This is a genomic window from Marinobacter sp. B-21 (assembly GCF_056857895.1).
Genome location: NZ_JBSXNZ010000057.1, coordinates 1 through 57671, shown reverse-complemented (window position 1 = coordinate 57671; position 57671 = coordinate 1). Strand labels below are relative to the sequence as shown.

Genomic DNA, 57671 nt, shown 5'->3' with positions numbered 1-57671 from the left:
TCGATCACATAACGAATGCCCGGCACCGTCAGCGAGGTTTCCGCCACGTTGGTCGAAAGCACAATACGCCGGCCTTTGTGAGACTGGAACACCCGGTTCTGCTCGGCATTGCTCAGGCGGGAATACAACGGCAGCACTTCGGTATGCTTCAGATCGACATGGCGCAGAACCTTGCTCAGGTTCCTGATTTCCCGCTCGCCGGGCAGGAACACCAGCACATCGCCCGGTGGCTGCTTTTCACTGCGCTCGTGCTGTTCGATTTCCTCCAGGGCACCCAGAACCCCGTCGGTCCAGCCCTGATCCCGGTCATCTTCATCGCCCGTCAGCGGCCGGTAACGGATATCCACCGGATAGGTCCGCCCACTTACCTCAATCACCGGAGCCCTGTCGAAGAACTCGCTGAACCGGTCCACCTCAATGGTTGCCGAGGTAATAATGACCTTCAGGTCCGGTCGCCTGGGCAGGAGCTGGCGCAGGTAGCCGAGCAGAAAATCGATGTTGAGGCTGCGCTCGTGGGCTTCGTCAATGATCAGGGTGTCGTAGCGGTCCAGAAACCGGTCGTGCTGAACTTCCGCCAGCAGGATGCCATCCGTCATCACCTTGACCCTGGATTGCTCCGAGGTGTTATCGGTGAATCGAACCTGGTAGCCGATCTGCTGACCGGTCTGTTCACCGATTTCCTCGGCAATCCGGGCGGCCACACTGCGGGCGGCAATTCGGCGGGGCTGGGTGTGGCCAATCAGCCCCCGGGTACCCCGGCCGCTGTTCATGCAGATTTTCGGGATCTGGGTGGTTTTACCGGAACCGGTTTCACCGGCAATGATCACCACCTGGTGGTTTTCGATGGCCTCCCGGATATCATCCACCCGCTCGGAAACCGGCAACCCCTCTGGGAAACTCGCCGGTTTGTGCAGGGCGTGTCGCTGCTGCACTTTCCCGAGGCCGCGCTCCAGCCAGTTGGCCATCTTTTCCAGGTCTTTCTGGTCCGGCTTGCCCTTGGTGCGGGCAACGGTTTTCACGATGCGTGCCGCTTCCTGCTGGTTGCAGGCGTCCAGCTGCGCCATCATGGCCTTGACGGCGGCTTCGCCGTCCGGTTTGAGTGTCGGTGTTCTGGAAGTATCGGAACGGGTGTCTGTCATTGAATTGCCGGAATTACGCTCACTCGGATCTGATTGGGCGACAGTCTATCGGGAAAGTCAGGTGGTTAAAAACGGAAAAACCCCGCCGAAGCAGGGTATTCCTTGCAAGAGCCCGGGGCAGGCTTATTTGTTGTTGGCCTCGTCCCGCAGTTCGCGCCGCAGAATCTTGCCCACGTTGGTTTTGGGCAGTTCATCGCGGAATTCAAAGTACTTGGGCACCTTGTAGGCCGTCAGACGCTCGCGGCAGAACTCCTTGAGCTCGTTCTCGGTCACGCCCTCGGCTGTCGGCACCAGGTAAACCTTGACCGCTTCACCACTCTTGGCATCGGAAATGCCCACGGCGGCACACTCGACCACCTTCGGGTGGCTGCTGACAACATCCTCAACCTCATTCGGGAACACGTTGAAGCCAGACACGATAATCATGTCCTTCTTGCGATCAACGATGCGAATGTAGCCGTCTTCCTGGATCAGGGCGATATCACCGGTGCGCAGGAAACCGTCCTCTGTGAAGGACTTCTGGGTGTCCTCCGGGCGCTGCCAGTATCCACGCATAACCTGAGGACCTTTCACACACAGCTCGCCAGGCTCGCCCAGGGGCGTTTCATTACCCTCTTCGTCCAGGGTCTGAACGAGGGTTGAGGGAATGGGCAGGCCGATAGTGCCAATCTGGATGGCACTGGGAGGGTTAAAGGTCACCACTGGCGAGGTTTCAGTCATACCGAAGCCTTCGCAGATCTCACAGCCAGTCACCCGCTGCCACATTTTCGCCGTGTCGCTGGTCAGGGCCATACCGCCGGAGGACGTCAGCTTCAGGCTGGTGAAGTCCAGGGCCTGGAATTCCTCATTGTTGCACAGTGCTACGAACAGAGTATTCAGGCCCAGGAACGCGGTGAACTTGTGATTTTTCAGCTCCTTCACAAAACCCGGGATGTCTCTCGGGTTGGGAATCAGGACATTGTGGGCACCGGCCTCAAGCATGATGCCGCAGTTCAGGGTGAAGGAATAAATGTGGTACAGCGGCAAGGGCGCAATAACAACCTCCTGCCCTTCAACGACCATACCCTCCATCATCGGGCGGGTCTGCAACAGGTTTGCCACCAGGTTTCCGTGGGTCAGCATGGCGCCTTTGGCCACACCGGTAGTGCCGCCGGTGTACTGCAAAACTGCGATATCGTCCCGCTTGCACTCAACCGGTGTAAACTTTTCCCGGCCACCGGCACTAAGCACTGCCGGCAGTTTATGGGCCTGAGGAATGTTGAACGGGGGCACCATCTTCTTGACGTGCCTGATCACCGCATTCATCAGGGTGCGCCTGATCGGTGAATGCATGTCGGCAATTTCAGTCACGATGACGTGTTCGATGCCGGTATGGGGCAGCACTTTTTCGGCGTTCCCGGCCATGTTGGCCAGCACCACCAATGCCTTGGCACCGGAATCGTTGAACTGGTGCTCCATTTCCCGGGTGGTATACAAGGGGTTGGTGTTCACCACAATCAGGCCAGCACGCATGGCGCCAAACACAACCACCGGGTACTGACTGACATTGGGCATCTGAACCGCAATACGGTCGCCAGGTTTCAGATCGGTCTTGTTTTGTATCCAGGCTGCAAAGTTGCGGCTCAGGGTGTCGAGGTCACGATAGGAGAGCGTTGCGCCAACAGCGGAGAATGCAGGACGGTCAGCAAACTTTTTGACGGCCTGCTCAAACACATCCACCATGCTCTTGTATTTGCTCAGGTCAACCTCGCGAGGTACGCCGGCGGGGTATTTATCCTGATAAAACTGCTCAAAATCCATCACCATCTCCTGTTTGGCGCTTTTGATTAGAATGATTTACCGATGCCAGGTTGGTAAAAAAATCAACCCGACAAAAGTATCAGACTCAAAAAAGTGGGGAGAGAATAGCAGTTTTGTAACCGATGAGGTAGTTTTCGGAGTTCTTACCCGAACAGCTGTACACAAATGACATCAGTGCGGAGCGCACCATGAGCGATACCCTTGATACCCTTGATACCCTTGGTACTCTTGAAAATATTACCTATGACGAGCTGAACGAGGGCGATACCGCCACCTTCATACGCACCCTTTCGGAAGACGAGCTGGTGCTGTTTGCGGCGGTGTCCGGTGACGTGAATCCGGTACACCTGGACTCCGATTTCGCCGCCTGCTCCAGGTTCAAGGAACGCATTGCCCATGGCATGTGGAGCGGCTCCCTGATTTCAGCGGCACTGGCAACCGTTATGCCTGGCCCGGGCACCATTTACCTGGAGCAGAGCCTGTCATTCAGGCGTCCGGTAAAGCTGGATGACACCCTGACGGTAAACCTGAAAGTACTGCGCAAGGATCCGAGAAACCGTATTGTGGTTGGCTGTGATGTGCGGAACCAGAATGGCCAGCAGGTGGTCTCCGGCCAGGCCAGGGTTATTGCGCCGACGGAAAAAGTCTCCCTGCACAAGCCTCAACTGCCCAGGATCACCATCGAGAGCTGATTCAGCCGGGCAGGAAATCAATCGGGAACCGAACCGTGCGGGTCCCGACCTTGTCGGCGCCAAAATTGAACAACCTTACCCTCATGGCAATACGCTGCTCCAGGGACGGATGCTGCAATTCGGAGCTGACAACGTCACAGGCGGAAACCGAACCGTCTGGTTCGATCACCAGTTCCAGCAACACCTTGCCTTCAAGCGTTGGGTCCTGCCGCAACTCCCGCCGGTACAGGGAATAGAGTGCGGTTTTCTGGGCATCAAATACCTTGCGAATATTGCTCATGGCCCGCTCACCGACGGACGGCCCGGGATTAGCCGGCTTCGCCGCTACGGCACGGGTTTCCTCAACAGGCGCTTCGACTTTCCGGACTTCGTGCCCGGCCACATTCACCGATGTTTCCGGGGCCACAGTGTCTGTAACCCCACCACTGCCACTGAGCAACTTCCCGGAATCCCCGGGGGAAACGGTGCGGGCCATGCTGTCGGAATCTGTATTCGCCACAAATTGCCTGGCCTGCGCCGGTTCAGGCTCCCTGAGAGAGGCCAGCCGGTCTTTCATCGCCAGTAACCCGGACCGGGACGCCTTCTCCCTCGCCTGCTCAGTGGTTTGCCGGGGTTTGGCCTGCCGGGCAAGGGCAGGCTCCGGCCGGGGCTCGGGTTTCGGTTCAGCCTTCACCGGCTCAGGGGGCGCCTTTTCCGGTTCTTTTTTTCGAGCCTCGGGCTCCGGCTCTGGTTTAACCGGCTCCTGCCTGACGGGCTCTGGCGTCACAGGCTCAGGTGTAACAATGGGTTTTGGCCGCTCCACAAGGCGCGCGAGCCTGGGCGGGATCTGTTCAGCCTCGCTGCGTTGAATCTCCGGCAGGTCCAGTGTCGGAATCAACAGTGCCGGAGGCAGTAACAGCGCCAACGTCACCCCGACAATGGCGCCAAACCGGAGGTTCTCACCGGTATCCCGGCCCCACGGCAGCCCGGCGGAATGTCCCGCAGGAGACAAGGTATCAGCCATTGCGAACCTCCCCTTCCACTGCAAGCCGTACCTGCCGGTATTGCGCATCAACACAGGTCTGCATCACTTTCCGGAGCAGCCGGTAATCGGTATCGCGACCGGCCATGATGGTAACTTCCAGTCCCTCCTCGGGGATCTCGGTCCAGCGGTTACGTCGCCAGGTGAGCTCCCCCGACAAACCGGAAATACGGTCATCTCCCGTTTCGATTCCCTCCAGCCGGGCCACTTCCTTTCCCTGTACCAGAATGGCGTTGCCGGTTACCTGCACCGTGAGATTCTCTGCGGCTTCCTGCTGTGCCGTCGATTTCGGCAACGGCACATCGGCGGTGTTCTTCATGACTTTCACATCGGAGGAATTCACCATCAGAAAGAAAACCAGAATGGTGAAGATGTCCATCAGCGACACCAGGTTCAGGCCACCCGGTCTGTGCATGCGGCCGTAGTGCCGCTGGATCCTGCGGGCCTTTCGGGATGTTCTCACGCGCCCTCCCCGGATTCTTCCTGGACAGTGGCCGCCAACTGGCGATTATCCGATGCATCCATCAGGGAAACGTCCGGAAACAGCTCGGCCTCCACCACACTGGCCGCCACCACGGCCGGGTATGAGCGAACCGTATCCATGGCGGTAACCAGCGTCTGGTAATCGATATCGGGACCGACTTCCAGCACCACATCGGTCTTCTCCGGTAGCCGGCCTTTCACCTGGCGAAGGACGTCACCAAGCGCTTCAAAGTCCTGTGCACCCTGTTTTTTCGGAAGCACACGAATCAGCCCCCGATCGCTGTCAGCAATTTCGATACCCGCCGGAATCAGTGTTACCACCAGGCGAAGCTCATCGGCTTTTGGAACTTCCCCGGCCTCCATTCCGGGAAAGTTCAGTTCAATTATGCGGACCTGGCTGAACACCATGCCCAGCAACAAAACCGGCACCAGAACGATCATGAGGTTCAGAAAGGCGGTTATGTCCAGCTCCGGCGATGTACTCAGCCTGCGGTGTCGGCGTCTCATGGCATCAACTCAGGCTGCGGATGGCTGGGCATTGGGGTTCGAAACAGGATCAGAAACAATGTTCAGCAGTTTCACACCCGCCATTTCAAAACTGTCCACAATTTCGTTGGTGCGGGTCTGCAGCACGGCATGGAACATCAACAAGGGTATCGCCGACATCAGTCCAAAGGCAGTGGTGTTCATGGCCACGGATATGCTCTCGGAAAGCAGGCTGGCTTTCTGGGATGGGTCTGCCGCTGCCACTGCAGTAAAGGCTGCGATCAGACCGATGATCGTGCCCAGCAACCCCAGCAGGGTGGCGATGTTGGCCAGGGTCGCCAGGTACTGGGTGCGCTTTTCCAGCCGGGGAAGGACTTCCATCAGACCCTCCTCCATGGCGTATTCAATATCTTCCCGCCGGCTGTTGCTCAGCAACCGACCGATGCCCGCGCCCATGATGGAGGCAATGGCGCTATCCGAGTTGCTTGCCGCTTTCATGGCCCGCTGGTAATCACGCTTCTGCAGCAATGGCAGGATGCCCCGTTCGAAGGCCGCCCGGTTGCGCCGCCTCACCCCGGAGAGGTAGAAAAATCGTTCCAGGGTAATGGCCAGGCCCAGCGCCAATACAACAGCAATGGGGTACATGAAGGGGCCGCCTTCCTGGAAAAAACGTACGATGGTGTCCAGCATGATTGTTCTCCCGTTATTACTGCGCAGTCACGGCTGAGTCCCCGAGGGGGCTCAGGATCAGGGGGTTAAGGTTTTCACGAAACAGGCGATGCCTTTCCAGAGTCACCGGGTCTGCCGGCCGCATCAGTTCCGGCGCGGTATCATCCAGCTTTGCCCGGGGGCGTTTTGGCAGGCTCGGCGCCTGCCAGGGCAATATGTAAAGTACCCGCGGCTCATCCTCGCCAAGGCTGGCCGATATGCCGTCAACGCTCAGGCGAACCGAGTCCTCCTGACCTGCCCCTGCAGGGGCCGGCGCCAGCAAAACCAGCCCGGCAAGAACAACTGACTGCATACCTGTTACGGTTACCTGCAAGTAATGGCGCATCTGCATCTATTGCAGCCTCCGTTCCAGATCGGCAATCCATCCGGTGACGAGCTGGTCGTCTTCTTCCGTCAGTACCCGATAGCGGTTGTAGTGAGTCAGCGCCCTGTCGAGTTCCAACAGATACAGTTCAGCAATCACGGCCAGGTTGTAATGCAGCTCGGCAACCTCCGGCGAGTTCGAAATACCGGTCTCAAGCAGCTTTGCGGCTTCGGCAAAGCGGTGTTGATCCTTCATCACCAATGCCAGGTTATTAACGACGACCGCGTTGCCCGGGTCCAGCTCAACGGCTTTCTGCCACGCCTCGGCGGCGGCATTCCTGCGGCCCTGCTCCAGAGCCAGCTGCCCCTCCCTTGCGAAGCTTCTTGCCAACTCCGGGTTCGTCTGTGCGGGTTCAGGCTCCTGAACAGCCTGCCCGGCGCAGCCGCCCAGCAGAACCAGCAGAAGAATCCAGACCAACGTGCTCTTTAACCGGTTATAACGAGCCATCACCCGCCTCCATATTCCAGCTCAACCATTTCACCTTGCGTTGGTAACGCCCCGGATGCAGATCGGCCAGAACGCCCAGGCTGCGGCCAATCCATGCATCGTACCCCCGGGCGGTGATCCGCCGGTGGTTCTCGGTGTGCAGCCGAATTGCCTTCTCTTCAAACGGATAGGCTTCCTCTTCCAGCAGCATCTGGTATTGCATGGTCTCCAGCTCGTTCAGATCAGCCGGCACTGACGACGCCATCAGGTCCCGGGCCAGCCCCCGGTAAAGTTCCGCACGCCGGTAAAGGGACTCGGACAGCACCGCCTCAGCGCCGAGTGCCTCTGCATCCAGGAATCGTTGACGCGCGGCTTCCAGCGCGCCCTGCTTGCGTTCCAGCGAATCTTCCAGGGGATGGGTCAGTTCGATACTGGTGAAAGCGGCTGCGGCACGGGCACCGAGAACCATTGAGGCACGAGAAGCCCACTCAAGGGTCTCCGGGCTGTGCCAGGGGCTTTCCAGCTCCGCGCTGACCAGTGCTTCCCGCCAGTCATCCCCCTCAACGCCGGATTCCATAAGGCGGTGACGCATGGTCTGAAGGCGCAGGTGGCCCGGACCATCCCCGGCAACGACGCCAGTGGCCAGATAGTCACGGTACAGCGCGTTGCGTTCAGCGATATTGCCAGCGTCATGGAGCAATGCGGCAGCTCTGAGCCGCAGCTGCCAGGGGTCAGGTTGGCCTGCCGCCATCTGCAGGAGCTCTGAGGCAGCCAGCGCTGGCTGCCCGGATGCAACCCAGGCGTGGACCAGCTTTTCAGGGATGCCCGACACCAGCTCATGCCCGGGGAAATCCGACCGGAAACGCTCAAGATCTTCAATGGCCCCGGACCAATCCGAGGCTTTGAGAAGGGTGTTGGCGGCGTCGTAGCGGCCCTTGATGGCCAGGTCTGATCCGGGCAGCACAGAACCGACGCGGCGGAAGTGCCGGACCGCATCTTCGGTCTTGCCTTTGGCCGCGGCCCGCTCGCCCTGACGGTATACAACCGTGGCGAGCTGTTTTCGGACATTCTCCGCCTGATCCCCTGGAAGATCCCCGGGGTCGCCGTTTTCAGCGAGGTCCAGAGCCTGCTTCCAGGCCCTTTCCGCAAGACCGTATTCGTCCTGGTGCTGCCGGACTTCTGCGGTTACCTGCCATGCTGCATAACGTTCCCGGGCGGTAGCTTCGGCACCGGTGATGACTCTCGCGCTGTAATCCAGGGCGCGCTGGTGGTTGCCTGTGGCGAGCCAGCGGGCGGACAGATCCGCCATCAGGCCGGCGTTTCTGGCATCTCCGGAAAAACGTTCTGCAAATTGATCCGCTTCGGCAGAAACTTCCTCGAGCCCGGGGCTGAATCCCTGGCTGGTTCGCCGGCCATTGAGGCCATCGCGCAGCAACGTAATGGCCGCCCAGCCGGCATCAGCCGCCTCGCTGTAATTCGCCACCTCATAAGCTGCGCGCCTGAAGTTCGCCAGTGCCTCGGGTAACTGTCCTGCCTGGAGCCGGGCGTCGCCCGCCAGCCGAAGGATTTCACCGATCCGGACCGACCGCCGGGCAAGCCCCTCGTAATACCCAGCAGCCGAAACAAAAGCCGCCCTGGCAGCGGTTACATCGCCCGTGTTAGCCGAATTTGTTCCCCGGTTATACTGAAAGTCCGCCAGCACCCGGCTGAAGCTTTGCCATTTTTCCTGCTCGCCCGGGTTGAGGCGATCGTAGCCAGCATCGGACCCGAAACGTGCAACGAACCCTGCCCTCGCCTCACGGATCCGCTCGGGCAGAGCAGCCCGCTGCCAGACATCGACGACCTGCAACATGAAGGCGGGAACCTTAGCGTGATCCGGCGCGTAGCGAATAAATGCCTGGTTAACGGCAACGCTGGCCTCTGTCTGCCCCTGGACAGCGTAATAATCCGCGAGCCGGTCAAACAAAAGATGCGCCCAGGGACGCATCCGGGTCTCGTCCAGCCAGGAAATCAGCGTCTCGGGGCCGCGCTTTCTCGCGGCCATCAAGGCAAGCACGCGGAAGGTATCATCGATCGTGTCGACACTGGATTCGTTGACGTCTTCCAGACTTTGGGCGTCTGGCAGGAACTCGTCCAGAACCGTAACGAAGGTGTTGGCTGCCCGGTCCCAGGCCCCGGCACCCTGCTTGAACTGACTCCAGCCCAGCATATACCTGGCCTTGGTGCTGAATTCTCCGTTTTCGCCGGATTCAACCAGGTGTCGATAGCCAGTTTCTGCCTCTGCATAGCGACCGGAAGCAAAGGCGGATTCCGCAATCCGGAATCTGGCCTCTGGCACCAGTGCTGAATCAGGATAAAGCCCGACCAGTTGTTTCAGGCGCTGGATGGATTCCTGATCGTGACCCGTCAGCGCATGGGCCTTGGCCATCTGATACAGCAGTTCATCAAGCCGCCCGCCAAAAGAGCCTCGTTCCAGAATCGATTCGTAGCTACTGATGGCCTCACGGTAGACCTTCTGTTCCTCGGACACAGAGAAGCCGATGTCCTCACCGGATTTGTCGCGAATATTACTCAGACGGTTCAGGGCATCGATCCTTACCTCAGGCTCATCGGAGTTCAGAAACAGGCGATGGTAGCGACGCACCACTTCCGATGGCGAAATAGCGGGCATGGGGCGGGATTCGAATGTCAGAAAAACGGGGCGCATGTCACCGATGGTTTCGCCATCGCGCCCGAGATCGACCCGGAAGGATTCCTGGGCTATCGCTGGCGAGGCGAGACAGAGTGAAATGAAAAGTGCAATGAAAAGTGCGATGAAAAGTGCGGTGAAAAACCTTGGGGCCAGTCGTCTCACGGGCGTCCCTCCCCGGCTGTGTCTCCGGACAGATCTGCGTTGGCAAGATTCTGCAGGGCAAGGTATTCGTACAGGTGGGCGATCTGTTGTTCGGTTTTGTCGAGGGCGAACGCCATCTGCCGATCCCGGCTGGCGACGTAATCGAGGGCCAGTTTGTCCAGAGCCTCCCCGGCTTCGAGCCTCAGACGCTTAACAGAGGCGACCAGCGCCTCATTCCTGCTCTTCAGCGCGAGAGCCTGATCGCGCAGTGCCCGAAGCACCGCCGGTCGTCCCGATGCCCGTTGATCAAGGCTGGCCAGCCGGTCCCGGGTATCCGCCAGGGTTTGCGCCAGGCTGGAGAGCCGGTTTTTCTGAGCGGAATCCACCGCTTCAGCCGACAAACGCTCGATCCGGGCCCTGAGATCAGCTCCCTGCCTGGATAGCGCTTTGGTATTTTCATAGGCAGTTTGCCGCTGACTGTTGGCGATCTGCTCGGCCAGTGCGCTGTCGAAGACCTCCAGATCCCTCTGGTAACCCACAAGCCTTGCGGCCATCACTTCCAGAGCGGCGACCCTCCCCCCGGCATGCTGGGCGGCGGGTTGCGCCATAAAACCCAGCAGATAGGCCATGCGTGGCTGGGTCAGGGTACGGCTATCGGCCAGGAACCAGTCAACTCCGGTTTCCCTGGCATCTTCGATCAATGTCTTGTAAGCCCCCTGGTCCCGGATTTTTTCTGCCAGTTTGCGCAAGGTCACCCGTTCACTTTCAAAGGCTGCGTTGGCCGCCAGGTAGGCTTCTCCGGCCTGACCCAGGTAGCCAGAGAGATCATACCCCCGGCCCATAGCAATCCAGGCATCCGCAACACCCGGGTAAGCCAATGGGTATTTCCTGGCCCGGTGCCAGCTCTGCATGGCGGCCCGGTGGTTGCTCCGCTGCGAGAGTGCAAGGCCGTGAAGGTAGAGCGCCCTCGGTGTGCTGAAGCTGTCCAATGCTACTTTTTCCAGAAAACCGATCGCTTTCTCGTACTCCCCGTGCTGGTATGCAAGGTAGCCGGCCCGAGTGAGCAGGCGGTTCCGAAGCTGTTCACGGCGAGCGGAATCCCCATCGCCTTCCAGCATGGCCAGAGCGACCCTCAGAGCGACCAGCGCGCGGGCAGGATTCAGATCCTCCCTGGCATAATCGGTAGACAGATTAAGGTAACCTACAGCCGCCCAGTAGCCTTCCTTCATTCCGGCGAGGACGCGCCCGGCATCGTCAGTCTGGCCGCTCAAACGGGCCTCTTCGGCATCCTGATAAAGCGCTTGCTGGCGCTTGTCGCCCAAATCCACGCCCACCCCACTGGCCTGCCTGAATGCTTCCAGACCGTCTCGAATATCAGCCGGTAATACCGGTGCGGCAGAAACCATCAGCGGGCTGATGACCAGAAGTGATAAGGACATAAACAGGAGTCGAAAGGTCATGGCAACCTACTTCCACTCAACAAACGAAACCCGGGGTTCATAGTCCGGTGCACGCGCCTCCAGGCTCATCTGTAACCGGAGGGTACCGGGGCGCTTCCGAAAACGGTGTACCGATTCGCGGCGAACAAAATCATCATTGGCGGAGCGGGCCGTTATAACCGTTTTCAGCTCGTGGTCGCCGTTCCTGAGATTGCCGGTAAACAGTTGCTGGACCCCACCGCGTTCCAGTGAGGCCCGTTCTCTTTCGGTATAAAGATGGGAAGCGACTGGCTGGCCGTTTACGAACAGCTCCACCGAATCAAGATCAAGCGCATCCCGGCTCTGGAGTGTCAGAAAAACTGCCAGTCGGGTATTGGCGGGATGCAGCAGTTTCTGCTCAAGGGCAAAGACGCTGGCAGAGTGCCCGGCAACCTCGGCGCTCAGCTCCTCTATCTCCTCATCCAGCGACGCCGCCGCCATTACCGGAGCGGGCAGCAGCAATAACGGAAACAACCAGCCGATGAACGTTCTGCGTTCATGAATCCGGCGCTTTTGTGCTTGTTGTATGCCGAACATAAGCCTCCTGCCTTTGTAACCCACGCAAACTTCTGTAACAGATCGGCAGAAAGCGTAACACTTGGTAACCGCCAAGAACGGTATCCAGATCACCAAATGGAAAACGCGGAACCAATAGAGGGAAGATCGAGTGTCGAGTTATTTGACAAAAGCAGAAGTGGCCAAGGCAGACGGGCCATAGAACCTGAATCCGGATACTACCAACCAATTGATTTGATTACGTCTAGTTTAACTGGCCCTGTAATTGCTGAATCGAAGGCGACGGGAAAGCCTGACCGGCGACTCCGTTTGATATGCCGAGCTTTGCCGATGCCCTCAACCGCATCGGCTTTTTTAGTTTGGGGTCAGATGAAAATGGGGTCAGATGAAAATTTCATCTGACCCCATTTTCATCTGACCCCATTTTTATTTGCTCAGTTGCTTCATGGCCGATTCAAGGCCTTCAACGGTGAGCGGGTACATGTGGTCGTTAACCAGCTGCCGGGTCATGCCCAGTGAGCCGCCGGTGCCCCAGTAGTTCTCGGGCAACGGGTTGAGCCAGACTACCTTGCGGAAGTGGTCGGAAATGCGCTGGAACCAGGTGGCGCCCGCTTCCTCATTCCAGTGCTCAATCGAGCCGCCCGGGTGGGAAATCTCATAGGGCGCCATGGTGGCGTCACCCACAAAGATGACTTTGTAGTCCGGCGTGTATTTGTGAAGGATGTCCCAGGTGCTCATGGTCTCGTTCATCCGGCGGATGTTGTTCTTCCAGACGCTCTCGTAGATAAAGTTGTGGAAGTAAAAATATTCCATGTGCTTGAATTCGAGACGCGCGGCGGAGAATAACTCCTCACAGACGCGGATGTGCGGGTCCATGGAGCCGCCTACGTCGAAGAAGATCAGCACCTTCACCGCGTTGTGCCGCTCCGGCACCATTTTCAGGTCCAGGTAACCGGCATTCCGGGCGGTGGAGCGGATGGTGTCGTCCATATCCAGCTGGTCCGCCGCACCCTGGCGGGCAAACTTCCTCAACCGCCGCAACGCCACCTTGATGTTGCGGATGCCCAGGGTAATGCTGTCGTCCAGATCTTTGTATTCACGCTTCTCCCACACCTTGACGGCCCGGCCATGGCGGCCGTTTTTCTGGCCGATCCGGAAGCCTTCGGGGTTGTAGCCATTGGCACCGAATGGCGAGGTACCGCCGGTGCCAATCCACTTGTTACCCCCGGCATGGCGTTCCTGCTGCTCTTCCATGCGCTTCTTGAACGTCTCGATCAGCTCCTCGAGACCACCGAGAGAGTCGATTTGGGCCTTCTCTTCCTCGGACAGGTGCTTTTCAAACTCGGCCCGCAGCCAGTCATCCGGAATCAGCGCTTCGAGCAGGTCATCCAGGTTCTGGATGCCCTCGAAATACGCCTGGAAAGCCCTGTCAAACTTGTCGAAGTGGCGCTCATCCTTGACCAGGCAAAGACGCGCCAGATAATAGAACTCTTCCATGTCGGCAAAGGCGAGCCGATGCTGCAGGGCTTCCAGCAAATCCAGGAATTCCCGCAGGCTGGCCGGTACCTTTGCGCGCCGGACTTCAAGAAAAAAATCAATCAACATAAAACGTGACTCTTGCCAATGTTCTTGCTGAGTATCAGCTGCGGCGACGGGCCATGAAGGCGAGCTTCTGCAACAGGTGCACATCCTGCTCGTTCTTCACCAGGGCACCGTACAGAGGCGGCAACGCCGAGCTGGTATCTTTCTCCTGCAACATTTTTGCCGAGAGCTCATCGGCCATCAACAGCTTCAGCCAGTCAATCAGCTCCGAGGTGGAGGGTTTTTTCTTGAGCCCCGGCACCTTGCGTACATCGAAAAACACTTCCAGGGCATCACGAACGATTTCCTGCTGCAAGCCCGGGAAATGGACATCCACGATAGCCTGCATGGTGTCATGGTCCGGGAAACTGATGTAGTGGAAGAAACACCGGCGCAGAAACGCATCGGGCAGTTCTTTTTCATTGTTACTGGTGATGACAATGATCGGCCGGTGCTTTGCTTTTACCGATTCCTGGGTCTCATAGACGAAAAACTCCATGCGATCGAGTTCCAGCAGGAGGTCATTGGGGAATTCGATGTCAGCCTTGTCGATTTCATCAATCAGCAGAACCACCTGTTCATCGGCTTCAAAGGCCTCCCAGAGCTTGCCCTTGACGATGTAATTGCCGATGTCCTTGACCTTCTCATCACCCAGTTGCGAGTCCCGCAGGCGCGATACCGCATCGTATTCGTAAAGCCCCTGCTGGGCCTTGGTGGTGGACTTGATGTGCCACGGGATCAGTTTCATGCCAAGGCCTGCGGCCATTTCTTCCGCCAGCAGGGTTTTTCCGGTGCCGGGCTCGCCCTTGATCAACAGCGGACGCTGAAGTGTGATAGCGGCGTTGACGGCCATTTGCAGGTCATCGGTGGCTACATAGTTCTCGGTACCGGTAAACTTCATGGTCTGGTTCCTGTTGGTTACTTTTTCTGATCTTTGTCGTCGGGTTTCTTTTTCGGACCGTTATCCGGCAATCCGGAATCGTCCTGGTCAAAATCGGGTAAATCGTCGAACTCGGACAGGTCAAAATCCTCAAGCCCGAATTCCTCATCGTCATCGTCTTCCGGGAGGTCGGCGTCAGACGGATCGGCGACGTCTTCCAGTTCCGGAACGTCCTCATCCGAATCAGCGGGCTCTTCCTCCACCAGCGTATCGGCCACCGGGATATCCTCTTCCGTCTGCACTTCCGGTTCATCCAGCGACTCATCGCCGGCCTTCAGCGCCGCTTCGTGCTCATCGATCACCGCTTCAAGTTCCGCCCTATCATCGTCCGGCATTTCCTCAGTGACCTCCGGAATTTCCTCTGGTTCTGGTTCGGGTTCCGGTTCTGGTTCGGACTCGGGCTTCTCTTCCAGGTCTTCCAGAGCCTCCCGCTCAGAAGCAGCCTCCGCCAGGGCCTCCTGGCGCTTCTTGCGCTGACGAAGGGCGACCCATACAACGCCGGCAAACAGTGCAACCCCACCCGCAGCGGCAGCGATCACCGACATGGGTACCGGGAAGCTATCCTGCCCCTCCGCCGGTTCCGTTGACTCCGATGCGGGGCCCTCTGGCTCAGGTTGCTCTGGTTCAGGTTGCTCGGCCGTCGGCGCAGGAGGCTCTTCTACCTGACTCACATCTATGGGTGGGGCAATCTCCGGCTCAGGCTGTTCAGCCACTGGTTCTGGTGCTTCAGCCTCTGGTTGCGGCGCGCCCAATGGCTCACCAACCGGTTCGGCAGGTTCGGCGCCTTCCGGAACCGTAAACCCGACAGTCGCACTGAACTTGCGGCTGAAGGTCTGGCCATCGGCAACCACATCCATCCGGTACAGGCCGGGAGCCGGCAGCCGCCTGACCGCATCCCGATAGGTACCGTCTTCCGGTGGTTGCCCGGCTGACAACACCTTTGTTCCACTACGGCCATCCTCGGAGGTGATGGTCAGCTCAACGTCCAGGACTCCCAAAAAGTCCGGGTTGGTGATCTTTTCCTGTTCTTCAAAAAAGGCGATTCGGATATCGACCGGACGTTCCGAAGAAAAGGTGGCCGGGAATGGATTGACCACCATTCGCAGATCGCTGACCACCGTCACCCGGCTGCCCTCACCCAGTTCTCCGTTCAGTCGCCACTCCCCGGCGGGCGGGTCATTCACCGTAACCAGATCGTACCCGGCTTCTCTTGCCCAACGGACGTTGTCTGGGGAATCCGCCAGGCTGACTGCGCCGCCATCCGGGCCAATCAGTTCAAGCTCACGGGTGGCCGTAGTTTCTTTCTCACCCCAGAAGATCAGAGCGGTAAACTCACGAACGCCGTCGTCAACAGTAAAGCCGTCGCCCTCAATCGGAATCTGTTCCTGGGGAACCGCCGTGTTCAGGGCCTCCAGAAAAGCAAGGTTCAGGGCGTCCGCGGTTTCAGCAATCTGATAGCGACCGCCGGATTTCGTGGCCAGCGCCCTCAGAAAATCCGTATCAGCGGCTTGAGAAAGCGCGACCGGGTGAAAAGTAGCGCCCCTGGCAACCAGATCGGGAACAATCTTTTCAAGGATGCGCTGCTCCTCGGCAGAATTTGCAGCAGAATCGGCGGAAATATCCACCTTGCCATCGGTCAGCAGGATAAAGTGGGTTCTGCTCAGATCACCGTCGGTGTAGTAACCATCGCTGGCAACTTCAATGGCCTTGCCCAGATTGGTTCTCAGGGCAACAGAATTAATCTGCTCCGAGCGCCCGATGGCCGTATCCCGCCACTGATCGTTCACCTCACGGTGCGGAACCAGCATGTTCACATACTGCCCGAAGGTCCAGACCCCGGCCGTCGCGCCCTCTGGCAAGAGTCGGGCAAGCAGTCTTACGGCAGGCTGACGCAGGTTTGTCGGATCGGTGTCCTTCATGGAGCCGGAGATATCGACAATAATCCGCACATCCGATTGTCCGGGCAACTGAACATCGTCAGCCTCCTGCGCCGTTACCGGCAGGGGCAGGTTGAATGCGAGAACCAGTGCAAACAGGCTCAGCAATCTCGGTTTAATCGCTCTCAAGGCATCCATCCGTTCTTATTATTGATTGATGTTACCGACGAACCAGACGATAACGAACCAGGTCCAGCACCCAGACCAGCAGCATCACGAGGCCGGCAAGGCCAAGGTTGAACAGCGCCCGGCCCGCCGCATCTTCCTCCCCCAGGATCATTTCATAGCCGCCAAACAACCAGGCCGGAATCCACCAGCCCGCGAGGTCCGGAGACTCCACCGGGGTGAGCAGCAGGGCAACCAGCGCTGCGAGTATCAGGGTTCTCAGTCCGTACAGGGGAAGGAAGCGAATCAGACTCTTCATCATGTAAAAGAACACGACGAAGGCAATGGCGTAGGCGGCCCAGAAAATCCCGTAGGCCATTTGTGCATCGGTATCGATCATTACAGAATCCAGTGAATGATGTGTTCTTGCCAGTCCTCTTCCGGCACCCCGGCCTCTGAAACAGCCCGGTGACGGATGGAAACGCCCGCTTCGTGCACCGAATCCGGATCCCCGCTTCGCAGCGGATGCCAGTCCGCCAGTGGCCGGCTTTCGGCCAGGGTTCGGTAGGCACAGGTATAGGGTAACCAATGGTAGTCCGTGACGGTGCCCGGTGTCAGCATTGTGCAACCCGGAACCTTTTTCAGCCGCTCGCCATAAACGGTGCAGCGGCAGGTCTCTTCATCCATGTAACGGCACACCAGGTCCGTGTGATAAACCTCGCCGGTGTCTTCGTCTTCCAGCTTGTTCAGACAGCATTTTCCGCAGCCGTCACACAGGGATTCCCATTCCCCGGGTGTCATTTCGTCCAGGCGCTTGCGCTGCCAGAACGCCACCTGGGCAATCATGGGTTGCGCTGCTCCGGCTTCTTCCGGAAGTCCACCACGTAACCTTCCCTCTCCTCGGGCATCTGCAGGAAAAAGTCTTTCTCCCCGATGGCCTCAAGCACCTGCTTGCCGGTTGTTCTTGCCAGCTTGCGGTCTGGCGTCACTACCAGATCCATGGAATGAACAGGCTGCCCGAAAATGCCACGCAGGCTCTCCGGAAGCTCCTCCCATTCCTGGCCACGGCGGACAAAAATGTAGGTGTCGCTCTTTTTGCTACTACGGAATACAGAAACAAATTCCCGCTCTTTCATGACGTCAGTAATTCCTCGATATCAGCGCGAACCGGAGCCAGAATCTGCGCCCGCCAGCCCTGAAAAAATTCATGTTGCGCCAGATCACGGTGCTGCACCACTTTCTCAAGCCGCTTCCTGGGCGCAAGCAGTTCCATTGGAATATCAGCATCTTCTGCCGCCTTCCTGAATAACCGCTTTAACTGCTTGAAAAACCCCTGCTGATCCCTCGACAACGGCGGAGCGATGCGTTCAAGGCCGGAATTATCCGCTGTTGCCCCCTTGCTAACAAGTTCGATAAGGGTGTCGCCGTAACGCCGGACCGCGCCGGAAGGCACGCCCTGAATGTTTGAAAGCTCCCTCTGGGAGCCCGGCATATTTTCGGCAATGGCGATCAGCAAGGCATCCGACAGCACCCGGTTGCGCGGCCGGTCCTGTTTCTGGCATTCCAGTTCCCGCCAGCGAACCAGCTCCCTGAGCACGCCCTGCTGCTGTGGAGTGAGTGTCCAGCCGCCCCGGAGCTTCAGGTAATGACTGTCCGGATCTTCCTGCCCGGCCAGTTCGTTGGCGAATCGCGTGGATTCCTCCGCCAGCGCAGCCTCCAGGCCCCGTTCCCGCAGCAAACCGGTTACCCACTCGTACATGGGTTCCAGAAAGCGGATATCGTCAATGGCATAGCGCTGCTGAGCCTCACTCAAAGGCCGGGCCAGCCAGTCGGACCGGGTAGCGGATTTGTCGAGGGTTTCGCCGAACAGGGTTTCCACCAGCCTGGCGTAACCCAGGGAGAACCCGGCACCGGCCATGGCGGCGCCAATCTGCAGGTCTGTCACGCCGGCGGGCTCAAGGTTCAGCCACTGACGGAACAGCTCCAGGTCTTCACTCATGGCATACAGAAGTTTGGGCGTTTCCGGATCGGTCAGCACCTCGCGGAAACGGCGGGATTGTTCGGCAACGGCCGGGTCCACAAGACAAAACCCGCCATCCAGTCCGAGCTGAACCAGGCCCGGAATCGGATAAAACGTGTTTACCCGTTCGAATTCGGTATCCAGTGCCAGGGGCTTGCCGGGTGCGCGATCAAGCCACTGATCCAGCGCCTCCGGCTCCCGGATCCAGTGGATGCTGGCGGGTGCCGGAGGAACATCAACAGCGGCAGCGGCCTGGGCAGAAATATCCATAGAAATGCCTGGTCAGATTTATTCGGAGAGAGGTTTACGGCCTCGAAAAGCGTGGGTCAGGGTAAAGCCGTCAACGTAGCCCAGCTCGCCACCCACCGGAATACCATGGGCCAGCCGGGTAATCAGAATCCCGCGGCCATCAAGCCGGTCCGCAATGTAGTGAGCCGTAGCCTCGCCTTCAACCGTGGGGTTAGTCGCAAGAATCAGCTCGGCAACACTTTCTTCCCGAACCCGCCTCAACAACCGCTCGATGCCGATTTCTCCGGGCCCCACGCCATCAATGGGTGACAGATGCCCCATCAGCACGAAATAGCCACCCCGGTAATCACCCGCCTGCTCAATGGCCAGCAGGTCTGACGGGCTTTCGACCACACACAGGGTTCCGGTGCGTCGCTGGGGATTGTCACAGATGCCGCAGATTTCGGTATCGGCAAAATTCTGGCAACTTTCACAGCGCCGCACACCGTTCATGGCCTGGTTCAGCGCCTCCGAAAGACGGGTGCCGCCGGAACGGCCCCGCTCCAGCAGGTGAAAGGCCATGCGCTGGGCGGTCTTTTGCCCGACACCGGGCAGGCAACGAAGGGACTCGACGAGCTCGTCAACCAGGGGGCTGAACGCCATGAAATGTCCTCAGACTACGGCAGGATGAAATTCAGAACGGCATCTTGAAACCGGGAGGCAGGCCCAGGCCCGACATCATACCGGACATCTTATCCTTCTGATTGGCCTCAACCCGGCGTACGGCGTCATTCACTGCGGCAGCCAGAAGGTCCTCCAGAATGTCTTTTTCCTCGGACATCAGCGACGGATCAATATCCACCTTGCGAACGTCGTGACGGCCGTTCATGGTTACTTTCACAAGCCCGGCACCGGCCTCACCGGTGACTTCCGCTTTCGCGATTTCTTCCTGGGCTTTCTGCATCTCTTCCTGCATTTTCTGGGCTTTTTTCATCATATCGCCCATATTGTTCATCATGCCTTATCTCCTGCTTGCCTTTTTGTCTTTGCAGTCTCCGCCGTCTCTACCGGCCGGATACTCTCTTCGACTACCCGCGCCCCGAATCGTTCAACAATAGACTGTACGACCGGGTCCCGCCGAATGGATGCTTCCGCCGCTTCCTGGCGGGCCCTTCGCTGCCCTGCGTCATAGGCCGCCGGTGTGTGCGGCCCCGGATCGCCCTGCTCTATACGTAACTGAATGGCGTCGCCAAAGCGGTTTCTCAAGGCGGCCAGGATCTTTTCCTCGTGCCGGCTGCTCAGGAGCCGTGCGTGGCCTTCGTCAATGGTCAGGGTGATCGCGTCACCATCCCGGGCCATGGCTCCGTGGCTGGCCAGATTGCCGGGCATACCTACAATGCCAAGCTCCGAAAAATCCCGGTGCCAGACAAATTCGCCCATAGGCTCGCGAGCAACGCTTTCGGGTTCTGACTCAGACTCCGGTTCTGGCTCAGACTCAAGCTCAGGTACGGACTGCTCAGGCTCAGGTTGCCCAGGCTCAGGTTGCTCAGGCTCCGGTTGCTCAGGCACGGACTGCTCAGGCTCAGGTTGCCCAGGCTCTGGCTGGTCAGGTTCCGGGGCCGGGTCGGGCTCATCCCGCGGCTCGGACGTGGCGCTTTGGCCGCCGGAACTTATGGCGGGCGGCTCCCGGCGATCAGCACCCGGCCGGAAAGCCAGCATCCTGAGCAAGGTCATCTCGAACCCCATACGGGCATCCGGCGTAATGGCCAGGTCTTTTCGACCAATCAGGGCAGACTGGTAGAACAGTTGGGCATCCTCGGCACTGAGTTTGCGGGCCAGGGACTGCACCTGTTCCGCATCGCCCAGGGCGTTATCGGCGCTTCCGGGCACCACCTGTTCCATGGTAACCCGGTGAAACAGGGAAAGCAGATCAGCCAGGATCACGCTGTAATCCGGTGCAAAATCCGAAATCCGGCTGATTTCCGCCAGCAGGGCCGGGCCATTCCCCTCAACCAGCGTACTCACGATACGTTCAATATCGCGCTGATCAATGGTACCCAGCATATTGCTGACATCACCGGCCGCCAGTTTCTGGTTACCAAAAGCGATGGCCTGGTCGGTCAGACTCAGGGCATCCCGCATGCTGCCGTCCGCAGCACGGGCCAGAAGCCAGAGCGCCGGTTCCTCGAACGGAATCTCCTCCACGCCCAGCACGTGCCTCAGGTGGCCGGCAATGTGTTCCGGTGTCATCCGCTTGAGGTTGAACTGCAGGCACCGGGAAAGCACCGTCACCGGCAGTTTCTGGGGATCCGTCGTGGCCAGCAGGAACTTGACATGTTCCGGCGGCTCCTCAAGGGTTTTCAGGAAGGCATTGAACGACTGGTTGGTCAGCATGTGCACCTCGTCAATGAGGTACACCTTGTAGCGGCCGCGGCTTGGCGAGTACTGAACGTTGTCCGTCAGTTCCCGCATATCGTCCACGCCGGTGCGGGAGGCGGCATCAATTTCGATCAGGTCGACAAACCGGCCTTCCTGAATTTCCCTGCAGCTGGAGCATTCGCCGCAGGGATTCGGGGTAATGCCAGTTTCACAGTTGAGGCATCGGGCCAAAAGACGGCCGATGGTGGTCTTGCCCACCCCCCGGGTACCGGTGAACAGGTATGCGTGATGCAGACGCTGGCTTTCCAGGGCGTGAATCAACGCCTGGAGCACGTGTTCCTGGCCCACCATGTCCTCAAAGGTGCGTGGGCGCCATTTACGGGCAAGTACCTGGTAGCTCATGTTCCGTCAACTGCAGTGAAAAAACGGGCTTAACCTTAGCATGGACCGGTTGTGAGAAGAAGCAAACTTCATCCCGGAAACAGGCAGCAAAGGTTACGGGTATCGAGGAAAAATCAGAGTAATAACAACTAGCAAAATCAGAGTAACAACAACTACAGGAAGGGAAAACTGGGGGTGACTCCATCAGCGACACCCCGGCACACAATTCCACCGCTTCGGCTGCTCCCTTCCGGGCCTGACCGGGTTCACGGTTTCATGTTGCGGAGGCACCAATGGAGCCACCATAACGGCGTTTCAGGACAATTCCCTGAAAGCGGCGCGCATATTAGCAAAAGGGTTTGCCGACTACAATGAGAAATCCACAGCCACCGCAGATACCCGCTTTCAGAGCGGCAAGGGCACCTCGTCCTGGCGAAACCAGCAGGCCAGGCTGTAACGGGTACGATTCGCTGGAAGCACCTCGTGGGGGATCTCTTCACTCATGAACAATGCCATGCGACCGGCCTCGGGCAACACAGTGCCGCATGCCTCGTATTCAATATCCCGATTGAACACCTGAAGCGCGCCGCCGTGGGCCTCCTGCCAGTCCTCATTGAGATAGAGCACCAGGCTGACCACACGGGACGCACGGCCCTGAAAGCTGTCCAGATGCTTTTTGTAGAAATCCCCGGGATGATAAGTGGCGTAGTGCGTTTCAAACCGCTTCAGGCCGAGGAACAGGCGTTGATTCAGTCCCTGGCGGATAGCATCAAAGAATTCAAACAGGGCGGCCTGGGGCGCGGTGATCCCCTGCAGCCAGGCAATCTTGTCACGGCGAACCGACCGGTCACGCACCAGATCGTTGCCCCGGCCGATGCCCGCCCTTTGCATGGCATCCGTGCGGTCCAGAATTTCCACTTCCTGCTGTAACGCCGCCAACAGGTCGCTGCCCAGCCGGGCCCGCACATCCAGTGCCATCCAGCCCTGCTCGCTCAGCCCCAGGGCCAGCTCATCCAGCCAGATTTCAGAAACCGCGCCTGGCCGATCGTGCACCAGGCCCACTGACTGAACATCACTACCAGCAACAGCGACTTGCACAGCACTGGCAGGAGCGATCAGGGGATCATGAATGGGGGTGACAACGGGCGTTCCCATCGGCGGGCCTTATGCAGAATTTGCGCGTATTTTAGGCGCAATTCTCGCCGGAGCGGCAGTTTTAATTTACTCTCTGTATAAGCGAATACACTTAACCGGCTTCAGTCAGCAGTAGCTCACCATGTCAGAAAGCAGTAACAGGCCACCGATATCACTCACTCCGGGCCAGTGGTCCTTCACACGCTGGAAAACCATCGGGCAACTGGAAGCGCTTGAGGTGCACCACCCCCTGTTTCAGGCCACCATTGTCCTGCAAGGCGCCCACCTGGCCCGTTTTGCACCCCAGGACGAAGCGGACTGGCTGTGGATGAGCCCCACCGCCCGATTTGAACCGGGCCGGGCCATCCGCGGTGGCATTCCCGTTTGCTGGCCCTGGTTTGGCGATCCTGGCAAGAACGCACCAGAGGTCCGGAAACGGATTCATACCGAAAGCGCCCATGGCTTTGCCCGCACAGCCCTATGGAAGCTGGAGGACGTCCGCGAGAGCGCCCATGAGGTAGAAATCAGCCTGTCTCTGGACGCCAATGAGGATTTCAGCAATGTCTGGACCGGTCACGCCCTGGCCCTGTTCACCTTCAGCTTCTCTATCCGGGGTTGCCAGCTGGCACTGACCACCACAAACCTGGGGAATGACCCCCTCGCCTTCACCCAGGCTCTGCACAGCTATTTTCCCACCAGCGACATCAGCCGCACACGGGTTCTGGGGCTTGGTGGCAGTCAATACACAGATACCCTGGATAACTGGGAATACCGGACACAGGACGGCCCGGTCTATTTCGAAGGCGAAACCGACCGGATTTATGAGAGCGGTGAACCGCTGACTATCGTGACACCCAGAACCGGGCGTAAGCTTTCCGCTGTGGGCAGCGACTCAACGGTGGTCTGGAACCCCGGCCCCGCCAAGGCCGCAAAACTGTCGGACTTCCCGGACACGGCCTGGCAATCGATGCTGTGCGTCGAAACCGCCAATGCCGCAGGCGATTACCGGGTGTTAAATAATGGACAAAGCCACACCTTGGGCGTTTTTATCGGAAGGAAAGCATGAGCCTGGCATCGTTTCTGAAGTCCAGACTGGTTCCAGCGGAACTGGACGACCATATCAACCGGATCCGCAAACCCATCGGAACCCTCGGGTACGACCCCTGGGGCTACAATAACGAAGCCATGAAGTATGGCCTCTCGATCACCAAACAGATTTATGAAAAATACTTCCGGGTTGAGGCCCACGGAGTAGAGAAGGTACCTGCTGAAGGTCCGGTACTCATCATTGCCAATCACAGCGGCCAGTTACCCATCGATGGCGTGCTCGTCGGCTACGCCCTCGCGACCCGTAAGGAAAGCGCCCGTATTCCCAGGGCCATGATTGAACGCTTCTTCCCTACCGTGCCGTGGCTGGGCAACCTTCTTAACGAAGTCGGCGCGGTACTGGGAGACCCGGTCAACTGCGCCAAGATGCTCGCCAACGACGAAGCCGTGATCGTCTTCCCCGAAGGTGTACGCGGTTCCGGCAAGCTCTACCAGGACCGGTACCAGCTCAAGCGCTTCGGTAATGGCTTCATGCATCTGGCCATGAAGTACAAGGCGCCCATTGTTCCCGTGGGCGTTGTGGGTTGCGAGGAAACCATCCCGGCCATCGCCAACATCAAGCCCCTGGCTAAAGCCCTCGGCATCCCCTACGCGCCCGTTGCCCTACCCGTGGTACTTCCAGCCAAGGTGCACCTGAATTTTGGAGCGCCTATGGTTTTTGACGACCTGGAAATTCCGGAAGAACAGGTCACTGAACGGGTGGAAAAGGTCAAGGCCGAGATCAGCCGGCTGATCGACAAGGGACTGAGCGAACGAAAAAGGCTTTTCTGATGACCGAACAACGCAGACCCCACATCCTGATAACCGGTGCCGCCGGTGCCCTTGCCCAACAGGTAATCAACCAGCTCCGGGACACCTGCGATCTGGTGGCTGTGGATTTCCGGGAACAGGTCTACCTGGGCGACGATATTCCCAGTTACTGCATCGATTTCAACAAGCGCGTTTTTGAAGACCTGTTCCGGCGCTACCGGTTTGATGGCGTAATCCACATGGGCCGCATCATGTCCAGCCAGCTCACCCGCATGCGACGCTACAATGCAAACGTGCTCGGCACCCAGAAACTGCTGGACCTGAGCCACAAATACGGCATCAAGCGCGTGGTGGTACTTTCCACCTTTCATGTATACGGAGCGGTGGCCTACAACCCAGCGCTCATTGATGAGTCGGCCCCGCTGAAAAGCGCCGGCCTGAGCGCCGATCTCGTCGATTCCGTGGAACTGGAGAACCTGGCCAACATCTACCTCTGGCGTTACCCGGAACTCAACATCACCATTCTGCGCCCATGCAACATCGTCGGCCCCGGTGTGCGCAATACCATCAGCACCCTTCTGGCAAGCTCACGGGCGCCGGTGCTGGCTGGCTTCTCCCCGATGATGCAGTTCATACATATTGATGACATGGCAGACGCCATCGTACTGGCGTATAAAACACCGACACGGGGTGTGTTCAACGTGGCGCCTCAGGATTGGGTGGCCTACCAGCACGCGCTCAAGCTTTGCGGCTGCAGGCGCATTTCCGTGCCATCGATTCCGCCTGTTTTGCCGAAATTCATTCTCAGTACGCTGAAGCTGAAAAGCTTTCCGTCATATCTGCTGGCCTTCTTCAAATACCCAGTGGTGATTGACGGGCGGGCGTTTGCCAGGGAATTCGGGTTCGAACCCAGGCGGTCGCTGAAGGAGATTTTTCGGTTTTATCGAGAGAACAAAAGGCCGGTTTAGCGGTTTGGGTAACAGGCGAAATTTACCCTAAGCGCCAAACGTAGCTATGCTCTTACAGGGATTTATTTTTGGGGCAATAACGCATGCTCAGCAACATGGACGCACTCAGCTACTCGCTGGCGGCGATTACCTTCGGGCTACTGGGAATATTGGTAGCCGCGCGCTACTTGCGTCGTGGAGTGGACCGGGCTCTTGCTCTGGCAGCGGCCGTTTCGGCCCTATGGGCGCTTGCTATTGTCAGCCAGAGTCTCTGGGGGCACCCGGGCTTTAACCTACGCTACCTGATTGAACTGGTCCGGGACGCCGCCTGGGTTTACCTGCTGTTTGCCCTGCTTAAAGACGGGCTCCGGGAAAACAGGCTCACCGGCAAGGTGAAACAGATCCTCGGCGCCAGCGTTGTCATTCTGCTGGTTCTGTTAATCAGTACCAGTGTGATCGAGCATTTTGGAAGCGTCGACATCTCCACCGGCAAAGTCAAACTGCTTGGCCAGATTGGCCTTTCCCTGCTGGGCCTTTCGCTGGTGGAGCAGATCTGGAGAAACTCCCCCAACTTTGGCCGCTCCAGCATCAAATACATCTGCATCGGCGTTGCCAGCATCCTTGGTTTTGATTTCTTCATGTATACCGATGCCCTGCTGTTCGGGCATGTAGCCGATTCCTTCTGGAACGCCCGCGGGTTCGTTAATGCCCTGCTTACCCCCCTGTTTGCGGTCAACGTCATCAACACACGCAAACAACCTGTCGATTTCCAGCTGTCCCGTTCAGCGGTATTTCACGCAGGAACCCTGGTATTCGCCGGCGGTTATCTGCTGTTCCTGGCCCTGGGTGGCTATTATGTTCAGGTGCTCGGCGGTGAGTGGGGAGATGCACTCCAGGTCCTGTTTTTCACGATCTCACTGGTCTTCCTGACAACACTCATGCTGTCACGGCGAATCCGCGCCAAACTTATGGTGCGGATCAGCCAGAACTTTTTCGATTACAAATACGATTACCGGGAAGAATGGCTGAAAATGACCCGGGAACTGGCGGATCTCAGCAACGATCCGCCAGTTCCCGAACGTGTGATCCACATTCTGGCGGGCCTGGTCGAAAGCAATGGCGGTGCAATCTGGCTGAAAGGAGAAAGGGAAGGCTATGCCCTGAAAGCTGCCATCAATCTATCCCCCCCCAGGCACACTCTGATTGACAGTGATGCTGAACTGGTCCGTTTTTTCTCAAACCGAGAATGGATTATCGATTTGCATGAATACCAATCAGACCCGGTCAGCTACGACCTCGTGGAAATACCGGACGCCATAGCAGAAACCCCGGACGGGTGGCTGATCATTCCGCTGTACCTGGGTAACGATCTCTACGGGATGGCTCTGGTCGGTACCCCTTATGCCCGTGTTGCCCTGAATTGGGAGAACTTCGACCTGATCAAGGTAGTTGCCCGCCAGACCTGTAACCTGCTCGCCCAGGCCGATGCGCAAAACCGACTCTCCCGGGCGATGCAGTTCGAGGCGGTTAGCAAGGCCTCGGCCTTTATGGTTCACGACCTTAAAACAGTGATTGCCCAGCTGTCACTTCTGGTGAAGAACGCGCCGAAGCACCGGAATAACCCCGCCTTTGTTGATGACATGATCCACACCACCGACCATGCCGTGCGGAAAATGTCGGGCCTGGTAGACCACATTCGCAGACCTGGCGCCGATGATGAAGACCCGTTAACGCCGGTCAATCTTACGAAGCTGGTAGCAGAGCTTATCGGGCATCATCAACGTCAGGCCCCTGCCCCACATCTGGAAGGAGAAATTCCAGATGCCATCATTAAAGCCGACCTTGAGCAGCTCCGCAGCGTTCTTGGCCACCTCATCCAAAACGCCCAGGATGCCACCCCGCAGAATGGCGAAATCACCATTGCCCTGAAAATCGCAAAAGGCAACGCGGTCCTGTTCATTCAGGATACGGGAACAGGCATGACCAAAGCATTTATCTCAGGTCAGTTATTCAAGCCATTCGAGAGCACCAAGGGCCTCGCCGGAATGGGTATCGGTGCGTATCAGGCCCGCGAATATATCCGGAAAATCGGAGGAGACATTGATGTCACCAGTGAGCCGGGTATCGGCTCTTGTTTTTCCATCCGGATCCCGCTCGTGAACGAAAAACCCGAGACACAGGATGCTGAGGCATCGCGGCCAGTTTCTGCCTCCCAGGACCCCATACAAAGCGCCAATTAATTGTCATTACTGAATATGAGCAAAAACCGGCATTGCAAAGTGTCAATGTTCGGTTGAGAATCAGTGGTGTGGAAGTATCTTTAAAAGGACTTGTTGCCGTTGTGACCAGACGACTCCTGATTGTAGAAGATGACCCCGGCCTCCAGAGCCAGATGCGCTGGTGTTTCAGCGAAGACCTGGAAGTATCCCTGGCGTCGGACCGGGAGGCAGCTCTCGCCTGCCTGCGGCGGGAGGAGCCGGAGGTGGTAACGCTCGATCTCGGTCTTCCACCGGACCCGGGTGGCGCCACAGAAGGCTTCAGACTGCTTGAGGACATTCTCCAGTTGGCCCCGATGACCAAGGTGATCGTCGTTACCGGTCGTGAAGACAAAGAAAACGCCGTCAAAGCCATCGGCATGGGTGCCAGCGACTTCTACCAGAAACCCCTGGATGCCGACATTCTTGCCTTTGTGGTGAACCGTGCATTCCGGCTGGCGGAACTGGAACGGAACAACCGTGAACTCGCGCACCAGCGCAATGGCACCAGCATCAAGGGCATTGTTGCCGCCAGCCCCCAGATGCTCTCCGTTTGCCGTACCCTTGAGAAAGTCGCCCCTACCGATGTAACCACCCTGATCACCGGCGAAACCGGCACCGGTAAGGAACTGCTGGCGCGTGCCCTTCACGATCTGAGCCATCGCGGGGACAAACCGTTTGCTGCCATCAACTGTGCTGCCATCCCCGAAAACCTGCTCGAGAGTGAACTGTTCGGGTTCGAGAAAGGGTCGTTCACCGGTGCCACCCAAAGCAAAAAAGGCAAAATAGAAAGTGCCAACGGCGGCACCCTTTTTCTGGACGAAATTGGCGACATGCCCATGGCGCTTCAGGCCAAGCTGCTCCGGTTTCTTCAGGAGCGGGTTGTTGACCGGGTGGGGTCGGTTAAACCGATATCGGTGGATGTACGTGTGGTGTGCGCCACCCACCGGGACGTTCAGGAACTCATCAGCCAGGGTACCTTCCGCGAGGACCTTTACTACCGGATCAGCGAAATCACTCTGGATGTGCCAGCCCTTCGGGACCGGGAGGGAGACGCCCTTGTGATTGCGCAATCGTTGTTGCAATCCCTGGGCAAACAAATGGACCGCCCCAACCTGGCGTTTACTGAAGACGCCATCAACGCCATCAAGAGCCACCCCTGGCCCGGCAATGTGCGAGAAATGATCAACAAGGTGAAACGAGCCATCATTATGGCGGATGGTAAACGGGTGACCGCCGCCGACTTGCAGCTCAGTTGCGACGAGGGAAGCCCGGAGAGCCAGCTCAACCTGCGGCAAGTGCGTGAAAACGCCGAGCGGGCGGCCATTTTACAGGCACTTCAGTCCTGCGGTTTCAATATGGCACAGGCCTCGCGCCTGCTGGGCGTCACCCGGCCAACACTTTACAACCTGACCGACAAATACCGGATAAAAAACTCGTCTGAATCGTCAAGTGCCTGAGTAGAAAACAGGGAATCCAATACAAGACCCAATAAGGGAAAGGAACAGGGCCATGAAACCAGTGTCAGCAGTACGTGCCACCCTTCTTTCAGTTGCCATTTCGCTGACCCTCGCCGGTTGTGGCGGCGACGACAATGAAATGAGCCCGGAAGAAATCCAGTATATCAGCCACCTGGACCAGTCGCGCTTTTTCCAGCGCCAGGGTGAGCTCAAGGCCAGTACGCTGGAGGCGCGCAGTGCTATTGAATTGCAGCCTGATCGAATCGATCCGTACCTGCTCATCATAAATAACCTGCTCACCGCCGGCGATGCCCTCAATGCGGAACGTCAACTGGATCGGCTTCTCTCGAACGTTGGCGAACAGCCCCTAAGTCAACAGAATCTAAACGATGCAGTCCTGATCCGCGCCCAGGCCAGACTGATGCAGCAAAAGTATGACAAAGCGCTGGCCGCTCTGGAAAAATTACAGGAGCCGGATCGGGCTCAACAACTCAAAGGCGCCCTGATCAAGGGTGATATCCACCTGGCGGCAAGCCGCCCGGATGCCGCCAGGGAAGCCTACTCCACCGCCCGGGACATCGATTCAAATACAGCAGAGCCGCTGATCGGGCTATCGAAAGTGGCATACAGCCAGAATGAATCCGAGCAGGGTGACGAATACATTGCTCAGGCTGAAGAGCTGAACCCGGACAGCGTGGAGCTCTGGCTCTGGAAAGCGAGACTGGCCCACGCCGCCGGAGACTGGGCTGAAGCCGAACAGGCTTACGTCAATGCACTGGAAACCATCGGCCAGTACGACATAATGACATACCAGAAGTTTGAAACCATGTCGGCGCTGATCAATGTCCTGCGGGAACAGGGCAAATCCTCTGAAGCCTTTGTCTACGAAGAAATTCTCGCAAAATCAGCGCCTGGCACCATCAGGAGCAACCTGATAGCGGCACAAGAGGCATTCAACAACGGCGAACTGAATAACGCCGCACGCTACCTTGAGGAAGTACTGTCCCAGGCTCCGAGCCAGCAGCAGGCCGCACTGATGTTGGGCCTCATTCGCTATCGCCAGGGCCGGCCAGAGGAGGCTGAAGCCCTGCTGGCCCCGGTTGCCGATATGGGCGACTCCGCGCAGGCGAGAAAACTACTTGCGGCCACCCGCCTACAAATGCGCAACCCCGAAGGCGCCCGGGAAATCCTTGCCAATCTCGAAGACCAGGATTCAGACCCGGAAACCCTGGCGCTGGTGGGCATCGCCTCACTGGTCAGCGGCGACACCCAGAGCGGCGAGCAGTTCATCGAAAAATCGCTGGACCTCGCCCCCGACAACAACAACCTGCGGCTGCGGTATGCGACGTATCTGGTGCGCACAGGCGAAACCGACAGGGCCATCGAGCAGGCCAATCGAGTACTGGAGAGCGATCCGGAATCGGAGCGGGCAAGATTGCTGGTCGTCCAGGCCCATGTATCCGCCAACAACAACGATGCAGCCATCGCCGCGGCTTCCGACTGGGTTAAGGAGCAACCAAAAAGTGTTGCCGCACTGGTTACCCGCGGCAATGTCGCCGCCAACGCCGAGAATATCGAGGAGGCCAGGCAGTACTATCAGAGAGCCGTAAAGGCGGATAGCGAGAATCCCGCCGGACTTAACGCCCTTGGCAATCTCGCACGGTTACGCAATGAAACAGATCAGGCAAAAGACTACTACCGCCGTGCCATTGAACTGTCCCCGGACAATCGCCAGGCACTGCAGGGGATCTCCTCGGTTATGCCGCGTGAAGAACTGAAGGCGCTGATGGAAGAGGTCCGGGAGAAACACCCGGACGCGTATGGCCCCAGGCTGATATTGCTGGAATCGGCGCTGATTGACAACGACACGCAACGGTCAGATGAGCTGACCGCAGGACTGCTTGAGCGGGAAGACGAATCCAGCCCCGCCCCGGCAGAATCGCTGGTTGCCGCCGTGTATCACGGCATTGCCACTCAGTTGGCCCAGCGGGAACGCCTGGAGCAGGCAACTGACGTGCTTCGCCGGGGGCGCATACTCTTCCCCGAGAACGAAGAAATCGGCATCCAGGCGGCTGTCATCGAATTCACCCAGGGAAATGCCAGAGAGGCCCGGGACATCCTGAGAGACGTCAAGCAACAACATCCGGAATCCGCCGCCCCCTTCCGTATAGAAGCCCGCTACTTTGAGAGGCGGGAAGAGTACCAGGAAGCAGCGGAGTTCTATCAGCTTGCCCTTGAACTGGAACAAACCGCCGAGCTGGAAGTCGCCCATGCCCGCGCCCTGGCCCGGGCGGGACAACGCGATAAGGCGATCGAATCCCTCGAAAACGCACGCCAGGCTTTTCCACGGAACCCCCAGGTGCTGATGAGCTTGGCGGTACTGCACCAGGAAAACGAGGCACCTGAAAAGGCAATACCGCCCTATGAAGAATTGCTTGAAGTAACACCCCGGAACGTGGTGGCACTCAACAACCTGGCATGGATCTATCACCAACAAGGCGACGAACGCGCCATGGAACTGGCCAGGCAAGCTTTCGAGCTGAACTCCGGCAACGCCGCCATTGCAGACACCTACGGCTGGATTTTGTTCCAGGCGGGAAAAACGGAAGAAAGCCTGCCCGTGCTTGAAAAAGCCCACGAGCTGCAGCCTGATTCGGAGGAAATTGCCATGCACCTGGCTGAGGCCTATCGCGCCAACGGCCGCGATGCGGACGCAAAACGGGTGCTGGAGAAGTTTGGTGACCGGGGGTAAACGCGGAAAGACACAGACGCCATAACTACCGCCACATAATACCGAACCGCTCGTAGGCTTTGGTGGCACTCTCCCTCCTTCGCAACAACAGCACTTTACTCATCGTAATTGTTGCGCAAGGAAGGTAGTGCGTTAGTCCCCGCCTCTTTTCTTTTCCGCAACTTGTTTATCCACAGCGGTCACCACCTCTTCCATCACTGAATCTATTATTGAAGACAAACGATTTTTCCCATCACAGTCTTCGCAATACACAGCAAACACGATCAAAGAAGCATCGCTACGGGAATTCATAAGCCCCCAAACCTGGGCTAGCTTGGCTCTCAGGTTATCCGTCTCCCAGAATCCCTCTACGTAATAGGTGTAGGCAATGTGGATCCGCGTGTCGGTAAACCGTTGACGAAGCGTCAAGCCTTTGAGGGGAACTTTCCCTGGCCCGGGCAGAGTGAAAAATGTCTCTGGATACCATTGCTCCCGATCATAAACCCGATTCGAATACTGGATTACTTCAGCACCCTCCCGCTGATAGTCATAACTGTACACCGCCGCAAAAAGGGACTCACCAAGCCCCGACTGATCGCCAGCACGTCTCCGGTCAAACAGTGTCTGGGTATACAGCCAGTCTGGATTCTGAACTCTTGGACGCCAACCCTCCAGGTTGGTTGAGAAAAGCGGACCGTAACGTTCCCCAACCAGCTCAAGGTTCAAAGCCAGAGGTTCCGGCTTAATGGCACGATCCGATGATGGCAACGCGGCCCATACCAGAACCGGCAAAAGAGCGGTGACAACAACACCAACTTTCAGCCCCATGGCGCCAGTGCGGCTAAACGATGCCAAAGGTTCAGTCGCTTCCACCTTCTGATCCGAGTCCCGCTCTGCCTTCATCGACTCCAGTCGTCGACCCACCAGGAACAGAGGAATCAAGGTGGCTGCAAACACCCACCAGCCAAAACTTTCGTGGTCTTCAATCAGAGAGGATTGCATGTTGGTTTCGTGGCCCATGTAAATAATCACGAAAACTCTTATCCAGTTGGCGAAAAGCGCAAGTAACACACTCGTCGCAAACAGGATTACACGGGCGCGAAGGGTGCGCAGATTCAACTCGCCATAGATCAGCGACAACGACTGGCCAACCAGCAGGTACCGCAAACCCGAACAGCCATTGGCAATCTCAAAGGCCCCCACCCCTATGAGATAAACAAACACACCCTCAATTTCAAACTCAATATCAAACAGGCCGAGTAACAACTGATTGATTTCTACCGTAATGACCTGAAGCGTCCAGGATAGAAAGTCCCAGACCGGCATCGCGAAAAACAACAACCCTACCGGCGCAATAAAGAACCGGACCTGCTTCCATCCTAAAAGAATGGCCAGCGCACCAAGCAGTAGTGGGACCAACATCAGATGCTGGAGCGCCTGCACCCGCAGCAGATCACCCAGACCATAGGCTAGCAGCGCCAGCACAAAGGGCATTAGCCACAAGGGATAAAAACCGGGTACCAGAGCTCGCTGTTTCAGCACACGGAATATCAGAAAAACAGAAACCAATAGCAGCAGAAAACCGTGAGAGTAGGATTCATCAAACCTGAGCCACCGGCTGACAATACCCTCAACGGTTGGCCAGATAAGTAGGGAAAGGGCGCCAAATACTATAAGGAACGGAAATACTGTCTGGATCAAACTGCGAAAACGAATCCTTTCAATCGTCATACGTCTACATCCCTTACATGCCAGCCGATCCCCGGTTCATTGTGCCTGCACGCAGCGGTTTTTGCCACGACAGGATCACAATCCCACCCTACGATTGAACCCCCTCGCCATAAACGGGGGGCTGGCCGCCTGGATACGATACAGAGCCTTGAGCAGAGGGCTGCGAACTACCTGGAATGTGGAGAAATGCACTGCTTCACCATGAAAGTGCGATTTATAGAACTGATTTTTACCATTACCGGCGAGCAGATCATAGGCGCTCGTTGTCCCGTGACTGAAAGCAGCTTCAATCGCGAGCCCCAGGTGAAGATAACCCAGGGACACTTTCGGGTCGAAATCCTCCTCATACCCGGCCTGAAGATTATATCGGCAGCCGCGAACCACCAAATCATACAAAACAGAAACACATTGGTCATTGTACAAGATCAGACTCATAGCCGGCTCACCTTCACACAGATGTAGCCTTTGCAGCAGCAGGCGGTGAAACCTTAGCGCCTCCCTGTCGAACGCCGGTTTCCCCCAGCGATTCATATGGAAAGCATTGAGGCGCTCAAAAAAGTCCCCATCACGGCCTTCCTCATGGTCAAGAAAAACAAGCTCACCCTGTTTTTTCAAGTACGATCTGCGGTTATAGGCTTTAAGCCGGGTATTCTTTCCAAGCCCGGCCAACCAGTCATCAAAGCGGCCAGTGGTATTGATGCGAATTCCGACATCTTCGGTTCGGTGAATCATCCGATAACCCCGCTGGTCATAAAACCGCCCGACTTTAAGGCTCTCCAGCTGATCCACGGGCACATCGGTACAGATCAGCTCATCCCATTCCAGCTGTTCCAGCGCCGGAACAAGCGCCGCCGTGACCGCCTGCTCATAGCCCCGACGGGCAATGATTGCGCAATACTCCGTCCGCACCGTTGGCGCAAGCCGCCAGGCATTGCCGATCCTAAAAAGGCGGGCAACCCGAACACCCCCAGGCGTCACCAGAACCCGGCGACAGAAAGGGCCAATGCCGACTAGCTCACCCCGCTGATCGAAGACGCCGAGCAGCACCAATTCCATACCCAGAACCTGGGACCAGGTTTCCCACCAGCTATACAGCCAAGGCCAGCTCATGAACAGTGGATTGGCATCGGAGGCTCCAAGGCACGCCTGCCATTCCTCCGCCATGGCGGCAAATCCTGCCTCGGAAACCGGCTTAACCCTCAGCATGGTGCACGCTCCAAAGCCGACACACCCGGCACGGTTTCCGGGTTGTAAAAATCACTGGCGGCCTGAAGGAACTCCCCATCGGAGTCACCGGCCATAATAAACCAGGCAGACGATCCGGAAGGCTGCCCCCCCGGTTCATAAATATAGAAACGTGGCCGGCCCCGGAGCTGAACAAAGCCTTCCGCCAGAAACGCTTCCGCCAGCCCCGGATCCGAGGTAACAGAAAACACCTGATCTGCGTGGGGCCAGTGCCGGACCGCTGCACCCACAAGGGCACGTTTCAGCGGCTGATTCCGGGCCGGACCGCAATAATCGACAATACGCAATGTGCCCTGGCTGAACCGGGTAACCAGTGTTGCCGCCAGCTCATCGTCATACCAGGCACAAACGAACCCGTACCGGCCCAACGGGTGCCGCTGGTAACGCCAGTCAAGGTAACCAAAGTCTCTTTTAACAATCCTTCCATACTCCGGGGCACAACGTTCCCAGAGCGCATCAACCCGTGCCCTTTCGGGGAGGTTTGAGTGTACTTTAATACTCATTCCAGAGATGCCCGGCACGGCGGAGAAAGCCCTCCGTAGGCGATTCAGCCACTGGAGACCGCCCAGCAACCAGCTGCGAAGCCCCTTGCGCCGGCGTAGCATCCGGTAGCTTCTCACCGATTCATCGGGCACCCAACCCAGGTGACGGAGCACCTCGCTGGCCCGGTTACTGATGCCAAAGGCCATGATTAAAGGTGCCTTCCTATGCAGTTCGTGCTTGATGACACTCCCCAACCCCTGCCCACGCCACTGCTCAGCGAGGTAAAAATCACAGCTCCACAAAACCCTTATTGCGTCTCCCCGGTCGGTCACGCGAGCGGCCATCACGCCGTTGAATCCCACCACTGTGTCCTCGTCGTCAACCAGCACAACGGGCGTGAAAGGCAAACCAAACGGATTGGACTCAAATTGCCACTGCCACAGCTCCGCCTTGTAGGGCACTTCCCGGAAGAGCCTCAGCACGCCTTCCCGGTATTTCGCCTGCCAGGGCACACATCGGGGCACCCCGCTACCAGCAGGCACCGCGCTTACCTTTGTACCCTGTGTCATCTTCGGGGCACCGCAACGCGATACAACGCTCGCCAGACAACCGAATCCAGCGGCGCATTGCGCAGTGCCCCGGCAATGGCGCCGACGGCCTTGCCACGCTCACCGGCACTGGCAAAGTACCTTGCCTTGCGACAATAGAAACGGGCCAGCCCCCAGCGACGTTCACCGGGAGACAAAACCTCACCATACCGCGCCAGAAATTGCTGGATAATCCGCTCGTTCGCAGCATATCGCCTGCGCTTATCCGATGAAATCTGATCCGCCATCACCCGATACGAGGCGACAATGCCGGGCTCATACTGGTAACAGTACCGGGCGGAAAACCTCAGCCAGAGCTCGTAGTCATCAGCAACACCCACCGAGGTGTCGAAACCGCCCATCTCATCAAAGCACCGCCGCCTCACCAGCGCCGTGGTAATACTCACGCTGTTGTCAGCCAACAGATACCGCGTGATCCGGCCGGAATAACGCCTCATATTCTGAAGGCTGATAACCGCACCCTGCTCGTTAATTATGGCCTCATCACCATGAACGATATCAACCTCCGGATTTGCCCGGAAAACAGCCAGTTGCTTCTCCAGTTTGTCTGGAGCCCAGACATCATCGGAATCAAGAAACGCGATAAAATCCCCCGTCGCCTGCTTAAGGGCGAGATTACGGGCATGGCTCTGGCCCTGGTTTTCCTGGTGGAAATAACGAACCCGTTTGTCTGCAAGAAAGGGCTTCAAGACATTACGGGTATTGTCTTCAGAGCCATCGTCCACAATGATGAGCTCAAGATCAGCATGAGTCTGAGCCAGAACACTGGCGACCGCGTTCGGCAGGAACCGGGCCCTGTTATAGGTGGGCGTAATTACGCTAATGACCACCATTGCACGCTCCTGAAGTCATCCATGACGATTATCTTTTTATGAGTAGTTTGCCCAACGCTCGCCAGGGCCCTTGCCACCAAGGGTAATAATTAATCCCCCTGGCGATGTCGTAAATGGAATCCCGGAACGATTTAATAGATATTTCATAACGGGCTTTTCTAATATAAAAGTGGCTCAGACCCTGCCGCCGTTGCCTGCTCGTAACAGCATCAGGATACTGCTCAAGAAATTTCAGAAGCAATCTTTCGTTACTGGATAATCGCTTTATCTTATCGGACGAAATCTGGTTCTCCATAACTCGATAATAGCTCAAAAATTCGGGAATATAACGAAACTCGAACCTGGTAGAAAACCTGAGCCACAACTCATAATCTTCCGCTACACGATCTGATTCATTAAAGCTGCCCAACTCGGCAAAGCATTTTCTACGTGTCATAGTGGTATTCATGCTTACAAAATTATCTTTTAGCAGGTGATGAGTAATGCGGCCAGAATAACGTTTCATGGTATTCTTACCGATCTCAGCGCTCTTCTCATCAATCAAGATGCCGTCTCCATAAACGATATCAGACTGTGGAAACCGGCTAAATTCCAGAAGAGAACGATCAAGTTTGTTAGGCAACCACGCGTTATCAGAATCGAGAAAGCAGATAAACTCTCCACTGGACTCAGATATGCCTCTATTTCTTGCTACGCTTTGACCTTGGTTGGACTGATAAAAATATTTTATTCTTTGATCCGTCAGATAAGGCTCGACTACCTCTCTTGTGGTATCAGTTGAGCCATCATCTACAATTATAAGCTGAAAGTTTTGATAGGTTTGAGCAAGCACGCTATCTATAGACTCAGGCAAAAAATCAGACCTATTAAAGGTGGGTGTGATAACAGAAACTAACGGATTTTCATTCGCCACAACGATGCCCTTTAACCATGATTCGAAATATTTTAACCCATCTATCGAATTATGATGTCCACTCAGTCTAGCCACGACTGAAACATCAGAATACCCCATAACTCAAAACTATAGTCTTCCCTGCCAGAAAGGTGTTCACTCCAAACCTGCCGGACCATGTCCGCTTTCCAGTAACCCTGCTCCCTCAGCTTCACCGGATCCAGAAGAGTCTCCGCCCACTCCCGCAAAGACCCTCTCAGCCAGGCCGCGACAGGCACTGCAAAACCCTGTTTCGGCCGGTCAATCAGTTCCCGGGGCACATGGCGGTACAGTACCGACCGAAGCACCTGCTTGCCGACATTTCCCTCCATATTCAGAGACGCGGGCAGCCCCATTGCAAACGACACCACCCGATGGTCCAGCATGGGGATACGGGTTTCCAGGCTGCAGGCCATAGCGGCACGGTCCACCTTGGTCAGAATATCGTCTGGCAGATACCAGTTCAGGTCCCGCCACATCAGCGTTTTCAGGTCATTGTCGGGTACCCGGCCCGGAAGTGGGGCCGTCAACCCATAACTGCCCTCGCCCGGTTCCACCAGGGCCATGGCTGGGTCTGGCCAGAAAGAAACGGACTGGCGGTAGAAATCCGACAGGCTTAGCGCATCAACTCGGCATTGCTCTGGAAGGCAAGAGTGCACCGATAGTTCCAGCCCTCTCGCCACAGCGACGACATAAGTCACACTGCGCGCGCGTCCAATAATGCGATTGGCCTGTTGGATACACCATAACGCCAGGCTACGCCACTTCGTTAGTCTACAAACCATGCGATAACTTCGTACAGAGGTGTCCGGAACCCAGCCAAGATGCCGAAGAACATCGCTTGCTCGCTCACTTATGCCAAACGCCATAATAACTGGTGATTGCGTGTGAAGTTCATGTTTGATTTCAGTTCCAAGCCCCCGACCACGCCATTGTTCCGCCAGATAAAAATCACAGCTCCACAAAACAGGCATCTGTTCACCCCTGTCCGTGGCGATGACGGCCATCACGCCATTAAATCCGACAACCTGATCGTCGTTGTCTACGAGCAAAACAGGGGTGAACGGCAATGCGAACGGGTTGGATTCAAACTGCCAGGTCCAGAGTTGATCCTTATAGGGCACATCTCTGAACAGCCTGACGACTCCTTCCCGGTATTTCGCTTGCCAGGGAACACACCGGGGCAATGCTGCAACGGAAGAGACAATGTCTTCTGTCATTTTTGCGACACCAAAACGCGATAAAGTGCTCTCCAGACAGCCGAATCCAGAGGCGCGTTGCCGAACGCTATCATTATGGTGCCAAATGCCTCGCGACGTTCACCGGCAAGTGCCAAGTATCTGGCCTTGCGGCAGTAGAATCGGGCCAGGCCCCAGCGCCGCTCCTCTGGAGACAGAACGTCAGCGTACCTCGCCAGAAACTCACGGATAATCCGCTCGTTAGCGGCGAACCGTCTGCGCTTATCGGACGAAATCTGGTCTGCCATTACCCGATAAGAGGCACACATCCCCGGCTCATAATGGTATCGGTAACGAGCGGAAAACCTTAGCCAGAGCTCGTAGTCATCAGCAACACCCACCGAGGTGTCGAAACCGCCCATCTCATCAAAGCATCGACGCCTCACCATCGCCGTGGTGATGCTCACGCTGTTGTCAGCCAAAAGATAACGCGTGATACGACCTGAGTAACGCCTCATATTTTTCAGGCTGATGACCGAGCCCTGCTCATCAATCGTAGCCTCATCACCATGGACGATATCAACATGGGGATTTGACCGAAAAACAGCCAGCTGTTTCTCCAGTTTTTCCGGAGCCCAGACATCATCTGAATCGAGAAACGCAATATAATCCCCCGCCGCTTGATTGAGGGCCAGGTTGCGGGCAAAGCTCTGGCCCTGATTCTCCTGATAGAAGTAGTGAACTCGCCTGTCAGCAAGAAAAGGCGCCAACACTTTGCAGGTATCGTCTACAGATCCGTCATCCACAATGATGAGCTCAAGATCAGCATAAGTCTGAGCCAGCACGCTGGCGACTGCATCCGGCAGGAACCGGGCTCTGTTGTAGGTTGGTGTCACTACGCTAACAGTTGCCATTGAAAGCCCACAATACGATTATCGCGACCATCTACCTCAGCAGAACAGCGACAAGACTACGCCATAACGCAGGTCGCAGCGGCTGCAATCTGAATGCTTTTAGCATTTCCAACAGAGCCTCGCGTCTAGCGCACTGGCTCGCCAGATAGCGAGCCCTCCTGCTGTGAAAGAAAGCAAATCCCGCATCGAACTCTTGTTCAGACATGGCGTCTGGAAAGTCCCGCCTAAAATCGGTGATGATCTGCCAGTTGGAATCAAGACGACGGGTTTTGTCCGAAGAAATCTGATCATCCATTACCCGGTAGTAAGCTAGGAATTCAGGAACGTAGAGAAAACGGTATTTCGCCGAAAACCGAAGCCATAAATCGTAGTCATCCGCAACCCGCCGCTTGCCACTTATCCCTCCAAGCCTGTCAAAGCAACTGCGCCGAGCCATAGCCGTATTCATGCTCACGCAATTATCCCGAATCATGTGCTTGGCAATATGGCCGGAATAGCGCCTCATGTTCTCTCGAGTGATTTCCCGGCCGTTTTCATCAATAGCAATGATATCCCCATAAATGACATCGCAATCGGGATGATGCCTGAAAAGCTCAATCTGCTGCGCGAGTTTCTCGGCAGGCCAGTAGTTATCCGAATCGAGAAAACACACAAAATCGCCACTAGCCACTTCCAGGGCGAGATTCCGGGCAACGCTCTGGCCCTGATTCTCCTGATGAAAGTATCTTATACGAGGGTCATCCAGATACTCAGCGACCACAACACCCGTATTATCGGTAGAGCCATCATCAATTATCAGAAGTTCAAAGTTACTATAGGATTGTGAGAGAACACCATCGATCGCAACGGGGAGGTAATTCTGACGATTAAATGTTGGCGTGATTATCGATACCAACGGGTTGAAGTCTTTCATTGTGCTCATCCATAACGATACGTACACAAACTGGCGCGAAGTAGTACAGGTTTGTCATTCAAACCGCTCCCGGCGCCAAATATGATTATTCAATCACGCCCGATGATCAAACTCCCGAATGGTTGAAAACCGTTGACATTTCCGGGAGAGTAATTCTTCTTTTCAGCTTCAGTTCTGAGCACCTATACGGGATATCATGGATTTTCGGTACCACACCAGCAAGTAGGATTGTGGAAGGTATTTCCCTTGATCGTAAAATTTTACCCGCGTATTAGACTTGCTAAGTGCGCTGCCGGTATGATCTTCTCCCAAATGAAAACGCTCAGCGCCACCTGCAATGGGGTCCGCAGCTAAATAAACCAATCGGGGACTAATATTTTCAAGTTGCGGGTCATAAAACCAACTTGCACCGCAGAAACCCTTGTGATCTTCGTTGGCTACCAAGAGTTCAGCCACCAAATCGTAGGTACGATTCCAACCCTCTGAATTGAAGCGCCGAAGCAGACTGGTGTGAGTGTGATGCTGAAAAAAATAGTGCCTGCCCAATGGAGGTTTAAGCAACAAGCGAAGAAATTTCACGCGTTGAATTAACGCCCCAAATACGAGCGGCCGCCTCCATAGCGCCGTATAGGTATCGACGATGCCAGTATATACTGGCATCGATTTTCCTCGTAGAATAGAAAAGTCTTTATAGAACGCATCCGACAACGAACTATAATGTCCCTTGGGACTCCCCAGCACCTCTGATTTTATCCGCTCCCGTTCTTCATCCAGCTCTATTGCGACAGATTCAGGTACTTGGCACCTTGGTTTCCAAAATTTCTTATCAATGAAAGCCAACAACAATGTTCTGGCTATCAGTTCCGAGTAATCAGGTCCTGTTTCCTTCTCAATATTCTCGAAAAAATATTTCAGCTCGCCGATGGAATTGTAACCACCTTTAATCGGAAGCTCACGAGCAATCTCAATTGCGCGTCTGAAATCGTCCCAATTAAAATCTTCACGCTTTAAACCTAAGATATCAGTGGTTGTATCAAGGTTCTTCTCAGTTATTTCCATAAAATTTTTACCTTGCCTCGTATCCGGCGAGCTATGTTCAGAAAACCGGAGATTTCGGCCCTGAATTCATGATCACTTATAGTTTGCTTGTCGAGGTATCTATTTAAGCATAGCTTATCAGAATTCCGGGAAACAAAGCCCAATCGGCAGGTCGTCGCGGACTGAATACCCAGTTCCCGCAACCACGGCAATTGACGAGGTTCCCAAAAACCACTCGGATAACAAAAATGTTCGAGGGGCCTTTTAACCAAAGGCTTTAAAAACTCTCTGTTTTCCTCAATTTCCCTTGAAGCCGCAGCCTGATCTACCGGAAAAGAATGCCGATGAGTGTGAAGCTGAACATCGATACCTGAATTTGCGATAGACCTGATCTCGGGCGCCCCCATCAACCGGAACATTCCGGACCTTGCCAGGCTTGCATAATCCTGCCCAACCAAACCACAAATATTTCTCAGAATGTCCTGCCGCTGTTCTTCGTTACAATGGGTCCGTCCAAACGTGACCACTTGCTGGGCGATCTCTTTGCGCTTTTCTGCGGTTGAAATATCAAGGTAGCTAGTACCGGTCAATCCAATCTTTGAAAAATCACCCCATAGTTCTAATTCATTTATTTTCCAGAACAGATACTGAACTGTCACATTGAATATTGGAGTTTGTTTTTCAGCGTAATACGAAGTTACATAAATTGTACTTGGGTAACCAAAATCCAAGCAGGCTTTAGCAAAAGTTTGCGGGGAATTAAGATAACCATCATCTGCAGTAATGACTATTGATTTCGCTGGGAGTTTGTTATCGTCTAATTTCTGAAGCGCTTCGCCAAGACCGATAACCCGGTAGCCGCCTTCTTTAAGAATTTCTAGTCTTTTCCGGAATTTTTGTTCCGTCATAAACACTCCCGGCCACCAATTGTGCTCATCAGAAATTGAAATTCCGTGGTAACAGAGAATCAGCAACTGCTTTCTGAAAAAAAGTCCCGAGAACCAAAAGACCCCCAAACGCCTCAGTAGCCCATAAACTCTATCCTTCATGTAGGGAGCCCTCACACTGATGTTGAAGCCAAGCCTGGAACATCAAGATGCCCCACAACTGAAAGCTATAATCTTCCCGGCCAGACAAATGTTCAAGCCAGAACCAGCGAACCGTGTCGACATTCCAGTATCCCTGTTCACGAAGCCGGGAAGGCTCCAGCAAGGCATCCGCCCACTCCCGCAGTGCGCCGCGAAGCCAACTGCCGACGGGCACAGCGAATCCCTGTTTCGGCCGATCGATCATTTCCCTCGGCACATGGCGATAAAGAACCGATCGCAACACCTGCTTTCCTCTTCCGTCCTTTAAATTGAGGCTGGCAGGCAACCCCAACGCAAAGGACACTACACGGTGATCCAGCATTGGAATCCGGGTCTCCAGGCTGCAAGCCATGGCCGCTCGGTCCACCTTTACAAGGATATCATCCGGAAGATACCAGTTCAGATCACGCCACATCAGCGTTTTCAACCCAGTCTCGGGAACCGTCTCCGGCATGGTTTCATTCAAGCCATATACCGGTTCTTCACCCTTTCCCGCAACCTTGCCAGGGTAGGGCCAGAGCGACACCCGGCGACGGTAGAACTCCGACAGATCACCCGCGCCCGCCGCCGCCCGGGTTGCATCCAGGCGAAAACTAATACCACCGCTGCTGCGATGGCGCTGGGACGGCATTAACGCCCGGGCAACTGGCACTGAAAGGCTTTCTGGCAACCTGGAGAACAGGTTTTCCACTCTGGATTTTACAGCCCCCCGGCGGTTCCACGCGTCAAGCGTTCCAGGATAGCGGGTATAGCCACAAAACAGCTCATCCCCACCGTCACCGGACAGCGCCACGGTCACTTTTTTGCGGGTCATTTCGCTGACCAGAAAGGTCGGTATCTGGGAGGAATCCGCAAAAGGCTCATCGTACATTTTACTCAGCAGCGGAATTACCTTCAGGGCATCCTGCTCAGTCACATACAGTTCAGTATGGTCCGTTCCCAGATGCCGCGCTACGGCAGCGGCGTGCTCTGCTTCATTAAAACCTTCCTCATTGAAACCGATGCTGAAGGTCTTAACCGGGGTCGACGCCTGCTTCTGCATCAGGGCCACGACTGTTGAAGAATCCACTCCGCCGGAGAGAAAAGCCCCCAGCGGCACATCAGACACCATCTGCTCACCGATCACCTTGGTAAGCAGCGCTTCAAGATGGTCCGCAGCGGCCTCCACCGTCCAATCATCGGATTCAACAAACTGATCCTCAAGGCGCCAATAACGAGAGGGTTCCGGCAGTTGCCCCGGCTCAAGACGCGCAAGGTCAACGGCAACAAACGAGGCAGGCAGAAGCTTGAAAATACCGGAGTAAATCGTGTGGGGCGCAGGAATCAGGTTATGCCGAACCAGCAAAGGCAAGGCGCCGCGATTAATTTCGCCCTGCCATTCAGGGTGTTGTTGCAACGCCTTGAGCTCTGAGCCAAAGACCAGGGTACTGCCCTGCCACCCGTAATACAGGGGCTTTTCCCCCATACGATCCCGGGCCAGGTACAACCGCCGTTCCTGCTGGTCAAACAACGCAAAGGCGAACATGCCGGCGAATCGCCCGAGCGCGGCTTCCACGCCCCAGGCCTCGAAGGCCGCAAGCATAACCTCTGTATCCGAATGGCCGCGGAAATGCGCCCCATCAGCCAGCAGCTCTTCGCCCAATGCCTGGAAATTATAGATTTCTCCATTGAAAGCGATCACAAACCGGCCCGAAGCCGATACCATCGGTTGAGCACCAAGGGGCGACAAATCCAGAATGGATAAACGACGATGGGACAGGCCAACAGACAAGGCATCGTTCAGCCACACCCCACCGGCATCAGGCCCACGATGGACAATGGCCTCCCCCATTTTCCGGAGCCTTGTCTCGCAGGAGTCCTTGTCAATATTACGACCAGCCCCGGCAAAACCTGCAAAACCGCACATTCTTCAATTCCTTCCCAGTCTGCGAGACAGATACTCACCAATGTACTCCCGCTCTTCCCTGTTCAACACCAGAAACCAGAAACCAGCGAGCCAGCCAAAACTGCCGAACACCACACCCGTCAAAATATCAAAATAGGAATCGTATACCCACACCTCACCAATGCCGAGCAGGATCGCCGCCATGATTACGGCGGGAGCCGCCCCGGGCAGAACAGCCGATAGCAAATACTGCCGTACTGGCAGATCGAGATGCTTACAGGTATACCGCAGGTACACCGGCACAAAAATAAGCCCTGGCACCACCGACGCAAAGGCGACCCCCTCAAGGCCAAAAGGATGCACCAAAATCAAGCTAAGGGTGATATTCAACAGCGCAGCCATGGGCGTAAGCTTCGCGAATATACCGTGCCGGTCAATTGCGGTGAGATAACGGCTGGCAAACGGATTGATGAACGGGAAGATGGTAAAGAACACCAGGAAGACAATAATCAGTTCCGCTTTTTCACCAAACTCCGGATCAAGCCAGATGGAAATGAATGGCACCCCCAGAATAAGCACGCCCGTGCCCATGGCCAAAAGGATGCTCACTACATACCGAGACGACACCAGAAACACCTGGCGGATGGTTTCGTTCTCCTCCTTGGCGCTCAATCCACTGAACAGGGGCATAAAAGCATGCGTGAGCGTCCAACCAAGACCACGTATGTGCTGGGTCAGATTCGCGGGAATGCTATAAAAGGGCACCATTGCAGGCCCCATGATCACACCAATCACAAGCACATCTGTTGCGTTTTCTACGCGTGTCGAAATACCCTGAATGAACGACTTGAAGCCAAAAACAATCAACTCCCGAAGCCTGACCCAAGAGAAATTGACAGGCCGGGCCCGAATCGCGCCATGCGCAGGCCGGGAAAGAATCCACATAAACAAGAGATATTTAACAGACAAACCAATAGCATTAATTCCTGCCAGTAATACAAGCCCGTTTTCCGGCGAAATATAGAGATATAAGAGTGATGACCCGACAATTGAATTGAAAATCGTGATGTTATTTTTTAAATAGTACTTCTGAAACCCTTCCAGATAGCTCTCTGCCACATATCCCGGAAACGAAATCAGCAAGTATGCACCGATTAGAATCAGAAACAGGGTGTACTTCTGATGAGGTTCACCCTGCGGAGCTACCGAACCCGAAAACCAGAATCCCCAAAAAAAGAAGAATAGAAATAACAGCACCCCGACCACTGCCATGAATGCTAAGGCAGACATGTAAACCGACTGCAAAGCAGTTTCATCCTTCTCGGCCAGATGCCGGGAAGCAAAACGGCTTATTGCCGGGCGCAGTCCAAGGTCCAGAATCCCCATATACCCGATAACGGCCCCGACCATTTCCCAGAGCCCGTAATCGTATTTGCCAAGGTTATATACAAAGATCGGGGTCATCACGAAAGTGATCGCCAGTTTGACGAACATGACGAGAACGTTAGACCCTGTGTTGACTAAAAGGGTACGTATCACCCCACCGCTCCCCGCCTCTCAAGCACACGCTCAAAAACTTGCTTCAACTTCGAAGCGGTAATGCTGACATCAAAACGCTCAGCCGCCGTTTTTCGATATTTTTCGAATTCCGCCTTAACCTTCGGCTGCGCGGATTCAAATGTTTCCAACTGCTCCAGTAAACCATCTACGGAACCAACACCGAAAACCAGCGTAGGGGAATCAGCCACAACCTCATTCATGCCGATACAGTTGGTGGCAATCAACGGGCGCCCGGATACCATGACTTCCATGGGCAAAAGCGGGCACGCTTCCCATTTGGAGGGCATTACGACAGCGTCCACACCACGAATTGCGGAAGCCATGAAATCGGTTGCCGGGAAGAAATGGAAAAAGTCGGCCAGGCCCCGACGTTCAATATCGGCCTGTTCTTCCCGGATGAACCCGCCCCAACCAAAACAACAAACGTGTAAAGGCCGGTGGGGACGAGAATCATTCCAGCGCTCAAGCGCATTGACCAAAAGACCGAACCCTTTCTGGGCCATGAAACGGCCAAAGAATCCTACAACCAGAGCATTTCGGGGGATCGAAGCCTCGGCTCGCAGATCCCTCGAGTCACCCCCTAGGAATGCAAGCGTTCTTATACCATTCATAACTGCGACAACCTTCCCCTTTGCAGAAAGAGCAGGAAAAGTCGCACGGAAATTTTCCGCCGCGTCCTCACCAACCGGGTTCACCAGATTTGCCATGGCAAACAACCGGGCCATAACAAATTTCTTTACCTGGCCCAGTCGGCCCTTGAACTGGCCCGGCATAAAGACATCGTGAGTGGTAATCACGTGAGGAATACGCAAAAGCCACAGGGGCAATGCTGCGATCAACCCGGCGGTGAATCCGTGGGAGTGAACCAGGTCCGGCCGGTTCGTTACAACCTCTCGAACAAGAGCCAGCAACAAAGGAATCAAACCCTCGGAAGTCTGAGCACTACAACTGACATTTGCCAAGGGTCCTACCAGAGACTGCAACGCGTCAGACCGGGGCGACACCAGCCTGAAAGCATGGCTCTTTAACGCTTCATCACCATAGACATAATAGAAGTAGGTTCTGATTCCCCCACCAGGATGCCTCGCAAACACAACAACTTGCATCAAAATTCCTTTTCTGGAGGCACAATCAGCGCCTGCCGGATAGATCGACCAGATTACTGAAACGGTTTTTACGCAGTGTTTGTGCTTGCGTGGCCTCCGAAGTTTCCGGGACAACAAGGTTCAACTGCATTAACCGGTGAAAGACAACAACAGCGCCAGCAAACAGATACCAATAGTACTGGGAAAGCCCCCAGTAATTCAGGCTGTATACCGCGTACATCCAGAACACAGCAGTCATCGCTTTGTTCAGATTCACATAGAAAGTATTAGATCCATGCTCCGCGATGCGTTTATTATTTTCGGCTAGCCCTTTATAGACCTTGAACAAAAACCTGAGAAAAATGAACATGCCGATGAGGCCCAACTCTACCAGCAGTTCCGCATAGAGATTGTGTGATGCCTGGCGCCTGCCCAGTATATGTGTTTTTGCCTCGGGTGTAGTGCCCAACCCATGCCCTACAGCAGGTCGCTCCAACCCCAGGGAGAATTCTTTCATTAATCCCTCGATGCGACCTTCCGCAGTTGCTGCGTTGGATGTTTCGGATTGGCCAACCAGTGACAGGTAACGATCTTTCTGCTCATCCGTCATCACCTGCCATCCCGCCATGCCCACCAAAATTGCCACAACGATCAGGCTGAACTTGTGGCTCGACTCCTTAAACACAAAAAAAGCGATTACCAACAGCGCGAGTAACGCCCCCCGAGATTGAGTGAGAATCAAGGCATAAAGAAGTGGCGGCATCAGCAGCAAATAAAGGAACTTGGCCTTAGGTCCGGATGACCATAGAAGATAATGAAGAAAGGGTATTGCGGTTACAATTACAAAACCCAGCTCATTTGGATTAATCACATCCGATGGTGCACCTGACAATCTCTGGGAGAATTCACCACCACCCAGGTAGGTACTACTGCCCCAGTATCCTTCGGTCAGATTCAGAAATAACGGTTCAAATACCCGGATTAACTGGCAACCTATAAAAACCAGCAAGAAAATCTTCAGTCGACGATTTGAATCTACCAGCAAGACTGTAAAGAAAAAGAAAGTGATAGCCTTAATAAAATCACTCAGATTATTCTTAACCACGCTACCTGGCCACTCTACCAGAGGTAATGAAACGGCAAGATAGATCAGCAACACGAACAACGAAGCTACGATAGGATCTTTTGACCAACCCCTGAATTTTTCCCGCTGTATAAAAAGGCTGATGGCAATTATCAGGGCCAATAACAGCGTTGGCCTCAGCAACCCGTAACCGGGAATGCGCTGTGAGAGGTGCAGAAAGAAATCAATCAGGTAAAAAATGAACAGGCCGAAGGTAAACGAACTGGCCTGAAACCTTGCCGAAGCTCCCTGCTCATCAAAGTAATCTGCTGACGACAACTTTAAGGCCGCGTTACTCATAAGGCGTTTCTCTCTGGGCCTTTCGCCACTTCATCCCCAACAATTCGATACCCGACACCGCTTTCAAAAACTGAAACTGATCTGAAGAACTGGCGTGGCGGCGCATGGCGTATCTCTGACGGTGTTCCCGGCTATCGGCAAAGGCCACGGCAGCGCATGAAAACCCAGCTTCACGAATCAATTCAACTTGCCCACCAACAAAATCATCCGGAGTGCCATTGGGGTAGCAAAAAGAGCGCAATGACTTCCCAAGGTTCTGATCCAACGCCTCGCAGCATCCAAGAATCTCGTTACGAGCCTCCGCCATGCTAACCCTGGCGAGCGATGGATGGGTTACCGTATGCCCTCCTACTTCGAGCCCTTCGGCCTGCATTTCTTCCAGCTGCTGCCAGGTAACCGCCCGGTAGGCTTCCGGAGGGTCTTTCGGCAGCTCTACCTGCCAGGCTTTGGCCATTGCGGCAAGGCACCGCAATTTTTCCGCGTTACCAGCCTTCAGCAGGGCCTGATTAATACGCCAGAACATCCGTTCAAACTCGCCTGCTTTTACCGGAGTCTGAACCTTAAACAAACCGAAATCGAATCTGTTCCCGGATTCCGGCGACCGCTCCAGCAAGTAACGCAATTGATCAGGCCACAGCCACAAATCGCCGCTCACGAAACCTGTGGTTACATAAAAAGTAGCCGGCACTTTGTACTTTTTCAGTATAGGCCACGCAATGGAATAGAAATCCTCGTAGCCGTCATCAACAGTTATCGCAACGCTGTTTTTGGGGAGCACCTCGCCCTCGTAAAGCGCCATCGCAATGCGCGATACCGTTACGGGATTGAAATACTTCGAGATGTAACGCACCTGCCGTTCAAACTCATCGGCACTCACATGGCCGGCCGCCGATGCCTCTGAAAAACGATGATACATCAGAATGCGGGGGCGACCCGCAGTAATCGCTCGTGCTACGGAATAACCACCGAACTTACCGGCCAGTTTTATCAATCTCGAAGCATTCACCGAACCTCCACATCAGGCAGGCCCACCCGGTTCGACACTACCCTGGCATACAGGGCTGCGTGGGACTCGATCATCGTTTGCAAGCCATGCCTGCGATAGGCTTTCTGATAACCGGCCTCCCCCATCGATTTGGCCAGGCCGTCCTGATCTTTCAGTAAGCCCTCCAAACAAGCAGCCAACTGGGTGATATCCCCACGGGGAAACAGGTATCCGGTCACACCGTGCTCCACGGCCTCGTTATTACCTCCCACATCCGAGGCAATCACAGGAAGGCGAGCCTGCATGTATTCTACAATCGCATTGGAGTAACCCTCTGATTCAGAACAAAGCAAACCGGCATCCATTGCACGGAGGATATCCCGGACATCGGAGCGCACTCCCAGAAAATGCACATGGTCCGCGACGCCCAGAGACTCCGCCAGTACCCGGTAAGGTTCCTGGTCACCCGCGCCAATCAGGACCAGGTGGCTATCCGGTACCGGCTCGCTAACCTTGGCAATCGCTTTAATGGCATCGCCTATGCGCTTTATCTCGCGCAAATTCGCCACCAGAGCGACAAACTGACCGCTTGTCGGCAAACCAAGAGCGCTCAGCACCGCCGGTCGTTCTTCGGGCGGCAAAGGCGATGGATCACTATCTGGCACGGGATAACCGTTGTAAATCACTGAAATCCTGGAGGACGAATACCCTTCTTTCAAAGCAGTCACCCGTTTAACCGCCTCACTATTGGCAACAACGCCGCGAACGAAGCGCGCTGTCAACCTTAGTGCCCGCAGATACTTTCCAGTGTACCAATAGCCCATATCCCTGCGTGAAATTACAGTGGGAATACCCACAAGAGAAAAAACCGGCGGGCAGATAACCGACGAATCGTTAAAAAACACGTGACACAAGGCGATGCCGTCTTTCTTTTTCCGCCGCGCAAACCGAAACATGGCCAGCCACGTTGTTATACTGAACAATTTGGAGCCCCCCAACACCTCTGTCTTGCAGGGCATATTGCCTGCCTCAACATAGTCGGATGACCGAAGTAGCAATAGTTCAGGCTGGAACCGATCCACAGGGAGATTTGCGATAAGCTGCAGTAACTGCCCCTCTGTCCCGGCATGGGGGCTGGTGAAATTGTCAATCACGAACAGAATACGAACTGGACTTTCCTTTTCCATACAACATGGCCCCAACGACTTAATGTGTTTTCTCTAAACCAAATACAACGCGCATGGAGCGTATGGGGTCACCAAGCCCGGCTTGCAGCAGATGGACTATCGCGGTCGAATAGCGCTTTTGTCGCCAGTAGACCTGCCCAATCCTGAAATGAATCAGCGCACGCCTCTTACGTATAGTGGCACGGCGATATGGATATCGCGCTGCCGCCCGGCGGAGAATTTCAAAACCAGTAAGCCAGCGCCTTTCCAACCCATGGCTGCTGATCGAATCACCGTGCTTTCGGTAGAAGAAAACCGTCCCTTTCAAAAAGGCGAATGGCCCTACTTCTGCAATTCTAAGCGCCATGTCATGGTCCTGGGCAGCTCGAAAAGCTTCGTCAAAAAAACCAACACGATCAAAAATAGATTTCCGCACCATTGCGACGCCCGGCGAAGGCATATAAAAGTTCAAAAGCAACCGGTTCGGGTCCCCGGGCTCTGAATGAGAATCGTCCGGGATCGGGAACAACTCCCTTCCGTCACCGGAAATTGCCATGGCCTGACCATAAACCATTGCAAATTCAGGGTGCTTTTCCAGGAAATCAACCTGCTTACTCAACTTTTCTGGATGAAGCATGTCATCGCTATCCAGAATAGTTACATAAGTGCCCTTAGCCGCCCGCAAACCAACATTCAGTGCAGCGGACTGCCCACGGTTACTGTGATTTTCATGGGTTAACAACGTCAGTTTACCGGCAGCTTCATATTCCTGCAGGATCTCGAAAGTGCCATCGGAGGAGCCATCATCCACAACGATGTACTCAATATTCCCGTAGGACTGGTTGAGCACTGATTCGACGGCTTCGCCAATAAACCCGGCCCGGTTATAGGCCGGAGTGAGAACTGTCACTAAGGGTTGCAAACCACCACCTATTTAATTCGGAAAAGCATAAACTGGGTAAACCGATAATCGGAATGAAGAATTGTGTCCAGCACTGGATCAAGGTCAGATTCGGTAACCTTCAAACCGCCAATATTCACAACAAGATTGTCCGCATAGGGTTTATTGACCAGAACATAACCGGCACCAATCTCCTCCAGATATCCGTCCAGATTACCGTTGACCAACCGGTTGGCATACTCATAGGAGTTTACAAGCCCATCGCCATTCACCAGGTGTGCATCCAAAAAGAAGCCTGTCCAACCCGACCCATCAACCTGAAAGACAACATCGGAGTCGTTCAGGATTGCATTCGCCTGTTTTATGAACGCAAGTGAATTAATTCGTGCAGGTATATGGCTTAGCTGATATCCAAGCCCGAAGCCCATCCCAAGAATCAACGCAGAGACCAGCACTCCATACCTATAGGTACCCATCCACCAACCTTTATCCGGCCAGAACCTCGACACCAGGTAAAACGCGGGCAGGTACACTGGCAAGAAGTACCAATGTCTTTGGTGGTTGAAAATAAAATGCGCTGCGTAAAAACCGGCAACTGACATGACAATGGCAATACCCAGCCAGTTCCTGCGAAGCAGAGCGAGACCAAACGCCAAAACCAACAATCCAATAGCCAAAAGATTCCTGAGCGTATAATCTGGCCCCCGATACAACAGATTGGTAAGCACCCTCGAACCTTCCATATCGGCGGCCTTGAGGGTTGATGATACTGAGAACACATCGCCAAAAATCAGCTTCATAGCCAGCAACTGAATAGCGACACCCACCACCAGAGCCAACGCAGAACGAAGGGCTAATGACCGTTCGGTCAGGGAAAGGTATGCGATCGGCACAACGAGCATAACCGTGGCATCAATCCTGACAAGCGGCACCATGGCAATTGCCAGATAGAGCCAGAACGGCACGCCTTCCTTGCCAGCGTCGCGCTGCAGCAAAGTGTGATAGACCGGCAGGAGCAAAAGGACGAGCAGGTTCACTTCCATCAGCAATGAACACATCAGGGACAAAACCCAAACAAGCAGCCTTGCCTCAATAGTTTTAAAAAAAAGGAACGAATAAGCGGAGATAACAAATAAAGACAGCGTGAGGTACCCCCACAACAGGAACTCCGGCTGCACACTTATCCATTGCAGTACCCAGGATGCAGCGGCCATGACTCCCATCCAGAGAAGATGATAGCCGGATGTCTCATGCAGGCCATCGAAAGTAGACGCGCCCAGGGCCGCGAGATTTTTTGCAATCTCGGCATAGAAAAAACCATCATCCTCAACAATCAGCGATGGGAAAGCAGTCGCGTAGGGCAATAGCGCAACCGCCATCAATGCGGAAAGAACGACCAGCAGGAGTAACTTTATTCCCTTCCTGGCGTCGACATCATCCATAACCTGTTCCATGAATTTAAATCCCTCAAAGACTTTTCAAGCAGACGTCAGACCGGCCAGGACACCACGGCCGCAGCCACTGCCATGCCCAACAGTATACCACCCGCGATCTCAACTGGCGTATGCCCCATACGTTCACGATGCACATCACGCGCTTCCAACCCCCCGGTCAAGCGATTGATGGAACTGGCGTGTTTTCCGACCTGCCTTCTGAGACTGGAAGCGTCGAGTATCACAATAAACGCGAGGGTCAGGGCGACGCCGAAGGCCGGGTGATCCAGTCCTTCCTGAAAGCCAATCAATGCACACATACTGCTGACAATCGAACTGTGATTGCTTGGAAAGCCTCCGTACCCGACCAGGCCGAAAGCCAGCTTCCGCGCGCGCACCGTATTTACCACGAACTTCAGACAGCCGGCTACCAACCAGGCCAGGAAGGGTGTTATTGCGTAGGACAAACTCATCAAGCGGCAGCCTCAGGCCAGAGAGCCCAGCCAGAGGCACCCACCCAGAGAACAACGGTAACCAGCAACTGCCAATCGGAAAACAACGCATCCGTTGGCGACTCGCCCCCGCCCATCGATTCCACCACGTACCAGTAACGAAACAGCCCGAAAAGAACCAGTGGCACCGTTACGACCAGCTCAGGCCGGGCCGACATGACAAACATGCTATAGAAAACCAATGCGCCCGTCGCCGACATCTCGGCATATCGATCTACCAGAGCCACGCTGTAAGCGTCTAAAACCTTGCGGGCCTCGGCACCGCTTTGGCTGAGTTCCTGCCTTCGCTTCACCGCCGCCAGATAGAGTGCCAGACAAAGTGTAGTAACAAACATCCACCCGGAAACCGGAACCGCCAGCGCCATGGCTCCAGCGTAAACCCGCAGCACGAAACCAATGGCAATGGTAAAAATGTCTAATACTGGCTGATGCTTGAGTACAAGGGTGTAGGCAATATTCAATGCAAGATACACTACGATCACCGCGACCACCGCAGGAGCAACAAACCAACTGGCCGCCAGCACCAGATAAAGCCCAATCATTAAGGTCAGGGCCGCACGAGGGGTAATCTGGCCCGAAGCCAAAGGACGCTCTTTACGCTTCCTGGGATGGCGCCTATCGCCGTCAATATCACTTAAGTCATTTAAAATATATGTGGCTGAGGAGCCAATGCAGAACAAAGCAAAAGCAAAAACCGCGCGGAATAGGGAATCCGGGTTGAGAAATTCACCGGCGAAAACGAGAGGAGCGAGCACAAAGCCATTTTTTACCCAATGCTTTGGCCGTATCAGCTTAACTAGCCCTCGAGCTTGCCGTAGTGGGGTCGGTGTTACTGCTGTATCATCCATAAAACATCACCTTACTCACTTCCCTGGTGCAGGCACAGCAGAAACATGAGAATCGCAACAATCTATACAATTCTTGCCATGATCGCCACTGCAGCCAATATTGGCGCCCAGGATCTGGTAATCAGAATTTACAACGGCCCCATGAATCTTATTCTATCAGTTATCATTGGCACGGGTGTGGGCCTTGTCGTCAAATTCATACTGGACAAACGTTACATTTTTGCGTTCCAAAGCAAAAACCTATCCCACGATAGCCAGGTCTTCTTTCTTTACTCAATTACGGGCATTGTTACCACTCTCATATTCTGGGGTTCTGAGTTCAGTTTTCACCTGATATTCGAGACGAAGGAAATGCGCTACCTCGGCGGCGTGCTTGGCCTTGCGATAGGGTATGTCACGAAATACCATCTCGATAAACGTTATGTGTTCCGCCCGGAGGCCACGTGAACAGAGTGGAATCCTGGGGGCGGCTATATGCCCCGCCCCACCTTCTGGTACCTCTCCCCGACCTGGAGGATGCTCACAGAAGAATCCAAAGCACCACAGGCCCGGCCCTGCCCTATGGAAACGGGCGTAGTTACGGCGATTCCTGCCTGAACGCAGACGGAACGCTATGGCAAACTCGCGCGTTGGATCGCCTGATTTCGTTCAATGAAGAGTTCGGGCAGCTCACCTGCGAAGCTGGGGTGCTGCTGGCAGACATCCAGCGACTATTTATCCCCAGGGGCTGGATGCTACCTGTAACCCCGGGCACGCAACTAATCACCGTGGGCGGTGCCATTGCCAACGACGTACATGGTAAAAATCATCACCGCTCTGGCTCATTCTGTGACCATGTCAAGCAAATAGATCTTGCCCGTACCACAGATGACGTACTCCACTGCAGTCAGACCCAAAACACAGACTGGTTCGCCGCCACCTCGGGCGGGATGGGCCTGACGGGAGTGATCCTTACTGCAACCCTGCAATTAAAGCGCACTCATGGTCCATGGCTGACGACGGAAAGCATTCCATACTACAGCCTGAATGATTTCTTTTCGCTGGCAGATGAGTCGGAAGACGATTGGGAGCATACTGTCTCCTGGATCGACTGCTCTTCCCGCGACAGCATCAGGGGTATATTTATGCGCGGGAACGCATCCCCGAGGCGAGACTGCCCTCCAGGCAATACAGAGCAAGTATCGTTTCCAATCACCCCTCCAGTGTCTTTGGTGAACCGAATTTCCCTTCCGCTGTTCAATAGCCTTTATTTTCACAGGCAAGCCAGCAACGCCGGCAAACGTGTTGAACACTACCAACCGTTCTTCTATCCGCTTGACCGAATCAAGCACTGGAACAGAGCGTATGGTCGCCGAGGCTTTTACCAGTACCAAAGCGTTATTCCCAATGAGCACCGCAAAGAAGCCACCGAACAAATGCTCCGCGAAATCAAACAGTCTGGCCAAGGCTCCATGCTTGCAGTACTCAAAACGTTCGGAGCCAGGCAATCCCCCGGCCTGATGAGCTTTCCAATGGAAGGCGTAACGCTGGCACTGGACTTCCCAAACAGAGCTCAGGAAACGCTTAAACTCTTTTCCCGATTGGACGCGGTCGTAAGAGACGCAGGTGGCCGCCTTTATCCCGCCAAAGATGCACGCATGCCGAGAGACCTTTTCGAACAAGGCTTCCCCAATCTTCAGGAATTCATCAAATACAGGGACCCGGGGATAAGCTCTTCCCTGTCTCGCCGCCTAACAGGGAGTTGAACAAAGCAATGAAACATGTAGTGATAGTAGGTGCTACCTCAGCCATGGCGGAACATTGCGCACGACTATGGGCGGAGCGGGAAAATGTGAAATTCACCCTGATCGCCCGCAATAGGGATAAATGCATTCGTGTCAAAGATGATCTCGAATCAAGGAACCCAAACACAGATTGCACCGTCCACCAGACAGATTTTGCCAATCCAGAAGCAATACGTAACACCATTGCAACCATCTCAGACGTTCCGGTCGATATCGCACTGATTGCACATGGAACCCTGCCGGAGCAGGCCGACTGCGAGAAAGATATAGATTTGTGCGAACAAACCCTGACCATGAACGGCACATCACCCGCACTTTTCGCGGAAGCGTTCTCTATGAATATGGAACCACTGGATCACGGCCATATTGTTCTGATTGGCTCGGTCGCTGGAGACAGAGGCAGAAAGTCCAACTACGTATACGGTGCTGCTAAAGGTCTTGTTGCGCGGTACGCCCAGGGGCTTCAACATCGCTTTGCCGGAACTGGTGTGACAGTGACACTGGTGAAGCCAGGCCCAACGAAAACGCCTATGACCAACGCAATGCAAAACTCCGGGTCTTTTGCCGAAGTTGAGGACGTTGCAAAGCAAATCGTAAAAGCCATCGACGCTCAACATCAAACAGTTTATGTGCCGAAAAAGTGGCAAATTATCATGTTTATAATCCGTAACTTACCAAATGCCATTTTTAAGAGACTGGATATCTGAGACGGCCAAAATCAAGCCAAAACAAGCCCGGATTTCTCATAGTACCTCGGCGAGCGTCGTAAATGGTCATCCGTAACGACAAGACCCTGCTATTGCCACTTAGATTGGTGGATATTTAATCAGTCTCTGGCATTCAGGCACACCTCCCCCTTTCCCAATGCCATCAACTTAAGACATTTCACTAAAAATATCATATAATTAGGGTCCACAAACCAACTCAGGAGTCACTGAATTGAGCCATAAATCCAACCCAACGGTTGACCCCACCAGCGAGATCCTGCTTAAAAATTGTACATAAATTAACCAGTTTGCTGGATAGCCCGGAATTCATTGCTACTCATCGCCAAAATGCGTGCAATTTCACCCGAAAACGCTATCTCACCTTCCGTAATCTGATCCTTTTTCTGCTTAACCAGCCTGGCAGTGCGCTTCAGACCGAGCTGGATCAATTTTTCCGTGTGCTCAACAACACGCCTTTCGAAAAACAGGTCGTCACCG

52 protein-coding genes, 1 other RNA gene and 2 pseudogenes (1 of these 55 running past the window's edge) are annotated in these 57671 nt (G+C 55.3%); 11 read left to right on the top strand and 44 right to left on the bottom strand.

What is annotated here, in order from left to right; all coding sequences use genetic code 11:
- Both hrpA and AC13C0_RS05665 read right to left on the bottom strand, forming a co-directional pair.
- Positions 1-1139 carry the 5' end (the start) of an ATP-dependent RNA helicase HrpA gene (gene hrpA, locus AC13C0_RS05670; RefSeq protein ID WP_482954083.1) on the bottom strand. Its footprint begins 2797 nt before the window's first position, so 1139 of the gene's 3936 nt are visible here — the first part of the coding sequence; its start codon is at positions 1137-1139; its stop codon lies beyond the left edge, outside the window.
- Between the two features lie 123 nt (positions 1140-1262).
- Complete coding sequence (locus AC13C0_RS05665; RefSeq protein ID WP_341582034.1) at positions 1263-2939, bottom strand: AMP-binding protein; 1677 nt, start codon at positions 2937-2939, stop codon at positions 1263-1265.
- A 188-nt stretch (positions 2940-3127) separates the two neighbouring features.
- Here AC13C0_RS05665 and AC13C0_RS05660 point away from each other — a divergent pair, with 188 nt between their 5' ends.
- Positions 3128-3631 (top strand): MaoC/PaaZ C-terminal domain-containing protein, encoded by a 504-nt coding sequence (locus AC13C0_RS05660; protein WP_482954082.1) that lies wholly within the window; start codon positions 3128-3130, stop codon positions 3629-3631.
- 1 nt (position 3632) lies between these two features.
- Here the strand turns inward: AC13C0_RS05660 and AC13C0_RS05655 are convergent, their stop codons facing one another.
- From AC13C0_RS05655 to AC13C0_RS05555, 21 genes are all read right to left on the bottom strand, one after another.
- On the bottom strand, positions 3633-4634 hold the full coding sequence (locus AC13C0_RS05655) for an AgmX/PglI C-terminal domain-containing protein (RefSeq protein WP_482954081.1): 1002 nt from the start codon (positions 4632-4634) through the stop codon (positions 3633-3635).
- Complete coding sequence (locus AC13C0_RS05650; protein WP_482954080.1) at positions 4627-5115, bottom strand: ExbD/TolR family protein; 489 nt, start codon at positions 5113-5115, stop codon at positions 4627-4629. Before AC13C0_RS05650 ends, AC13C0_RS05655 begins: the two co-directional genes overlap by 8 nt.
- Positions 5112-5642 (bottom strand): ExbD/TolR family protein, encoded by a 531-nt coding sequence (locus AC13C0_RS05645; protein ID WP_117617263.1) that lies wholly within the window; start codon positions 5640-5642, stop codon positions 5112-5114. Before AC13C0_RS05645 ends, AC13C0_RS05650 begins: the two co-directional genes overlap by 4 nt.
- A 9-nt stretch (positions 5643-5651) precedes the next feature.
- Positions 5652-6311 (bottom strand): MotA/TolQ/ExbB proton channel family protein, encoded by a 660-nt coding sequence (locus AC13C0_RS05640; RefSeq protein ID WP_117617264.1) that lies wholly within the window; start codon positions 6309-6311, stop codon positions 5652-5654.
- Between the two features lie 16 nt (positions 6312-6327).
- Positions 6328-6681: a hypothetical protein gene (locus AC13C0_RS05635; RefSeq protein ID WP_482954079.1), complete on the bottom strand. Its 354-nt coding sequence runs from the start codon at positions 6679-6681 to the stop codon at positions 6328-6330.
- Positions 6682-7161 carry a tetratricopeptide repeat protein gene (locus AC13C0_RS05630; protein ID WP_341582039.1) on the bottom strand — a complete coding sequence of 160 codons (480 nt, stop codon included), beginning with the start codon at positions 7159-7161 and terminating at the stop codon, positions 6682-6684. It lies immediately after the preceding gene.
- Positions 7148-9994, bottom strand: a complete 2847-nt coding sequence (locus AC13C0_RS05625; RefSeq protein WP_482954078.1) for a tetratricopeptide repeat protein — start codon at positions 9992-9994, stop codon at positions 7148-7150. Before AC13C0_RS05625 ends, AC13C0_RS05630 begins: the two co-directional genes overlap by 14 nt.
- On the bottom strand, positions 9991-11433 hold the full coding sequence (locus AC13C0_RS05620) for a tetratricopeptide repeat protein (RefSeq protein ID WP_227539423.1): 1443 nt from the start codon (positions 11431-11433) through the stop codon (positions 9991-9993). Before AC13C0_RS05620 ends, AC13C0_RS05625 begins: the two co-directional genes overlap by 4 nt.
- A gap of 6 nt (positions 11434-11439) precedes the next feature.
- Positions 11440-11988, bottom strand: coding sequence for an AraC family transcriptional regulator (locus AC13C0_RS05615; protein ID WP_482954077.1), 549 nt, complete (start codon positions 11986-11988; stop codon positions 11440-11442).
- Between the two features lie 405 nt (positions 11989-12393).
- Entirely contained in the window at positions 12394-13572 is a 1179-nt protein-coding gene (locus AC13C0_RS05610) for a vWA domain-containing protein (RefSeq protein WP_117617266.1), read from the bottom strand.
- Positions 13573-13606: 34 nt separating this feature from the next.
- Positions 13607-14449 carry an AAA family ATPase gene (locus AC13C0_RS05605; RefSeq protein ID WP_117617267.1) on the bottom strand — a complete coding sequence of 281 codons (843 nt, stop codon included), beginning with the start codon at positions 14447-14449 and terminating at the stop codon, positions 13607-13609.
- 17 nt (positions 14450-14466) lie between these two features.
- Positions 14467-16563 carry a VWA domain-containing protein gene (locus AC13C0_RS05600; protein ID WP_482954076.1) on the bottom strand — a complete coding sequence of 699 codons (2097 nt, stop codon included), beginning with the start codon at positions 16561-16563 and terminating at the stop codon, positions 14467-14469.
- 22 nt (positions 16564-16585) lie between these two features.
- Positions 16586-16930 (bottom strand): hypothetical protein, encoded by a 345-nt coding sequence (locus tag AC13C0_RS05595; protein WP_117617269.1) that lies wholly within the window; start codon positions 16928-16930, stop codon positions 16586-16588.
- The gene (locus AC13C0_RS05590) at positions 16930-17376 is read right to left on the bottom strand and encodes a YcgN family cysteine cluster protein (protein WP_117617270.1); all 447 of its coding nucleotides are present in this window, start codon (positions 17374-17376) and stop codon (positions 16930-16932) included. Before AC13C0_RS05590 ends, AC13C0_RS05595 begins: the two co-directional genes overlap by 1 nt.
- Complete coding sequence (locus tag AC13C0_RS05585; protein ID WP_117617271.1) at positions 17373-17666, bottom strand: YcgL domain-containing protein; 294 nt, start codon at positions 17664-17666, stop codon at positions 17373-17375. Before AC13C0_RS05585 ends, AC13C0_RS05590 begins: the two co-directional genes overlap by 4 nt.
- Positions 17663-18820: a ribonuclease D gene (locus AC13C0_RS05580; protein WP_117617272.1), complete on the bottom strand. Its 1158-nt coding sequence runs from the start codon at positions 18818-18820 to the stop codon at positions 17663-17665. Before AC13C0_RS05580 ends, AC13C0_RS05585 begins: the two co-directional genes overlap by 4 nt.
- A gap of 18 nt (positions 18821-18838) precedes the next feature.
- Positions 18839-19441 carry a recombination mediator RecR gene (gene recR / locus AC13C0_RS05575; protein WP_341582044.1) on the bottom strand — a complete coding sequence of 201 codons (603 nt, stop codon included), beginning with the start codon at positions 19439-19441 and terminating at the stop codon, positions 18839-18841.
- A 31-nt stretch (positions 19442-19472) separates the two neighbouring features.
- Positions 19473-19796, bottom strand: a complete 324-nt coding sequence (locus AC13C0_RS05570) for a YbaB/EbfC family nucleoid-associated protein (protein ID WP_117617274.1) — start codon at positions 19794-19796, stop codon at positions 19473-19475.
- On the bottom strand, positions 19793-21559 hold the full coding sequence (gene dnaX / locus AC13C0_RS05565) for a DNA polymerase III subunit gamma/tau (RefSeq protein WP_482954075.1): 1767 nt from the start codon (positions 21557-21559) through the stop codon (positions 19793-19795). Before dnaX ends, AC13C0_RS05570 begins: the two co-directional genes overlap by 4 nt.
- 178 nt (positions 21560-21737) lie before the next feature.
- Positions 21738-21834: signal recognition particle sRNA small type (ffs, locus tag AC13C0_RS05560), an RNA gene on the bottom strand.
- A gap of 109 nt (positions 21835-21943) precedes the next feature.
- The gene (locus tag AC13C0_RS05555) at positions 21944-22693 is read right to left on the bottom strand and encodes a 2OG-Fe(II) oxygenase (RefSeq protein ID WP_117617276.1); all 750 of its coding nucleotides are present in this window, start codon (positions 22691-22693) and stop codon (positions 21944-21946) included.
- Between the two features lie 121 nt (positions 22694-22814).
- On the opposite strand from AC13C0_RS05555, the gene AC13C0_RS05550 reads away from it, so the two are divergent.
- The 6 genes from AC13C0_RS05550 (at position 22815) to AC13C0_RS05525 (ending at position 31943) form a co-directional block, all read left to right on the top strand.
- Positions 22815-23738 (top strand): D-hexose-6-phosphate mutarotase, encoded by a 924-nt coding sequence (locus AC13C0_RS05550; RefSeq protein WP_117617277.1) that lies wholly within the window; start codon positions 22815-22817, stop codon positions 23736-23738.
- A complete protein-coding gene (locus AC13C0_RS05545; protein ID WP_482954074.1) occupies positions 23735-24550 on the top strand; it encodes a lysophospholipid acyltransferase family protein in 816 nt (271 codons plus the stop codon). The genes AC13C0_RS05550 and AC13C0_RS05545 overlap by 4 nt, the downstream gene beginning before the upstream one ends.
- Positions 24550-25497: an SDR family oxidoreductase gene (locus tag AC13C0_RS05540; protein WP_482954073.1), complete on the top strand. Its 948-nt coding sequence runs from the start codon at positions 24550-24552 to the stop codon at positions 25495-25497. The genes AC13C0_RS05545 and AC13C0_RS05540 overlap by 1 nt, the downstream gene beginning before the upstream one ends.
- 83 nt (positions 25498-25580) lie before the next feature.
- Positions 25581-27716: an XrtA/PEP-CTERM system histidine kinase PrsK gene (gene prsK / locus AC13C0_RS05535; RefSeq protein WP_482954072.1), complete on the top strand. Its 2136-nt coding sequence runs from the start codon at positions 25581-25583 to the stop codon at positions 27714-27716.
- Positions 27717-27817: 101 nt separating this feature from the next.
- A complete protein-coding gene (gene prsR, locus AC13C0_RS05530) occupies positions 27818-29191 on the top strand; it encodes a PEP-CTERM-box response regulator transcription factor (protein WP_117617281.1) in 1374 nt (457 codons plus the stop codon).
- Positions 29192-29243: 52 nt separating this feature from the next.
- Positions 29244-31943: a tetratricopeptide repeat protein gene (locus tag AC13C0_RS05525; protein WP_482954071.1), complete on the top strand. Its 2700-nt coding sequence runs from the start codon at positions 29244-29246 to the stop codon at positions 31941-31943.
- Between the two features lie 132 nt (positions 31944-32075).
- On the opposite strand, the gene xrt is transcribed toward AC13C0_RS05525, so the two are convergent.
- The 21 genes and pseudogenes from xrt to AC13C0_RS05420 form a co-directional block, all read right to left on the bottom strand.
- Positions 32076-33653: an exosortase gene (gene xrt / locus AC13C0_RS05520; protein WP_482954070.1), complete on the bottom strand. Its 1578-nt coding sequence runs from the start codon at positions 33651-33653 to the stop codon at positions 32076-32078.
- Between the two features lie 75 nt (positions 33654-33728).
- Positions 33729-34859 carry a GNAT family N-acetyltransferase gene (locus AC13C0_RS05515; protein WP_482954069.1) on the bottom strand — a complete coding sequence of 377 codons (1131 nt, stop codon included), beginning with the start codon at positions 34857-34859 and terminating at the stop codon, positions 33729-33731.
- The gene (locus AC13C0_RS05510) at positions 34853-35950 is read right to left on the bottom strand and encodes a GNAT family N-acetyltransferase (protein ID WP_162893669.1); all 1098 of its coding nucleotides are present in this window, start codon (positions 35948-35950) and stop codon (positions 34853-34855) included. Before AC13C0_RS05510 ends, AC13C0_RS05515 begins: the two co-directional genes overlap by 7 nt.
- On the bottom strand, positions 35947-36822 hold the full coding sequence (locus AC13C0_RS05505; protein WP_117617286.1) for a glycosyltransferase: 876 nt from the start codon (positions 36820-36822) through the stop codon (positions 35947-35949). The genes AC13C0_RS05510 and AC13C0_RS05505 overlap by 4 nt, the downstream gene beginning before the upstream one ends.
- A gap of 28 nt (positions 36823-36850) precedes the next feature.
- The gene (locus AC13C0_RS05500) at positions 36851-37735 is read right to left on the bottom strand and encodes a glycosyltransferase (RefSeq protein ID WP_227539426.1); all 885 of its coding nucleotides are present in this window, start codon (positions 37733-37735) and stop codon (positions 36851-36853) included.
- 62 nt (positions 37736-37797) lie between these two features.
- On the bottom strand, positions 37798-38973 hold the full coding sequence (locus tag AC13C0_RS05495; protein ID WP_339750435.1) for an asparagine synthase-related protein: 1176 nt from the start codon (positions 38971-38973) through the stop codon (positions 37798-37800).
- Positions 38970-39845 carry a glycosyltransferase gene (locus tag AC13C0_RS05490; protein ID WP_339750434.1) on the bottom strand — a complete coding sequence of 292 codons (876 nt, stop codon included), beginning with the start codon at positions 39843-39845 and terminating at the stop codon, positions 38970-38972. The genes AC13C0_RS05495 and AC13C0_RS05490 overlap by 4 nt, the downstream gene beginning before the upstream one ends.
- A 31-nt stretch (positions 39846-39876) precedes the next feature.
- Positions 39877-40758, bottom strand: a complete 882-nt coding sequence (locus AC13C0_RS05485; RefSeq protein WP_339750433.1) for a glycosyltransferase — start codon at positions 40756-40758, stop codon at positions 39877-39879.
- Positions 40759-40926: 168 nt separating this feature from the next.
- A complete protein-coding gene (locus AC13C0_RS05480) occupies positions 40927-41817 on the bottom strand; it encodes a hypothetical protein (RefSeq protein ID WP_339750432.1) in 891 nt (296 codons plus the stop codon).
- Positions 41808-42704, bottom strand: a complete 897-nt coding sequence (locus AC13C0_RS05475; RefSeq protein WP_339750430.1) for a polysaccharide deacetylase family protein — start codon at positions 42702-42704, stop codon at positions 41808-41810. The genes AC13C0_RS05480 and AC13C0_RS05475 overlap by 10 nt, the downstream gene beginning before the upstream one ends.
- Positions 42705-42834: 130 nt before the next feature.
- Positions 42835-44790, bottom strand: a complete 1956-nt coding sequence (gene asnB, locus AC13C0_RS05470; RefSeq protein WP_339750428.1) for an asparagine synthase (glutamine-hydrolyzing) — start codon at positions 44788-44790, stop codon at positions 42835-42837.
- Between the two features lie 3 nt (positions 44791-44793).
- Positions 44794-46308 carry an oligosaccharide flippase family protein gene (locus AC13C0_RS05465; protein ID WP_482954068.1) on the bottom strand — a complete coding sequence of 505 codons (1515 nt, stop codon included), beginning with the start codon at positions 46306-46308 and terminating at the stop codon, positions 44794-44796.
- The gene (locus AC13C0_RS05460) at positions 46305-47435 is read right to left on the bottom strand and encodes a glycosyltransferase family 4 protein (RefSeq protein WP_482954067.1); all 1131 of its coding nucleotides are present in this window, start codon (positions 47433-47435) and stop codon (positions 46305-46307) included. Before AC13C0_RS05460 ends, AC13C0_RS05465 begins: the two co-directional genes overlap by 4 nt.
- A 25-nt stretch (positions 47436-47460) precedes the next feature.
- Positions 47461-48837, bottom strand: a complete 1377-nt coding sequence (locus tag AC13C0_RS05455; protein WP_482954066.1) for an O-antigen ligase family protein — start codon at positions 48835-48837, stop codon at positions 47461-47463.
- Positions 48830-49828 carry a polysaccharide deacetylase family protein gene (locus tag AC13C0_RS05450; protein WP_482954065.1) on the bottom strand — a complete coding sequence of 333 codons (999 nt, stop codon included), beginning with the start codon at positions 49826-49828 and terminating at the stop codon, positions 48830-48832. Before AC13C0_RS05450 ends, AC13C0_RS05455 begins: the two co-directional genes overlap by 8 nt.
- Positions 49829-49839: 11 nt before the next feature.
- Positions 49840-50487 carry a glycosyltransferase gene (locus tag AC13C0_RS05445; RefSeq protein WP_482954119.1) on the bottom strand — a complete coding sequence of 216 codons (648 nt, stop codon included), beginning with the start codon at positions 50485-50487 and terminating at the stop codon, positions 49840-49842.
- A gap of 15 nt (positions 50488-50502) precedes the next feature.
- A pseudogene (locus AC13C0_RS05440) lies at positions 50503-50841 on the bottom strand (glycosyltransferase); the annotation flags it as partial.
- 187 nt (positions 50842-51028) lie between these two features.
- Positions 51029-51910 carry a glycosyltransferase gene (locus AC13C0_RS05435; RefSeq protein ID WP_482954064.1) on the bottom strand — a complete coding sequence of 294 codons (882 nt, stop codon included), beginning with the start codon at positions 51908-51910 and terminating at the stop codon, positions 51029-51031.
- A gap of 8 nt (positions 51911-51918) precedes the next feature.
- The gene (locus AC13C0_RS05430; RefSeq protein WP_482954063.1) at positions 51919-53343 is read right to left on the bottom strand and encodes a hypothetical protein; all 1425 of its coding nucleotides are present in this window, start codon (positions 53341-53343) and stop codon (positions 51919-51921) included.
- 35 nt (positions 53344-53378) lie between these two features.
- On the bottom strand, positions 53379-53795 hold the full coding sequence (locus AC13C0_RS05425; RefSeq protein WP_482954062.1) for a divergent PAP2 family protein: 417 nt from the start codon (positions 53793-53795) through the stop codon (positions 53379-53381).
- Positions 53795-54682, bottom strand: coding sequence for a decaprenyl-phosphate phosphoribosyltransferase (locus tag AC13C0_RS05420; RefSeq protein ID WP_482954061.1), 888 nt, complete (start codon positions 54680-54682; stop codon positions 53795-53797). Before AC13C0_RS05420 ends, AC13C0_RS05425 begins: the two co-directional genes overlap by 1 nt.
- A 45-nt stretch (positions 54683-54727) precedes the next feature.
- On the opposite strand from AC13C0_RS05420, the gene AC13C0_RS05415 reads away from it, so the two are divergent.
- The 4 genes and pseudogenes from AC13C0_RS05415 to AC13C0_RS05400 all read left to right on the top strand — a co-directional run.
- Positions 54728-55129, top strand: coding sequence for a GtrA family protein (locus tag AC13C0_RS05415; RefSeq protein ID WP_482954060.1), 402 nt, complete (start codon positions 54728-54730; stop codon positions 55127-55129).
- A complete protein-coding gene (locus tag AC13C0_RS05410; protein ID WP_482954059.1) occupies positions 55126-56427 on the top strand; it encodes an FAD-binding oxidoreductase in 1302 nt (433 codons plus the stop codon). The genes AC13C0_RS05415 and AC13C0_RS05410 overlap by 4 nt, the downstream gene beginning before the upstream one ends.
- A gap of 8 nt (positions 56428-56435) precedes the next feature.
- Positions 56436-57173, top strand: coding sequence for an SDR family NAD(P)-dependent oxidoreductase (locus AC13C0_RS05405; RefSeq protein ID WP_482954058.1), 738 nt, complete (start codon positions 56436-56438; stop codon positions 57171-57173).
- Positions 57174-57430: 257 nt separating this feature from the next.
- A pseudogene (locus AC13C0_RS05400) lies at positions 57431-57671 on the top strand (IS4-like element ISHch2 family transposase); the annotation flags it as partial.

Coding starts and splice junctions, on each gene's coding strand:
- AC13C0_RS05635 (WP_482954079.1), bottom strand. CDS start 6,681: ATGCAGATGCGCCATTACTTGCAGGTAACCGTAACAGGTATGCAGTCA.
- AC13C0_RS05430 (WP_482954063.1), bottom strand. CDS start 53,343: ATGGAACAGGTTATGGATGATGTCGACGCCAGGAAGGGAATAAAGTTA.
- AC13C0_RS05460 (WP_482954067.1), bottom strand. CDS start 47,435: ATGCAAGTTGTTGTGTTTGCGAGGCATCCTGGTGGGGGAATCAGAACC.
- AC13C0_RS05605 (WP_117617267.1), bottom strand. CDS start 14,449: ATGAAGTTTACCGGTACCGAGAACTATGTAGCCACCGATGACCTGCAA.
- AC13C0_RS05475 (WP_339750430.1), bottom strand. CDS start 42,704: ATGACGGAACAAAAATTCCGGAAAAGACTAGAAATTCTTAAAGAAGGC.
- AC13C0_RS05610 (WP_117617266.1), bottom strand. CDS start 13,572: ATGTTGATTGATTTTTTTCTTGAAGTCCGGCGCGCAAAGGTACCGGCC.
- AC13C0_RS05510 (WP_162893669.1), bottom strand. CDS start 35,950: ATGACACAGGGTACAAAGGTAAGCGCGGTGCCTGCTGGTAGCGGGGTG.
- AC13C0_RS05580 (WP_117617272.1), bottom strand. CDS start 18,820: ATGGATATTTCTGCCCAGGCCGCTGCCGCTGTTGATGTTCCTCCGGCA.
- AC13C0_RS05570 (WP_117617274.1), bottom strand. CDS start 19,796: ATGATGAACAATATGGGCGATATGATGAAAAAAGCCCAGAAAATGCAG.
- AC13C0_RS05545 (WP_482954074.1), top strand. CDS start 23,735: ATGAGCCTGGCATCGTTTCTGAAGTCCAGACTGGTTCCAGCGGAACTG.
- dnaX (WP_482954075.1), bottom strand. CDS start 21,559: ATGAGCTACCAGGTACTTGCCCGTAAATGGCGCCCACGCACCTTTGAG.
- AC13C0_RS05490 (WP_339750434.1), bottom strand. CDS start 39,845: ATGGCAACTGTTAGCGTAGTGACACCAACCTACAACAGAGCCCGGTTC.
- AC13C0_RS05525 (WP_482954071.1), top strand. CDS start 29,244: ATGAAACCAGTGTCAGCAGTACGTGCCACCCTTCTTTCAGTTGCCATT.
- recR (WP_341582044.1), bottom strand. CDS start 19,441: ATGGCGTTCAGCCCCCTGGTTGACGAGCTCGTCGAGTCCCTTCGTTGC.
- AC13C0_RS05660 (WP_482954082.1), top strand. CDS start 3,128: ATGAGCGATACCCTTGATACCCTTGATACCCTTGGTACTCTTGAAAAT.
- AC13C0_RS05640 (WP_117617264.1), bottom strand. CDS start 6,311: ATGCTGGACACCATCGTACGTTTTTTCCAGGAAGGCGGCCCCTTCATG.
- AC13C0_RS05455 (WP_482954066.1), bottom strand. CDS start 48,837: ATGAGTAACGCGGCCTTAAAGTTGTCGTCAGCAGATTACTTTGATGAG.
- xrt (WP_482954070.1), bottom strand. CDS start 33,653: ATGACGATTGAAAGGATTCGTTTTCGCAGTTTGATCCAGACAGTATTT.
- AC13C0_RS05425 (WP_482954062.1), bottom strand. CDS start 53,795: ATGAGTTTGTCCTACGCAATAACACCCTTCCTGGCCTGGTTGGTAGCC.
- AC13C0_RS05550 (WP_117617277.1), top strand. CDS start 22,815: ATGTCAGAAAGCAGTAACAGGCCACCGATATCACTCACTCCGGGCCAG.
- AC13C0_RS05655 (WP_482954081.1), bottom strand. CDS start 4,634: ATGGCTGATACCTTGTCTCCTGCGGGACATTCCGCCGGGCTGCCGTGG.
- AC13C0_RS05585 (WP_117617271.1), bottom strand. CDS start 17,666: ATGAAAGAGCGGGAATTTGTTTCTGTATTCCGTAGTAGCAAAAAGAGC.
- AC13C0_RS05665 (WP_341582034.1), bottom strand. CDS start 2,939: ATGGATTTTGAGCAGTTTTATCAGGATAAATACCCCGCCGGCGTACCT.
- AC13C0_RS05595 (WP_117617269.1), bottom strand. CDS start 16,930: ATGATCGATACCGATGCACAAATGGCCTACGGGATTTTCTGGGCCGCC.
- AC13C0_RS05620 (WP_227539423.1), bottom strand. CDS start 11,433: ATGACCTTTCGACTCCTGTTTATGTCCTTATCACTTCTGGTCATCAGC.
- AC13C0_RS05630 (WP_341582039.1), bottom strand. CDS start 7,161: ATGGCTCGTTATAACCGGTTAAAGAGCACGTTGGTCTGGATTCTTCTG.
- AC13C0_RS05505 (WP_117617286.1), bottom strand. CDS start 36,822: ATGGTGGTCATTAGCGTAATTACGCCCACCTATAACAGGGCCCGGTTC.
- AC13C0_RS05600 (WP_482954076.1), bottom strand. CDS start 16,563: ATGGATGCCTTGAGAGCGATTAAACCGAGATTGCTGAGCCTGTTTGCA.
- AC13C0_RS05420 (WP_482954061.1), bottom strand. CDS start 54,682: ATGGATGATACAGCAGTAACACCGACCCCACTACGGCAAGCTCGAGGG.
- AC13C0_RS05615 (WP_482954077.1), bottom strand. CDS start 11,988: ATGTTCGGCATACAACAAGCACAAAAGCGCCGGATTCATGAACGCAGA.
- AC13C0_RS05540 (WP_482954073.1), top strand. CDS start 24,550: ATGACCGAACAACGCAGACCCCACATCCTGATAACCGGTGCCGCCGGT.
- AC13C0_RS05515 (WP_482954069.1), bottom strand. CDS start 34,859: ATGCTGAGGGTTAAGCCGGTTTCCGAGGCAGGATTTGCCGCCATGGCG.
- AC13C0_RS05405 (WP_482954058.1), top strand. CDS start 56,436: ATGAAACATGTAGTGATAGTAGGTGCTACCTCAGCCATGGCGGAACAT.
- AC13C0_RS05645 (WP_117617263.1), bottom strand. CDS start 5,642: ATGAGACGCCGACACCGCAGGCTGAGTACATCGCCGGAGCTGGACATA.
- prsK (WP_482954072.1), top strand. CDS start 25,581: ATGCTCAGCAACATGGACGCACTCAGCTACTCGCTGGCGGCGATTACC.
- AC13C0_RS05495 (WP_339750435.1), bottom strand. CDS start 38,973: ATGACAGAAGACATTGTCTCTTCCGTTGCAGCATTGCCCCGGTGTGTT.
- AC13C0_RS05480 (WP_339750432.1), bottom strand. CDS start 41,817: ATGGAAATAACTGAGAAGAACCTTGATACAACCACTGATATCTTAGGT.
- AC13C0_RS05590 (WP_117617270.1), bottom strand. CDS start 17,376: ATGATTGCCCAGGTGGCGTTCTGGCAGCGCAAGCGCCTGGACGAAATG.
- AC13C0_RS05555 (WP_117617276.1), bottom strand. CDS start 22,693: ATGGGAACGCCCGTTGTCACCCCCATTCATGATCCCCTGATCGCTCCT.
- AC13C0_RS05415 (WP_482954060.1), top strand. CDS start 54,728: ATGAGAATCGCAACAATCTATACAATTCTTGCCATGATCGCCACTGCA.
- AC13C0_RS05485 (WP_339750433.1), bottom strand. CDS start 40,758: ATGAAAGACTTCAACCCGTTGGTATCGATAATCACGCCAACATTTAAT.
- asnB (WP_339750428.1), bottom strand. CDS start 44,790: ATGTGCGGTTTTGCAGGTTTTGCCGGGGCTGGTCGTAATATTGACAAG.